Raw genomic sequence first — 57,671 nt, forward strand, 5'->3', positions numbered from 1 at the left:
CCCCTGAACGGCAAGGTCGCGCCCCCTGGCTCCAAATCCATCACCAACCGCGCACTGCTACTGGCCGCCCTGGCCAACGGCACCAGTCGCCTGACCGGCGCGCTGAAAAGCGATGACACCCGGCATATGTCGGTGGCATTGCGCGAGATGGGCGTGACCATCGACGAGCCGGATGACACCACCTTTGTGGTCACCGGCTCCGGCAGGCTGCAACGGCCGGCACAGCCTTTATTCCTCGGCAATGCCGGCACAGCGATGCGCTTTCTCACCGCCGCCGTGGCCACCGTGCAAGGCAGCGTCGTGCTGGACGGCGACGCCTACATGCAAAAACGTCCGATCGGCCCACTGCTGACCACCCTTGGCCAGAACGGCATCCAGGTCGACAGCCCCACCGGCTGCCCGCCGGTGACCGTACACGGTGTGGGCAAGGTGCAGGCCAAGCGCTTCGAGATCGACGGCGGTTTGTCCAGCCAGTACGTCTCGGCGCTGCTGATGCTGGCGGCGTGCGGAGAAGCACCGATTGAAGTGGCACTCACCGGCAAGGACATCGGCGCCCGTGGCTACGTGGACTTGACCCTGGACTGCATGCGCGCATTCGGCGCGCAGGTCGAGGTGGTCGACGACACCACCTGGCGCGTCGCCGCGACCGGCTACCGCGCCCATGACTACCTGATCGAGCCTGACGCGTCTGCCGCCACCTACCTGTGGGCGGCCGAAGTATTAACCGGCGGCCGTATCGATATCGGCGTGGCTGCGCAGGATTTCACCCAGCCAGACGCCAAGGCCCAGGCGGTGATCGCGCAGTTCCCGAACATGCCGACCACCGTGGTGGGTTCGCAGATGCAGGACGCGATCCCGACGCTCGCGGTACTGGCCGCCTTCAATAACACCCCGGTGCGCTTCACTCAACTGGCCAACCTGCGCGTGAAGGAATGTGACCGCGTACAGGCCCTGCACGACGGCCTCAACGAAATCCGCCCGGGCCTGGCGACCATTGAGGGCGACGACTTGCTGGTGGCCGCCGACCCGGCACTGGCTGGCACTTCTTGCAATGCGCTGATCGACACCCACGCCGACCACCGCATCGCCATGTGCTTTGCGCTGGCGGGGCTGAAGGTCGCAGGCGTTCGCATCCAGGACCCGGACTGCGTGGCCAAGACCTATCCTGATTACTGGAAGGCCCTGGGCAGCCTGGGCGTTGCGCTGACCTATTAAGTCGGCGGCGCCGCAATGGGGAGGGAATGCACATGACGATTCGCCAACCCTGCCCGCCCGGCGCCTGCATTTGCGCACGCGACCAACTGCTGCAGGCGCCGGGTGCCGACCTGCGGGTGCTTGGCCTGACGCGCCAGGAAGAAAAAAAGTTGCTTGCCCGGCTGGAAGACCTCAAGAGTTTGCAGGACCTGGAGCACATGCAGCAGCGGATGTATGAGCTGCTGGGCATTCGAGTGCATGTCGCGCCGGGGCATACCGAGGTCAGGAGCATGCGAGGAATTCAGATTGTCATCGACGAGTTGCCGGGGATGTGCCGCAAGACGCGGCAGGCAATTCCGGCGGCGATTCGTCGCGGCCTGGAGAAACGGCCGGAAATTGCTTATCGGTTGCTCGATGCTTATGACTTGTTTGGCCAGGGGTGATGGGTGTCTATCCGTTACCTGAATAACGGATAGACACCCATCACTCGCTTCCAGCGGAAGTAACCCCGTCCCAGCCCCCCCCCAGCGCCGCGATCAACTGAACACTCGCCACCAACCGCGTCTGCAGCAACGTCAACACCGTTCGCTCATTACTCAGCGCGGTCGCCTGCACCGTCACCACATCCAGATACGCAATCAACCCAGCCTTGTATTGGTTCTGCGTCAACCGCAACGACTCACGCGCGGCGTCCAGCGCCTCGTTGCTGACCACCGCCTCGTCCTCGAGCACCTTGAGCTGCACCATGTAGTTTTCCACTTCACGGAAACCATCCAGCACCGTCTGGCGATACTTGGCCACGGTCTCGTCATAGGACGCCACGGTGCGATCAACCTCGGCCGAACGCTGACCGCCGTCGAACAGGGTCATCGCAAGCTTGGGCCCCACCGACCAGAAGCGGTTCGGCAAGCTGATCCAGTCGGCATAGGTGCTGCTGGTATACCCGCCCGCCAGGCTCAGGCTCAAGTCCGGGTAATAGGCGGCCTTGGCCACGCCGATATTGGCGTTGGCGGCGATCACCGAGCGTTCGGCCGAAGCGATGTCCGGACGCCTTTCGAGCAGTTGCGAGGGCAGGCTCACGGGGATTTGCGGCAACGCCGGAATGTCCTTGCTCACCGCCAGGTTGAAGTTGGCCGGGGCCTCGCCGATCAGCACGGCGATGGCGTTTTCCAGTTGCGCGCGCTGCCAGATCAGATCGATCAGGCTGGCCTGGGTGGTCTTGAGCTGGGTTTGTGCCTGGGCGACCGCGTCCTTGCCGGAGATACCGGCGCGGTATTGGTTTTCGGTCATCTGCAACGAGCGCTGATAGGTATCCAGCGTGGCTTGCAACAGGCGCGTCTGTTCATCCATCACGCGCAATTGCAGGTAGCTCTGCACCAGTTCCGATTGTTGGCTCAGGCGCATCGCGGCGAGATCCGCAGCGCTGGCTTCGGCGCTGGCTTCGTTGGCTTCCAGGCCCCGTCGCAACTTGCCCCACACGTCCGCCTCCCAGCTCACGCCCAACTGCGCGTTCAGGGTGTCGCGGATACCGCTGCTGGAACTGCTCAGGCTTGCGCTGCTGCTGCCGGTGCCCTGGCTCGCGCGCGTCTTGCCGACGCTCAGGTCGACGCTGGGGTAAAACGCGCCACGGGCGCTGCGCACCAGCGCCTGAGCCTGGCGGAAACGTGCTTCAGCCTGGGCCACCGTCTGGTTGGACGTGTTGAGGCGCAGCACCAGGTCGTTCAACTGGCGGTCGCCGTACAGCTCCCACCAGGCGCCACGGGCCAGGGAGTCGCTCGGCGTGGCCTGGCGCCAGCCCTGAGCTTCCTTGAACTGGGCCGGCTCGATGACCTCCGGGCGTTTGTAATCGGGGCCAATGGCACAAGCGCTGAGCAATAGACCGCACAGCAGCAGACTCGCCACGCGGGACCCACGGAACATGGCGCATTGGGCAAACGTTGAATCGGTCATAGCGCAGAGTCCAGAGCAGCATCGGTACGCACGCCACGCCAGGCGTTGAAACGGTGGCGCGCGCGGTCGAGATAGAGGTAGACCACCGGGGTGGTGTAAAGGGTCAGGACCTGGCTGAACACCAGGCCGCCGATGATGGTCAGGCCCAGCGGGTGGCGCATTTCCGCGCCGTCACCGGAGCCCAGCAACAAGGGCAAGGCGCCAAGGATGGCCGCCAGGGTGGTCATCAGAATCGGCCGCAGACGCAACAGGCAGGCGCTGCGAATCGACTCCAGCGGGCCCAGGCCGTCGTCGCGCTCCAGCTGCAAGGCCAGGTCGATCATCAGGATCGCGTTCTTTTTCACCACGCCGATCAGCAGGAACAGCCCGAGCAGGGAGATCAGGCTGAACTCGCCGCCTGTGAGGTAGATGGCGAGCATGGCGCCAACCCCGGCCGACGGCAGCGTCGACAGAATCGTCAGCGGGTGAATGTAGCTCTCGTACAGAATGCCCAGCACCAGGTACACCGCCACCAGCGCGCCGAGGATCATGAACGGTTGGCCTTTCTGCGTGGCGGCGAAGGCATCGGCGGTGCCGGCCATCTTGGCGATCACGTCTTCGGGCAAGCCGACCTTGGCAATCGCCCGCTCGATCGCGGCCGTACCCTGCTCCACCGTGACCCCGGGCGCCATGTCGAAGGCAATGTTCTCCGACGCGAACTGGCCTTCATGGCTGACGCGGTCATTGGCCAGGCTGTTTTCATAATGGGCAATGGTCGACAGCGGCACCCGTGCGCCATCGGCGGTGATCACCTGCACCTGGTTGAGGGTGATCGGGTCCTGGGCATATTTGGGGTTGACCTCCATCACCACCTGATACTGGTTGAGGCTGTCGTAGATGGTGGAAATCTGCCGCTGGCTGTAGGCGTTGTTGAGCACCGCCGTAACCATGTCCATGTCGATACCCAAGCGTTTGGCCTGGTCACGGTCGACAATCAGCGTGACCTGTGCCGCACCCCGGCCTTCACGGGCATCGATGGCGGTCAGTTCCGGCAACGCACGCATGGCGGCGACCACTTTCGGGTACCACAGGCGCAGCGCGGCAAGATCGCCACTTTGCAGGATGTAGGAATATTGCGCGCTGGTCTGGTCGCGACCGCCGCCAAATTGCAGATCCTGGTCAGCCATCAGGAACAGGCGCCCGCCCGGCACCAGCGGCACGTCCTTGCGCAGGCGCTCGATCACTGCCTGGGCGGACACCTTGCGCTCGGCAATCGGCTTGAGGCGAACCAGCATCACCGCATTGTTGGTGCCGTTGTTGCCGCCGATAAAGCCGGCCACGCTGAGCACCGCCGGGTCCTTGAGTACCGCCTTGCGGAAGGTTTCCATTTTCGGCTGCATCACGCTGAACGACAGGCCGTCATCGCCGCGCACAAAACCGATCAACTGGCCGGTGTCCTGCTGGGGCATGAATGTCTTGGGTACCACCACATACAGCGCGACGTTCACGCCGATGGTGAGCAGCAGGCTGAGCAGGGTCAGACGCCGATGACGCAGTACCCAGTCCAGGCTGGTGGCGTAGCCGGCCACCATGCGATCGTTGACCTTCTGGCTCCAGCGCTGCAGGCCGGTCATGCGGCCCTTGACGTGGGGCTTGAGCCAGCGCGCGCAGAGCATCGGGGTCAGGGTCAGCGAGACCACCAGCGACACAATGATCGCCGCCGACAGGGTGATCGAAAACTCACGAAACAGGCTGGTGACGATACCCCCAATGAACAGGATGGAGAGAAACACCGCCACCAGTGACACGTTCATCGACAGCAGGGTAAAGCCCACTTCCTGCGCGCCCAGGTACGCCGCCTTCATCGGCGGCACACCTTCGTCGATATGCCGGGAGATGTTCTCCAGCACCACGATGGCGTCGTCCACCACCAGGCCGGTGGCGAGGATCAACGCCATCAGCGAAAAATTGTTCAGCGAGAACCCATACAGGTACATCACCGCGAAAGTGCCCACCAGCGACACCGGCACCGCCAGGGTCGGGATCAGCGATGCGCGGAAATTGCCGAGAAACAGGTACACCACCAGGATCACCAGGCCCACCGCGATCAGCAGGGTCATCTCGGCTTCATGCAGGGTGGCGGTGATCACCGGCGAGCGGTCCATGGCCAGGCTGAGCTTGACGCTGGACGGCAATACCGCCTGCAACGCCGGCAACTGCGCCTTGATCTGCCTGACCGTTTCGATGATGTTGGCGCCAGACTGGCGGTTGATCACCAGCAGCACCGCCGAATCGTTGTTGAAGAAACCGCTGTTGTAGCGGTCTTCGACGCCGTCGGTGATCTTCGCCACGTCCGACAGGCGCAGCGCCGCGCCATTCTGGTAGCGAATCAGCAGCGGCTCGTAGTCCTTGGCCTTTTCCAACTGGTCGTTGGCCTGGATCTGCCAGTTGCGCTGGCTGTCCTCCAGCGAGCCCTTGGGCCGGCGCTGGTTGGCATTGGCGATGGTGTTGCGCACATCGTCCAGGGCCACGCCGTACTGGTCGAGGGCCTTGGGTTGGAGTTCGATGCGCACCGCCGGCAGCGAACTGCCGCCGATCTGCACTTCGCCCACCCCGGGCACCTGGGACAGACTTTGCGAGAGGATGGTCGAGGCCAGGTCGTAGAGCTGGCCCTTCTGCAACACGTCCGAGGTCAGCGACAGCACCATGACCGGCGCCTGGGACGGGTTGATCTTCTTGTAGGTGGGCATGCTGCGCATGCCGCTGGGCAACAGGTTGCGCGAGGCGTTGATGGCGGCCTGCACCTCCCTTGCCGCACCGTTGATATCGCGGTCGGAGTCGAACGCCAGGATCACCCGGGTGGAACCCTGACTGGACGAACTGCTCATGGTGGTGATGCCGGCAATCGAGCCGAAGGAGCGCTCCAGCGGCGTGGCCACGGTGGATGCCATCACTTCGGGGCTGGCACCGGGCAGGCTGGCCGACACCACAATCACCGGGAAGTCGATCTGCGGCAAGGGCGACACCGGCAGCAGGTTGAAGCTGACACCACCCAGCAACATGATCGCCAGGCTCAGCAGCAGCGTGGCGACCGGCCGGCGAATGAAAGGTCCGGACAGGTTCATGGCTCAACCGGCTCCAGGCGTTGCGGCTCTTTGCGCCAACGCCGCCCAAGGCGATCGAAGTACAGGTAGATCACCGGCGTGGTGAACAGCGTCAACACCTGGCTCACCAGCAAGCCGCCAACCATCACCAACCCCAGGGGCTGACGCAATTCGGCGCCGGAACCGCTGGCGAGCATCAGCGGCACCGCACCGAACAGCGCGGCCAGGGTGGTCATCAGGATCGGTCGAAAGCGCAACAGCGCCGCCTGATAGATCGCCGTCTGCGGGTCAAGGCCCTGGTTGCGTTCGGCATCAAGGGCAAAGTCGATCATCATGATCGCGTTCTTCTTCACGATACCAATCAGCAAAATGATGCCGATGATCGCGATCATGCCCAGGTCATTGCCGCTGAGCAGCAAGGCGAGCAAGGCGCCCACCGCTGCCGAAGGCAAGGTGGACAGAATGGTGATCGGGTGGATGTAGCTCTCGTACAGCACACCAAGCACGATGTACATGGTGACCACTGCCGCCAGGATCAGCAGCAAGGTACTCGACAGCGATGCCTCGAACGCCTGGGCCGCGCCCTGGAACTGGGTCTGCACGCCCACCGGCATGCCGATGTCCTTCTGCGTCTGGTTGATCAGTTCGACGCCTTTGCCCAAGGCAACGCCCGGGGCCAGGTTGAACGACATCATCACCGCCGGGAACTGGCCGATGTGCGCAATCGCCAACTGCGCCTGGCGCTGCTCCACCCGGGCCAGGCTCGACAGCCGCACCTGGCCGCCATCGGTGGTTTTCACGTGGATCTGGTTCAGCGCCTCCGGGCCAAGGGTTTCGCCGGACTGGGCCTGCAACACGACACGGTACTGGCTGGCCTGGGTGTAGATGGTCGAGATCTGCCGCTGGCCGAAGGCGTCATACAGTGCGTCGGTAATGGTCGACACGCTGACGCCCAGGCGCGAGGCCGCATCGCGGTCGATCACCAGATACACCTGCAGGCCCTTGTCCTGCAGATCGCTGGCGACGTCGGTCAGCTCCGGCAACTGGCTGAGGGCCTGCACCAGCTTGCCGCTCCACAGCGCCAGCAGCTCGGCGTCCGGTGACGACATGCTGAACTGATACTGCGTGCGGCTGACGCGGTCTTCGATGGTCAGGTCTTGTACCGGCTGCATGAACAGGCGAATGCCCACCAGTTTGTCGACCTGCGGCTGCAGGCGCGTGATCACTTGGGTCGCGCTCAGGTCGCGCTCGGCGTGGGGCTTGAGGTTGATCAGCAAGCGTCCGCTGTTGAGCGTGGCGTTGTCGCCGTCCACGCCAATGTAGGACGACAGGCTCTGCACTGAAGGGTCGGCCAGAATGATTTTGGCCAGTTCCTGCTGGCGCTGGCTCATGGCGGCAAATGAAATCGACTGAGGCGCCTCGGAAATACCCTGGATCACCCCCGTGTCCTGCACAGGGAAAAAGCCCTTGGGCACCACCAGGTACAGCACCACGGTGAGGCCCAGGGTGGCGATGGCCACCAGCAGGGTCAGCGGCTGGTGCCTGAGCACCCATTGCAGCAGGCGCGCGTAGCCGTTGATCAGCCAATCGATCCAGGCCCCGCTGGCCTTGTAGAAACGGCTTTGCTCCGCTTCCTCGGGCTCGCGCTTGAGCAAACGCGCGCACATCATCGGCGTGAGGGTGAGCGAGACCACCAGGGAAATCAGAATTGCCACCGCCAGGGTGATGGCGAACTCGCGAAACAGCCGGCCCACCACGTCGGCCATGAACAGCAGCGGGATCAGCACCGCAATCAGCGACAAGGTGAGGGAAATCAGGGTGAAGCCGATCTGCCGGGCGCCCTTGAGCGCCGCCGCCATGGGCGTCTCCCCTTCTTCGATATAGCGCGCGATGTTCTCCAGCATCACGATGGCATCGTCCACCACGAAGCCGGTGGCGATGGTCAGGGCCATCAGCGTCAGGTTGTTGATGGAGAAGCCGGCCAGGTACATCACGCCAAAGGTGCCCACCAGCGACAGCGGCACGGCAATCGACGGAATAATGGTCGCACTGACCCGGCGTAGGAACAGGAACGTGACCATCACCACCAGTGCAATGGCGATCAGCAATTCATGCTGCACATCGGTGACCGAGGCGCGGATGGTCTGGGTGCGGTCGGTGAGCACAGCCACATCGAGGCCGGCCGGCAGGTTGTCAGTGATGCTCGGCAGCAGCGCCTTGATGCGGTCAACCACCTCGATCACGTTGGCGCCCGGCTGGCGCTGGATATTGAGCAGCACGGCCTGGTTCTGGTTGGCCCAGGCGGCAAGACGTTCGTTTTCGGCGCCGTCGACGATCTGTGCCACATCCTTGAGGCGCAACGGCGCGCCATTGTTATAGGCGAGGATCAAATCGGCGTACTGCTGGGGCGACACCAATTGATCGTTGGCGTCGAGCATCGACACCCGCGTGGGACCGTCGAAGTTACCCTTGGGCTGGTTGACGTTGGACGCAGCGATCAGGGTGCGCACGTCCGACAGGTTCAGGCCATTGGCCGCCAGGGCTTCGGGGTTGACCTTGATGCGCACGGCCTGGCGCTGGCCGCCAGCGATGCTGACCATGCCGACGCCGCTGATCTGCGCAATTTTTTGCGCCATGCGAGTGTCGACCAGGTCATTGAGCTTGGGCAGCAACATTGTTTTGGACGTGATCGCGAGCGTCAGCACCGGGGTGTCTGCCGGGTTGACCTTGTTGTACACCGGCGGCGCCGGCAGGTCCTTGGGCAACAGGTTGGTGGCGGCGTTGATTGCGGCCTGCACCTGTTGTTCGGCGACGTCCATGTTGATGTCGAGGTTGAAGCGCAGGGTCAGCACCGAGGCGCCGCCGGAACTGGTGGACGCCATCTGCGTAAGGCCGGGCATTTGCCCGAACTGGCGCTCCAGCGGCGCGGTGACCGCGCTGGTCATCACGTCGGGGCTGGCGCCGGGGTACAGCGTCATCACGCGGATCGTCGGATAATCCACCTGGGGCAAGGCTGATACCGGTAGCAGTCGGTAAGCGATGATGCCGGCCAGAACGATGGCCAGCATGCTCAGCGTGGTAGCGACCGGACGAAGGATAAACAGCCGCGACAGGTTCATGAACCAACCTTTGGCGCCTTGCCGGCGTTAACGCCGCTCTCGGTTTTGGCCGCAGGTTTGCCTTGCAGGTGTTCGGTCGGGGTGGTCGGCACATCTGCGCTGTCGTTGACCACTTCGATTTCACTGCCATCCTTGAGCCGGTCGGTGCCTTCCAGGACCACGCGATCGCCGGCTTTGAGGCCCTCCTTGATTACCGTGTTGTCGCCGTCGGTATCGCCGACCACCAGTGGCTGAACCTTGACCTTTTTGTCGCCATCGAGGACGTAGACGAAGGTGCCGTCGTTGCCGAACTGGATCGCGGCGGACGGTGCCAGCACCACATCGCGCAGGGTATCGGCCAGCAGGTGCACGTTGACGAATTGGTTGGGGAACAGGGCCTGATCCTTGTTATCGAAGCGTGCCTTGAATTTCAAGGTGCCGGTGGTGACGTCGATCTGGTTGTCCAGGCTTTGCAGTACGCCGACCGCCTGTTTCTTCACGTCGCCACGGTCCCAGGCTTCCACTGGCAGTTTGTTGCCGGCGTGGTAGCGCGGCAGCACGGTGTCCAGGGTGTTTTCCGGCAGGGTGAAAGCCACGCTGATCGGCTGGGTCTGGGTGATCACGGCCAGGGCGGTCGTGTCGTTAGCCGCAACGAGGTTGCCGACGTCAAGCTGGCGCAGGCCGACTCGCCCGGCAATGGGTGCACGGATTTTGGTGAATTCGAGGTTGAGCCTGGCGTCATCGACCGCGCCCTGGTTGGTCTTGACCGTGCCCTGGTATTGCAGGACCAGCGCCTCGGCGGTATCCAGAGTCTGCTTGGCGATACTGTCCTGTTTGTACAGGTCGCGATAACGCTGCACGTCAACCTGGGCGTTTTTCAACTGCGCCTGGTTTTGCAGGAGCGTGCCCTGGGCCTGGAGCAAGGCGTTCTGGTAGCTGCGCGGGTCAATTTCCGCCAGCAGGTCACCGGCCTTGACCATCTGACCCTCTTCAAAGGCGATCCTGACCAGCTCCCCACCGACCCGGCTGCGCACATTGATGGTGTTGAGCGCGGTGACCGTGCCCAGCGCCTTGTAGTACACCGGAAACTCCCCCAGCACCGCTGGCGCCACACGCACCGGCACCGGGCCAGTGGACCCGCCGAAACCCGGGCGGGCCATGCCGGTCTTGCCGGTGTGCCCGGCCGGTGCGTCCTTGTGGGCGCTACTGCCGGGCCAGAATTTCCAGCACAGGCCGGCGATAACCAGCAGCACAAGCAGGCCGAACAGCCAGCGGCGGGAGTTGCGTGGGGAGGATTGCATGGAGTGATCAACCATTGGGCGCGAGAGCTTCTTCTTCGGGAGGCTGAAAGATAAGCACTGGAGCAGTTTAAGAAAAGCGCCTTTACCGGCTATTTACCTTGGGCTTACACGTTTTAACGTTTGCAGCTTAGTCCATTCGCTAGTTCGCTAAGCTGCTGACGCTCAAATAAAAACGGCCTGGACGAGGCCAGGCCGCAAACATGTATCCGACGTGTTACTGCACAGCGCAGCAATGTGCCGAAACAGTTACTTCAAAACAGCCAGGGCGGCTTCGTAGTTTGGCTCCTGGCCAATTTCCGCAACCAGCTCGCTGTGCAGCACTTTGTCGTTTTCGTCCAGCACCACCACTGCGCGGGCGGTCAGGCTGCGCAGCGGGCCGTCGGTGATATCGACGCCATAATCCTGGGAGAAAGCGGCGCTGCGGAAATCCGACAGGCTTTTCACGTTTTCCAAACCTTCGGAACCGCAGAAGCGGGCCTGGGCGAACGGCAGGTCGGAGGAAATGCACAGCACCACGGTGTTGCTCAGCTCGTTGGCCTGGGCGTTGAACTTGCGCACCGAGGTGGCGCAGGTCGGGGTATCGACGCTTGGGAAGATGTTCAACACTTTGCGCTTGCCGGCGAAGGAAGCCAGGGTAGCGTCCGACAGGTCGCCGGCGGTCAGGGTGAAGTCCGGCGCCTGGGAACCGGCTTGTGGCAGTTCGCCTTCAACCTGGACAGGGTTACCTTTGAGAGTGACTTGAGCCATGAACGGAATCCTTATGCTGGGTTTGATGAAACGAATTCGAGAGGCCGAAGTTAACCACAAACTGCCGCCGCTACCTACCGCCGTCGCCAAATTGTCATCGCGCCGGGTTGTGGTTTAATTGCGCGCTTTCCCCCCGCCTTGCAAGGAACCCGCCGTTGATAAATCAGCCCTGCGCCAAAGTTCTGGTCATTGGTTACGTCTGGCCGGAGCCGCGTTCCTCTGCGGCGGGTGGGCATATGATGCAGATTCTTGAGGCGTTTCTGACGCAAGGTTGGGACGTTACCTTCAGCAGCCCCGCCGCACTGGGCGAACACAAGGCCGACTTGTCGGCGCTGGGTATCAAAGAATGCGCCATCGAGCTCAATAACAGCAGCTTCGATGACTTTGTCCGCGAATTGGCTCCGGATATCGTGCTGTTCGACCGTTTCATGATGGAAGAACAGTTCGGCTGGCGCGTGGAGAAGTGCTGCCCAGACGCCCTGCGCGTGCTGGAAACCTCGGACCTGCAAAGCCTGCGCGACGCACGTCACCAGCGTTTCAAGGAACACGCAAAAGCCCATTCCGATAGTGACGACTTCACTGCTCTGTTCGCCCCTGCGCTGAGGGAAGAGTTCCAGCGCATGGCCGACACGGACCTCGCCAAACGTGAAATAGCCGCCATTTACCGCTGCGATATCAGCCTGATGATTTCCGACGTGGAAATCCGCCTGCTCACCGAGCAATTCAACGTGCCCACCGCCCTGCTCCACTGGTGCCCGCTGATGATGGAGCCGCCCACCGCCGCCTTTGCGCCCTTTGAAGACCGCGCGCATTTTCTCAGCATCGGCAACTTTCGCCATGCGCCCAACTGGGATGCCGTGCTGTGGATGAAGAACAGCATCTGGCCGCTGATCCGCCAGCAACTGCCCGCCGCCCAGTTGCATGTCTACGGCGCCTACACCCCGCCCAAGGCCACCGCCCTGCACAACCCGGCGCAGGGTTTTCATGTGATGAACTGGGCCGAAGATGCGCTGCAGGTGATGAGCGCCGCGCGCATCTGCCTGGCGCCGCTGCGCTTCGGCGCGGGGATAAAAGGCAAACTGGCCGATGCGATGCTGTGTGGCACACCCAACGTCACCACCCCTGTCGGCGCCGAAGCGATGGGCGATGAACACCCTTGGCCCGGTGTGGTTGAACAGAGCGCCCAGGCTCTCGCCGCCGCCGCCGTCGCCCTTTATCAAAACCGTGAGCGGTGGACCCAGGCGCAGGAACAGGGTCGCCAACTGCTTGCCCGCCGCTATGACCAACGCATCCACGGCCTGGCGCTGGTGCAATGCCTGGAAAACTGCCGCAGCCATCTCGCCAGCCACCGCCGGGACAACTTCACCGGCAGCATGCTGCGTCACCACGCCCACAAGAGTACGCAGTACATGTCCCAGTGGATCGAGGCAAAAAACCGCAACCTGTGAGGTCGGTGCTGGCGAGGTCGCGCGTGAGGAGGCATTATCCTGTGCAGCAACCACAATAAAGCGACGGCACCATGACCCGAGCAACGCGCGTCACCGACCCTTCCTACGAACTGATGGACGATCACAACGGTGTGTCCGTCATCTACCGCCAGCACGGGTTCCCGTGCCCGCTGGTGCGCTGGCACTTCCACAAGGAATATGAGCTGCACCTGATCATCGCCAGCTCCGGCAAGGTGTTTATCGGTGACTATATCGGCAACTTCTACCCGGAAAGCCTGTTCCTCACCGGCCCCAACCTGCCCCACAACTGGATCAGCCAGGTGGGGGAAGATGAAGTGGTGCCCAAGCGCGACATGCTGGTGAATTTCACCGATGAATTGTTCGAACACGGCAGCCACATTTTCGCCGAGCTCAAACGCCTGGGACCGCTGCTCGAACGCGCGCAGTACGGCATCGAATTTCGCTGCAAAAAAACCATCGCGCAGGCGATGAACCTGATGCAGCGTATCGAAGAGGCTCAGGGTATGGCGCGCCTGGGGCACTTCTTTATCCTGATGGAGGTGCTGGGCACCTGTGAGGATTATCAGTTGCTCTCGGGCGTCACCACCCCGCAATTGGCCGACGAACACAGCATCGACCGCACCAACCGCGCGGTGGATTACATCTTTGCCCACTACGCCCGCGAGCTGCCGCTGGAAGAAGTCGCGGACTACCTGGGCATGAAACCCACCTATTTTTCGCGGGTGTTCAAACAGGCAACCGGCCGTACCTTTGTCGAGTTCGTTAACCGTTTGCGTATCAGCAAGTCGTGCGAGTTGCTGGCCGACGGCGACAAGGCGGTGACCGATGTGTGTTTCGAGTCGGGATTCAATAACATTTCCAACTTTAACCGGCGTTTTCAACAGCTCAAGGGCATGACGCCTTCTCACTACCGTCGCCTGGCGGAGCAGCGGTTGACCGAGCAGAACCTCGCCTGAAGTCCATCGCACTGACGCTTTGCGTAGACACGATCAAACATAGTTACATTGCTTCGTGCATCATTACAGGAACGCCATTGGTTCCCCGGCCACTCAGCACACCATCACGCTTTCCTTTGAAAGGTGATGATTTTTCTGACAGACCGGCAGAGACCAATAATGATCAACGCGCAACCAAAGCTCGCTCCCCTCTACACCCCACTTCCCCAGCTGGCTGACAGCGCCCCCAGAGCGCCGCTCGCCAATGGCGCACCGAACAGCGCGGCAGACGTGCGTGCCTTGCGAGCACGCCGAGACCTGCAAGGTCCGATGCCTGCTTCCCACTCAAGGCAAGAGAAAATCAGCCAGTTCGCCGACGCCTTGGTTGAACGCGGTGACCGCAAACTGGCCGCCGATATCGCCAATGCCCTGATCCGCATCACGCTGGATCAAAACGCGAGTATCGACTCCGAGCAACTGCCAATCCCACCTGACTCCACGTTCCGTCAGCCCTGGAGCGCACTTGCCAACGCACTGCACTCGGAGCCGTTCAAAGCGTTTGCCGAGGCCAATGATATTGATCCCAATGCGGTCATGATCGATAAAACAGGGAGTTTGATTGCGCTTAAGAAAGACACCTCCTACGACATCTACTCACGGCCGGATGATGATTGGGTACGCGCATCGGTGGACGTTCTGGCGGCAGCCCAAAAATTACCCATTTGGGACTTGATTACCTTCTCTGACAAGGATGTCGCGCCCCTCAGGAACCTGATCGCGTTCTACGATTTGCCTCGGTCCACTATGCGTGATGATGATGCACTGCATATCATCGCAACGCTGTTGAAAAGCCCTGCTTTCCCAGCGCCGGACAAAGCCGACAAGCATTACGCGCAGCTCATGGCCAAGCGCAACCAGCAAAAAAAAGAGGCACGCCAGGCGATTGCAGACCTGCCGTCCCAGGAACTGAACCAGCGCCTGGCCGAGTTCGCGCCTTTGACGGCGACAAAAAGAGTGGAACACGCTGACGAAGAACTGGCGACGCTGTGCAGTCAGGCGCTGATAAAGCTGTTGCCGGAACCGCGCAGCACCTCCATGGGGCTGCCGGCCTCCGCGATTATCCTCAGTGAGATTCCGGAGTATTCAACCTTTAATCAAGCTCGCAAAAATCTTTTAAACGCGCTGAACAGCAGCACTTTTACAACCTTTCTACAAAAGAACAACATCACTGCTTCCAGCGTCAGGTTCCATCCAGACAGCGGCGATCTGACAGGCAGCGTCGACGGCAAGGACAAAACCTTCACGTTGAACGATGTTTCGGATTGGCCTGATACCTGGGATGGCATCAAGAGCGCCGTCCAACAAATGGGAGGAGGCCCTGACGCACTGGTTGCCTATCCGGCCGCTTCTGCCTCACTGAACGAAGTGATGCGGTTTTACAACGAACCTGTCCCCGAGCTTAAAGGCTCAACACCAAAGCCGCTGTTGAGTGTCCTGCGGCGAATAGCAGAGATGTCCCAAAATAAGGGGTTCAAAGCACTGGTGGACGCGAACACCAATGATGCGCTGTCCCAGGCCGTGCGCAAGCGACAGCAGGCGGTGAGCAACCAGCTTTCTAGTACTGCCATCAAGCCATCCAGGCTTGAAGCCTTGGCGCAAGCGGTTAAAGCCAGTGACGCTGATTCAGTGGAAACAGGCGCGGAAAGCGCCGAAAGCGCACTGGCCATCGCCATGCACCGGGCAATGCTCGTGGTGAAAGCCGATCCAACCCAAGCCTCCAACAAGATCATCAATTCGATACCACACGACAGCCTCTTCGGACAATGGTGGGATTACCTTGGCAAGGCTTTGAATGGACGCGGGTTCACCCAGTGGGCTCGCGAGCAAAAACTCGACTTGGCGTCCCTGCGCTATGACCCCTCGGACCGGTCGCTGATCGGCAAGGTCAATGGTATCGATCAGCGTTATACCGCCAACGACTTTGCAAAAAAGTACCCTGGCTATTTTGACGTGCTCACGCCAGTGTTGAATGCCGCAGCGCCCTTCGCAGCCCGTGGAACGCCCTTGAAGCTGCCGCAGCCCCAAACCGCCGACGCGCCGTTTGAGTCGGTGTGCAATTTCTATGGCATCAGCCCCCACTACAGCAGTCCGGCCTTCGCACAACAAACGCAGATGATGGGGCAAACTCAACGGTTCCCGAACCCTGTTGAAGACCCGGACCGAATCGTGAACGATTTGATCCGAAAAAAAACAGCCATGGGGGACAGCAATGATCGATACGCCCTCATGGGTGAGCTTGAGCGCATCAATGCGGGCAACGACTCGACATTGATCCCTGTCGACCCTGATTCGTCGCATCAGCCCAAGGGGGCGAGGACGCTTCAGCAGTTTCTTCGAGACAACAACTGGAATAATTTAACGTCGACTCAGCAAGGCGAGAACCTGTTAAAAGCGTTGCAGACACCCGTCCCTGAATCGCCGCCCCTGGGCAATCTCTGGGGGTTTCTCTCCACCGAACTCCCCCTCAGTACAGCGCAGCGAACCAAGGTGGCGCTGTTTGTAAAAAACAATATCGCGCCACACAGCAGCCTGTGGAGCTACTTGAACGCAGGTATTACCGGCCTCAGTACCCAACCTGACAAAGCATTGCAACAGCTGCTGTCCAGCGATAAAGCCGTCGAATTTGCCGCGAAACTTGAAATCGACATGGAGGGGCTCACGACCACGAACAGCCTGAAGCAGTGGCTGTTGACCGCCCTGACGCTGGAACTCGATCCCAAGGCGGGCGCTTCGCGCAATACCGTTGCAGGCTTCGACTTCATGCAGGCTGATAACTGGGGACTTCATCCCAACGAAATCAGCGAACGCTTCGATCAACACTTGATTGACACCGCAAAGATACCCGCGGCACTTGCCCCGATCGCTTCGCATTTGCTGAAGTCCGGTATGGCGCCACAGTTTGTACGCAAAGACCTGTCGCCGGCAGCAACGTTGGGCTCCTGCGAGTTTGCGATCTACAGCATGGGCGTAAACCTGATCGAGCAGATCGCCCCCGGTGCTGCCACCGGCATGAGCGATGAACAGGTCACCCGGTTTATCGGGATTGAGCCCATTTCGGCTGATGAGACACAACAGCGCGCCATGGCGGGGATGAATCCGGTGATGGATTGGGCAATCAGCAACGGCCACGTCATAAAGAGTGACAAAGATGAATACTCCCTGGAACAAATGGCAACTGCGCAAAAAGCCCTGAATAAACAGAACGCTGAAGTGTCTGCCGCCAACAACTTTCTAAATACCGTCAAGGCGCCCAGCAGGCGAGCGATGGCCCTTGAAGCATTGCGGGCAAAATTTGGTTCCACTATCGACTTCGAGAATACGTATGTATGGGAGAGGGTCGGCAAGGTCTTCTCCGGCGTAAAAGCAAGCATCGCCGCAGTGTATGAGGCCGGCCGTCTGGGTGATCAGTGGACGCCGGAAACACCCGCGCTGGACTTCGACAAACTGCGCAGACACGCCGCTGAATTACCCGTCATAAAAGAGCAGTTTAACCAGGCTATCGAACAAGACTATTCGCAACGCAGGACGCACAGCATTTCGCAACTCAAGGACATGATCAGCAAACTGCCTTTGCCGATCCGCACTGCCTTGAACAACGGCGGTATGAACCTGTACGCAGTAGGGAATACTGGCGGCATCGTGCTGGATGTGGATCACTACGGGAAGAAATACACGCTCACCGTCTATCCGGGAGCTGGAAAAATAATACAAATTGCGCCTATTGACCGTTCGGTGCTCCATGGAAAAGCCGGCAGCGTAACCATCGATCTGAACGCCTTCCAAAGCGGCGCAGAGCCGAAACCCGAACTCACCCCCAACGTCGTCCTGACGCCCCTCCATCTTGTCGACCCCGATGTTTATAAGGGCGGCAGGCGGCTATTGTTCGCAGAGCAGGCAGGTACGACGCCCGTTAACTACGAGAGTGTCAGGTCCCGGCATCTGGCCGAGGTGCTGGTTGACACGGCCTACCTGAACAAGGCCAATTTCATCAACAAACAACGCGGGTTCAACCCCGTGGACAACGCCGTCGAACCCAGTGACGTCTTCAAGGGTTTCATGAAGATAGTGCCCGGCGGCTCAAGTATTCTGGATATCTACAACGGCGATTATAAGAAAGCCGTGTACGACCTGGGCGTCGACATCGTGCTGTATGCAGCCACGGAAGGTCTCGGCAAAGTCTGGTCAGTGCTCAAATCGGGCGCGGCCTGGACGGGCGCCAAAGTATCTGCCAGGTCCACTGAAAAGTTCGGCGCCACAGCCGGTGAACATAGCGTACTCAAGGACCTGACAGCCAACAGCACTTCGCAGACGCTCCTTTCAACCAATCGACTGCAGCAAAGCCATCTGGCTGAACTACCTGACAGGAAGTTTGTGCAGCCATCCAATATGGAAGACGGTGTCGTCACACGCTCCGGGACATCCACACACGCCAAAGTGACGGCAATCTTCCAGGAAGGTAACTGGTATGCCTACGACAGCAAAACAGCACAAGCTTATGGACCGGCGCTGGAAGGGTTTGTGTCCGACGCAACATCGGCCGTTCAAAAAGAAACCTTTTCAGACGGCACCTCAGCGCTGGTAACGCAGAAATCACTGGCCGACGACGCTTTTACCCTGCCCCGGGTCAATGGCTTTGACCTGATCAACGAAGGCAGGGTTTACCGTTACGACACCCATAATCCTGGGGTATTGACTGACCTGGAGTCGGCCGATCACTTCAAGCCACTGCAAGGTTTCGAGGCCATCTGCCAGGCGCCCACTGGCATCAATGGCAGGTTCCGACGCGGGGCCAACGACACCTGCTTTTCCAAGGTCATCAACACTGTATCCAGCGAGTTGACTCAGGAGCTTCAGGCGCTCGAGCACGTACGGCTGTTCCCCTCGGCGCCCAAACTGTTCAGCAAGGACCAATTCGTTGTTTTCGAACGACGCCGTTTCAAACTGGTTGAAGGTGATATGGGGCCGCAACTCAAGCCCGTCCTTGATAACAAACGTGTCACCTACAAGGACATCGTCAGCGGCACGATCAAAGAGGATCCACACTTTGGCTTTCACAGTACACAGCCCAATGAAGCATTGGCACGCGAAAGTCGGGTAGTGAAGCTCAACAGCATCAGCACGGTGTGCGATGACAAGCGCGAACTGCGAGGTATCGTGGTTAAGGACTCGATCACCGGCAGTTCCAATCAATACCTGGTGATCGAAGCGGACATCGGTGAGTTTTACTTTGCCAAATTGAACGATGCGCCCGGCGGCGAACTGACCTTTGTAAAGTGCACGCCCAGAGAGTTCCCGTTGGTCAGAAGCTACAAGGCCAAGCTCAATATCCGCCAAGGCGTGTCCAAAGTCCCCATTGATAACGATTTCATTGCCTTGCCGAAACTCGATAGGGCGTTTGAAGAACTGGAGCGTTCTGGCTACACGAGACAGGAAGTCGATGAACTGCAAGCGTACTGCAAAGCCATGAGCCCGGAACAACAGCGTGAAGTCGTCTATCAACTGCAACGGCACGGCATGATCGGTAAAGCCGACATTGCACTAAGGCCGATACAAGTGACCCCATTCGACAAACCTGCTGACTTCGAAAACTGGCCGGCTGAACAACAGAACAAATTCTATGCACAAAACGCCAAATCCAATGTCAATCGTGGCATGAAAGCCACGGGGCTGGGGCCCGGCAACCAGATTCACTCCAAGGCGGACAAGGCGCGTGCGCAAGCCGCTTTACAGACCATCAACTGGATACGCAATACCGCAAATGAGTACGGGCCCAATCGCGCCAATCTGGCGCTAAAAGCCGGTGCCGGCAACTGTGGGGAAATGGCGCTGCTGTCCAAGGACTTCATTGGTAGTAGTGGCGGTCGTGCCTATGAATGGCAGGCATCGGGTGCTCACGCATTCACGGTGGTGGGTGGGCCCTCGACGTTGCCATCAGGGACCGTCGACTTTTCCGAGGCGGCCTGGAAAGACGCCTGGATCGTGGACCCATGGGCCGACATTGCCTGTCCCGCTCGCGAATACACGCAGAAACTCAAAGAAGTCATGACCCAGTGGGAACGTAAACATATAAAAATACTGGAGGGAGAAAAAACAATCAGCCCGCTGGACGACACCTGGATCGCAAATCTTATAACAAAACCGAAAACCCCCTTCTCTCACGGGTATAGCGGCGCCTGAGCACCGATAGCGGGTAAGCGCGCCGTCATGGAGTGAACGGCGCGCGTTGCCGAGCTTTACCGGGCGCGCCCGCTCAACCTGGCAACCAGTGCAAAAAAGTATCAGCGCGCGTGCACCAACGGATTTGTCACAACCGCATTTCAAGGCTGTAATCAACGCACACTCTTCCTGGTTTCATGTAGGAAGACACAACAACAATAACTGTCCTTCTGTAGCCCCTGGGCGCGGAAATGGAGTGCGCGATGAAGTTCACAGCAAAAGCTCTAATTGCCTTTTCCTGCATGACAGCAGGCATGACCCTCAGTGCCGTCAGCCTTGGCGCGCAGACCCTGACCATTGCCACCGTTAACAACAGCGACATGATCCGCATGCAAAAGCTCTCGAAAACCTTCGAGACCGAGCACCCGGAGATCAAGCTGAACTGGGTGGTGCTCGAAGAAAACGTCCTGCGTCAACGTCTCACCACCGACATCGCCACCCAGGGCGGTCAGTTCGACGTGCTCACCATCGGCATGTACGAAGCTGCACTGTGGGGCGCCAAGGGCTGGCTCGAACCGATGAAGGACCTGCCGGCTTCCTACGACCTCGATGATGTATTCCCTTCGGTGCGTGACGGCTTGTCGGTCAAGGGTTCGCTGTACGCCCTGCCGTTCTACGCCGAAAGCTCGATCACCTACTACCGCACCGATCTGTTCAAGGACGCCGGGCTGACCATGCCCGAGCACCCGACCTGGAGCCAGATCGGCGAATACGCGGCCAAACTCACCGACAAGTCCAAAGAGCAGTATGGCCTGTGCCTGCGCGGCAAGGCCGGTTGGGGCGAAAACATGGCGCTGATCACCACCCTGGCCAACGGCTACGGCGCGCGCTGGTTCGATGAGAAGTGGCAGCCCGAGTTCAACGGCCCTGAGTGGAAAGACGCACTGAACTTCTACGTCGACAACATGAAGAAATCCGGCCCGCCGGGCGCGTCCAGCAATGGTTTCAACGAGAACCTGGCGCTGTTCAACAGCGGCAAGTGCGCCATCTGGGTCGATGCCAGCGTGGCCGGCTCGTTCGTCACCGACAAGACCCAGAGCAAAGTGGCTGACCATGTCGGCTTCACCTTCGCGCCTCACGAAAAAACCGACAAGGGCACCTCCTGGCTGTACTCCTGGAGCCTGGCGATTCCGACCAGCTCCAAGGCCAAGGATGCCGCCAAGGTGTTCACCAGCTGGGCCACCTCCAAGGAGTACGGCGCTCTGGTCGCCAAGACCGACGGCGTGGCCAACGTACCGCCAGGCACGCGCAAGTCGACCTACAGCGACGAGTACATGAAGGCAGCACCCTTTGCCAAAGTGACCCTGGAATCGCTGAAAGTCGCCGATCCGACCAAGCCGACACTCAAGCCGGTGCCGTATATCGGTATCCAGTTGGTGACCATTCCCGAGTTCCAGGCGATTGGTACGCAAGTGGGCAAGTTCTTCTCCGGTGCCTTGACCGGTCAGCAGACAGTCGACCAGGCATTGGCCGCCGCTCAGACCACCACCGAGCGTGAAATGAAGCGGGCGGGTTATCCCAAATAAAGTGGGAATACCACAGTAAATATGGGAGGGGGCTTGCCCCCTCCCACATTGACAGCGCTTCGATCCTTGCTCTGCACGCACCTGACTGGTCTGATCCCCATGAATAAGACACCCAAAAACCGTCTGGCCAACCCCGGCTGGTTTCTCGTCAGCCCTTCGGTAGCCTTGCTGCTGTTGTGGATGATCGTGCCGCTGGGCATGACCCTGTACTTTTCACTGATCCGTTACAACTTGCTTTACCCCGGTGAAAACGCGTTCGTGGGGCTGGAGAACTTCACGTATTTCGTCACCGACTCGGGCTTCCTGCCCGGCGCCACCAACACGCTGTTGCTGGTGGGCAGCGTGCTGTTGATCAGCGTGGTGTTCGGCGTGCTGATCAGTGCACTACTCGAGGCCAGTGAGTTCCTCGGCCGTGGCCTGGTGCGGGTGATGCTGATTTCGCCGTTTTTCATCATGCCCACCGTTGGCGCGCTGATCTGGAAGAACCTGATTTTTCACCCGGTGTCAGGAATTCTCGCCGCCGTGTGGAAGTTTTTTGGCGCCGAACCGGTGGACTGGCTGGCGCACTACCCGCTGCTGTCGATCATCATCATTGTGTCGTGGCAATGGCTGCCCTTCGCGATCCTGCTGCTGATGACGGCCATGCAATCCCTCGATCAGGAACAAAAGGAAGCCGCCCGCCTGGACGGTGCCGGCGCCATCGCGATCTTCTGGCACCTGACGCTGCCGCACCTGGCCCGGCCGATTGCGGTGGTGGTGATGATCGAAACCATCTTTCTGCTCTCGGTATTCGCCGAAATCTTCACCACCACCAACGGCGGCCCCGGTTACGCCTCGACCAACCTCGCTTACCTGATCTACAACCAGGCGCTGGTGCAGTTCGACGTGGGCATGGCCTCGGCCGGCGGCTTGATCGCTGTGGTCATCGCCAATATCGCGGCGATCATCCTGGTGCGGATGATCGGCAAAAACCTGACTGACAAGCCTTGAGGGCCGCGCCATGACGCTTCAACAATCCCGCCGCCTGCAAAGCCTGTTGCTCGGCACCCTGGCCTGGGCCATCGCGATCCTGATCTTCTTCCCGATCTTCTGGATGGTGCTGACCAGCTTCAAGACCGAAATCGACGCGTTCGCCACGCCGCCGCAGTTCATCTTCACGCCGACGCTGGAGAACTACCTGCACATCAACGAGCGCAGCAACTACTTCGCCTATGCGTGGAACTCGGTGCTGATTTCGTTCAGCGCCACCGCGCTGTGCCTGCTGATCTCGGTGCCCGCTGCCTACTCCATGGCGTTCTACGAGACCAAACGCACCAAAGGCACGCTGCTGTGGATGCTCTCCACCAAGATGCTGCCGCCCGTGGGTGTACTGATGCCGATCTACCTGCTGGCCAAGAGCTTTGGCCTGCTGGATACGCGCATCGCGCTGATCATCATCTACACCCTGATCAACCTGCCGATCGTGGTGTGGATGGTGTACACCTACTTCAAGGACATTCCCAAGGACATCCTCGAAGCCGCCCGCCTGGACGGCGCCACCCTGTGGCAGGAAATGGTCCGCGTGCTGCTGCCGATCGCCAAGGGCGGCCTGGCCTCCACCGTGCTGCTGTCGCTGATCCTGTGCTGGAACGAGGCGTTCTGGTCGCTGAACCTCACCTCTTCCAGTGCCGCACCACTGACCGCATTGATCGCCTCCTACTCCAGCCCCGAAGGTTTGTTCTGGGCCAAATTGTCCGCCGTTTCGACCCTCGCCTGTGCGCCGATCCTGATCTTTGGCTGGATCAGCCAGAAGCAACTGGTGCGTGGCTTGTCCTTCGGCGCCGTCAAATAATAATTGCAAGCGGAGGCCCATCTCATGGCCAACCTGAAAATCAAGAATCTGCAAAAAGGCTTCGAAGGTTTTTCGATCATCAAAGGCATCGACCTGGAAGTGAACGACAAGGAATTCGTGGTGTTCGTCGGCCCCTCGGGCTGCGGCAAGTCGACCCTGCTGCGTTTGATCGCAGGGCTTGAAGAAGTGAGCGAAGGCACCATCGAACTGGACGGGCGCGACATCACCGAGGTGACCCCGGCCAAGCGCGACCTGGCGATGGTGTTCCAGACCTACGCGCTGTACCCGCACATGAGTGTGCGCAAGAACATGTCGTTTGCCCTGGACCTGGCCGGCGTCGACAAGAAGCTGGTGGAGAGCAAGGTCAACGAAGCGGCGCGCATCCTTGAGCTGGGGCCGTTGCTGGAGCGCAAGCCCAAGCAACTGTCCGGCGGCCAGCGCCAGCGCGTGGCGATTGGCCGCGCGATTGTGCGCAACCCGAAGATCTTTCTCTTCGACGAACCGCTGTCCAACCTCGACGCCGCGCTGCGCGTGCAGATGCGCCTGGAACTGGCGCGCCTGCACAAAGAGCTGCAGGCGACCATGATCTACGTGACCCACGACCAGGTCGAAGCGATGACCCTGGCCGACAAAGTCGTGGTGTTGAACAGTGGCCGCATCGAGCAGGTCGGTTCGCCGCTGGACCTGTACCACCAGCCGGCCAACCTGTTTGTGGCGGGCTTTCTCGGTACGCCGAAGATGGGCTTTCTCAAGGGCCAGGTCACGCGGGTTGACGCCCAAGGCTGTGATGTTCAGCTGGACGCCGGCACTTTGATCAACCTGCCGCTCAGTGGCCCGACCCTGAGCGTCGGCAGCGCGGTGACCCTGGGCATTCGCCCGGAACACCTGGAAATCGCTGCACCGGGCCAGACTACCCTGACCGTCACCGCCGACGTCGGCGAGCGTCTGGGCAGCGACACCTTTTGCCACGTCAACACCGCCAGCGGTGAGCCGCTGACCCTGCGTATCCGGGGCGACATGGCCAGCCAGTACGGCGAAACCCTGCACCTGCACCTGAACCCGGCGCACTGCCACTTGTTCGACACCGAAGGTGTCGCCGTGGCCCGCCCACTGCGCGCTGCCGCCTGATTTTGCGAGTATTTTCTGATGAAACTGAATAAGCAGAACCTTACCCAACTGGCTCCTGAAGTGCAGCTGCCGGCCTACGCTCTCGCTGACACGCGCCAGGGCATCGCCCATATCGGCGTCGGCGGCTTTCATCGCGCGCATCAGGCGTACTACACCGATGCCTTGATGAATTCAGGCGAGGGCCTGGACTGGAGCATTTGCGGGGTCGGCCTGCGTACCGAGGACCGCAAGGCCCGTGACGACCTGGCCGGCCAGGACTATCTGTTCACCCTGTATGAACTGGGCGACACCGACGACACCCAAGTGCGCGTGATCGGCTCGATCAGCGACATGCTGCTGGCCGAGGACGGCGCCCAGGCATTGATCGACAAACTGGCCGACCCGGCGATTCGCATCGTCTCGCTGACCATCACCGAAGGCGGCTACTGCATCGACGACAGCACCGGCGAGTTCATGGCCCACCTGCCGCAGATCCAGCATGACCTGGCGCACCCCACAACGCCGACCACCGTGTTCGGTTTCATCTGCGCCGCACTGACCCGCCGCCGCGCCGCCGGCACCCCGGCGTTTACCGTAATGTCCTGCGATAACCTGCCGCACAACGGCGCCGTCACGCGCAAGGCGCTGCTGGCGTTTGCCGCCCTGCACAATGCCGACCTGCACGACTGGATCAAGGCCAACGTGAGTTTCCCCAATGCCATGGTCGACCGCATTACGCCCATGACCAGCACCGCCCATCGCCTGCAACTGCACGACGAGCACGGCATCGACGATGCCTGGCCAGTGGTGTGCGAACCCTTTGTGCAGTGGGTGCTGGAAGACAACTTCGTCAACGGCCGCCCGGCCTGGGAAAAAGTGGGGGTGCAGTTCACCGATGACGTGACGCCCTATGAAGAAATGAAGATCGGCCTGCTCAACGGCAGCCACCTGGCGCTGACCTACCTGGGCTTTCTCAAGGGTTACCGGTTCGTGCACGAGACCATGAACGACCCGGTGTTCGTGGCGTACATGCGCGCCTACATGGACCTGGACGTCACGCCGAACCTGGCGCCAGTACCGGGCATCGACCTGACCGAGTACAAACAGACGCTGGTGGACCGCTTCTCCAACCAGGCGATTGCCGATCAACTGGAGCGCGTGTGTTCGGACGGTTCGTCGAAGTTTCCCAAGTTCACCGTGCCAACCATCAACCGCTTGATTGCAGATGGCCGCGAGACAGAACGCGCCGCGTTGGTGGTCGCGGCCTGGGCCCTGTATTTGAAAGGCGTTGATGAGAATGGCGTGAGCTACAAGATCCCCGACCCGCGTGCAGCGTTTTGTCAGGATCTGGTAAAAGATGACGCGCTGATCAGCCAGCGATTACTGGGGGTGGAAGAGATTTTCGGCAAGGCTATTCCCAACTCATCCGAGTTTGTGGCAGCGTTCGAGCGGTGTTTTGTGAGCTTGCGTGACAACGGCGTCACGGCAACCCTACAGAACCTCCTGAAGAAACCGGCTTAACAATGTGGGAGGGGGCTTGCCCCCGATAGCAGTGGGTCAGTGATAGATTTATTAACTGACACACCCTCATCGGGGGCAAGCCCCCCCACATTTAACCGGGTTGCCAATCCAAAAAAACAATACTGCTGAGCACACCATCATGACCCAGCAAAACCTGTTCCTCGGCATCGACTGCGGCACCCAGGGCACCAAGGCCATTGTCCTCGACGCGTCCACCGGCAAGGTGCTGGGTCTGGGCGCCGCCGCACATACCCTGATCAGCGGCGCCAATGGCCGCCGCGAACAGCACACCCAGGAATGGCTGGATGCGTTCACCGAAGCCATCCACCGCGCCCTGCAACAGGCCGGCGTGGATGGCCGGGACATCCTCGGCATCGGCGTTTCCGGCCAGCAACACGGCCTGGTGCTGCTCGACGACGAAGGCCAGGTACTGCGCCCGGCCAAGCTGTGGTGCGACACCGAAACCGCGCCTGAAAATGACCGATTGCTGCAGCACCTGGGCGGCGAGCGCGGTTCGCTGGAGCGCCTGGGCGTGGCGATTGCGCCCGGTTACACGGTGTCCAAACTGCTGTGGACCCGCGAACAGCACCCCCAAGTGTTCAGCCGCATTGCGCATATCCTGCTGCCCCACGACTACCTGAACTACTGGCTGACCGGCCGGGCCGTGGCGGAATACGGCGATGCGTCGGGCACCGGTTATTTCAACGTGCGCACCCGTGAATGGGATGTGGCGCTGCTTGAACACATCGACCCCAGCGGTCGCCTGGTAGCGGCCTTGCCCGAGCTGATCGAAGCCGATCAAGCGGTGGGCACGATCCTCCCCGCCATCGCCGAACGCCTGGGCATCAACCCCAACGCCCTCGTCGCAAGTGGCGGCGGTGACAATATGATGGGCGCCATCGGCACCGGTAATATCGCGCCTGGCGTGATCACCATGAGCCTGGGTTCATCGGGCACCGTCTACGCGTTTTCGGACCAACCCAACGTGAGCCCACAAGCCTCGGTGGCGACCTTCTGCGCCTCCAGCGGCGGCTGGCTGCCGTTGATCTGCACCATGAACCTGACCAACGCCACCGGGGTGATCCGCGAGCTGTTCGAGCTGGACCTGCCGGCCTTCAACGCCTTGGTCGAACAGGCCCCGATTGGCGCCGAAGGCGTGAGCATGCTGCCGTTTCTCAACGGCGAGCGCGTGCCCGCCCTGCCCCATGCCACCGGCAGCCTGCACGGCCTGACCATGACCAACCTGACCCGCGCCAACCTGTGCCGCGCCGTGGTCGAAGGCACCACCTTCGGTCTGCGCTACGGCCTCGACCTGCTGCGCGAGACCGGCCTGCAAAGCCAGAGCATCCGCCTGATCGGCGGCGGGTCGAAAAGCCCGGTGTGGCGGCAGATGGTTGCCGATATCATGAACACCGAAGTGGTCTGCACCGAACAAAGCGAAGCCGCCGCCCTGGGCGCAGCGATCCAGGCGGCGTGGTGCCAGAGCGGCGAATCCCTGGCCAGCCTGTGCGACAAATGCGTGAGCGTCGACCCGGCCAGCCGTACGCTGCCGGTCGCGGCCAATGTCAGCGCCTATCAACAGGCGTACGAGCGTTATCAACAGCTAGTGGCAACCCTTTAAGAGCGAACGACTATGTATCTGGTGTGTGGTGAAGCGCTGTTTGATTTCTTCAGCGAAGAGGATGCCAGCGGGCTGGCGTCGAAGGTCAACTACAAGTCGATTGCCGGCGGTTCGCCGTTCAACGTCGCCGTCGGCTTGCGCCGCCTGGGCATCGAGGCGGGGCTGTTCGGCGGCGTGTCCACTGACTTCCTCGGTCGTCGCTTGGTGCAGGTGCTCCAGGACGAAGGCGTGAGTCAGCAATTTCTGGTGGAGTTCGCCGCGCCGACGACCCTGGCGATGGTCGCCGTGGGCGCCAATGGCTCACCGCAGTACAGTTTTCGAGGCGAAGGCTGCGCCGACCGGCAACTGCAAGTCGCGCACTTGCCGGTGCTGAGTGATGACGTGCGTGGGCTGCATATCGGCTCGTTCTCGCTGGTGGTGCAGCCGATTGGCGACACCCTGCTGGCCCTGGTCCAGCGCGAAAGCGGTCGGCGCCTGATCAGCCTGGATCCAAACGTGCGCCTCAACCCGCAACCGGATATCCAGTTATGGCGCGACCGCGTCGCGGAGCTGACCAAACATGCCGACCTGATCAAGGTCAGCGACGAAGACCTGCACCTGCTCTACCCCGACGAATCCCCCGAAAGCGTGCTGCAAGGCTGGTTGCAGCACCGGTGCCAGTTGGTGTTTCTCACCCGTGGCGGTGACGGTGCCACGGTGTTCAGCCGCCAGCATGGCACGTGGTCGCAACCGGCGGTCAAGGTGGTGATGGCCGACACCGTGGGCGCCGGCGATACCTTCCAGGCGGCGTTGATTGCATGGCTGACCGAGCAGCAATTGGATTCGGTCGACGGCCTGCAACAGCTCACCCGGGCGCAGATCGACGCCATGCTCGGCTTCGCGATTCGCGCAGCCGCCCTGACCTGCACCAAGACCGGCCCGGACTTGCCGTATCGTCAGCAGTTGGGCTGAACGCCCGGTTTCATGATTAAGTTCGTGGACAAGGCCGGGAAAATCGAGGATGTGGGCTATCGCAAGCTGTCCGACGCGTGCAGCGTCCAGAATTGAGCCTTGCACTGTCACACAGCAAGCCCGCATAGATAAGCGTATTCTCGCGGGCTTGTTCCCAGGCTGAAAGGAATCGCCATGCCGCTGAGTTTTCGTACCCTCGCCACCGCAACCGCCCTGCTGTGCTTCGTCCTCGCACTCGTCTGGGGGCTGCGCCCCGATCTGCTGCTCGGCATGTGGGGCGTGACGTCGTCCGACGCCACCGGCCTGGTCGCCCGCCGCAGCGCCGCGCTGTTCCTGGGCATTGGCATCATGTTTTACCGCGCCCGCCATGCGCCACCCTCAGACACACGTCGCGCCATGACCAGTGGCTTTGCCATCGGTTGCCTGGTGCTGGCGGTGCTGGGCGTATGTGAGTGGTTCAGTGGCAATGCCGGGCCGGGGATTTTCCTGGCCGTGGCAACGGAAACCGTACTGGGCCTGGCATTTATCCAGGCCCACAGGTCTTCAGTGGTTCATTCTCAGGCGTCTGCCTAGTAATAGGCTCGACCTCCCGCTCTCTTGAGGGCGGGTGCATGGGTGTGTTTGAGGTCTTCACGCAACCCGGTGATGAGGTTGCAAATCGCCCGACTGCTGTCGAGTTTGTCTGCGTTGATGCCTTTGACTTCCAGATCCACCCGGTCACGGTCGCGGTCGTCATAGACCTTGATCGTCAGCGAAGCGTCTTCGGCTTTAATGCATTCGCACCGTTTGGGCAGGAAACTTCCTTCAATAATGCTGCGTAGCTCTAGTTCCGAAATCATGGCTAACCTCTCCTTTTTTGAGACTGCCAACAGAGTGTTTTGTTATGTGTCATACAGGCGCTTACCAGCCTTGGAAGACGCCTTTATACCCTCAGCCTACTCAACAAAATGCGCGTGTGTAGTAACAATTCCTCATAAGAACGGTACAAGTTTATATAACTTAAACGGGGTCTTGCCCAAAGCGCTTATATCATCGGCGAACAGCCACGATTAAACGTTTAACCCTGCAGTCCGTGTGCGTACGCGGTGACTCTTTCAGCAACATGTCGCAAACTATCAACGTTGATATTCGCCCCGGAATTCACCGCCATCAGGGTTGCTGCGCTCATCGGTGTCTCCTGGCTTTTTTTGGATGGCCCTGGAGACGGAAAAACAAAACCCGCCTCTAAGGCGGGTTTGGGTGCAGCCGCGTGCTATCACGCCAAATGAGGAATGGCGGTAATAATGCTTGGCTGGCTGCGGAAGGCTTGAAATGTAATGTCACGAAATTAACCAGGCGTTGCCGTGCAAGTCAATGACCACGCGCCATTTAGCCTCTGGGGTTTACGCCGGATATACGAAACGTATACGCTTTGTATATCCAACTTAAACAGTGAACCCCATGGGCATCGTCAAGATCACCGACCAACTGCACGAACAACTGCGCCTGGCCAGCGCGACGATGGACCGTTCCATCAACGCTCAGGCCGAGTTCTGGATCAAGATCGGCCTGCTCGCCGAACTCAACCCCAGCCTGCCCTACAACGAGCTGATCAACAGATTGTTGCTGGACAAGCCCGACCTGATCCGGGGGCGCAACTGATGATCAAGACCACCGCCCAACTGGCCGTGATGCGCGAAGCCGGGCGCCTGCTGGCCCAGGTGTTCAGCATGCTCGACGGGTTTGTCGCCGCCGGTCGCTCCACCCTGGAACTGGACGCCGCCGTCGAAGCCTTCATCCGTAACGACCTCAAAGCCCGCCCCGCCAGCCTGGGGCAATACGACTACCCGTTCTCGATCAACACCTCGATCAACGAGGTGGTGTGCCATGGCATGCCCAGCGCCAAGGAGATCCTCAAGGACGGCGACATCATCAATATCGACATCACCCTGGAAAAAGGCGGCTACATCGCCGATTCCAGCAAGATGTACATGATCGGTACCGTCGCCCCCAAGGCCAGGCGCCTGGTGGAGATGACCTTCGAAGCGATGTGGGCCGGCATCCGCCAGGTCAAGCCCGGCGCACGCCTGGGTGATATTGGCCACGCGATCCAGGGCCACGCCCAGGCCAACGGCTACAGCGTGGTGCGTGAATACTGTGGTCATGGCATCGGCAAGCAGATGCATGAGGAACCGCAGATCCTGCACTTCGGCCGCCCCGGCACCGGTCTGGAGCTGCGCGAAGGCATGGTGTTTACCATCGAGCCGATGCTCAACCAGGGCGGCGCCAAGACACGCAGCCTCAAGGATGGCTGGACGGTGGTCACCAAGGACAACAGCCTGTCGGCGCAGTGGGAACACACCGTGGCGGTGACGGCGGACGGGTATGAGGTGTTGACCCTGCAGCCAGGCGCCTGAGCCTGGCCTTGGCTCAGGCCACTTGCCTGATCCCATGCTTGGCTTCCAGCTCGCGCACCAGCGGCAACACCCGCTTGCCGAAGTATTCCACTTCTTCCTGAAAGTGCAGGAACCCCGCCAGCACCAGATCCACCCCCACTGCCTTGAGCGCAACGATGCGCTCGGCGATCTGCTGCGGGGTGCCGATCAGGTTGGTCTTGAAGCCATCGTTGTACTGCACCAGGTCTTCAAAGCTGGACTTGGCCCAGTTGCCCTCGCCTTCCGGTGACGCCTTGCCCGCCTGCCTGGCCGCATCGCCAAACGCATTGACCGCTTCCGGGTCCGCCTTGTTGATAATCTCGGCGAGCACGGCGCGGGCTTCTTCTTCGGTGTCGCGGGCGATCACAAATGCGTTGACGCCGACCTTGACCGAATGGTTATTCGCCGCCGCCTTCGCGCGAATGTCATCGACCTGGGCCTTGATGCCTTCCGGGGTGTTGCCGTTGGTGAAGTACCAGTCCGAGACTCGCGCCGCCATGTCCCGCGCGGCCCTCGAGCTGCCGCCCTGGAAGACTTCCGGCTGGCCCAGTGGCTTGGGCTTGAGGGTGTAATTGTCGAAGCGGTAGAAATCACCTCTGAAGGTGAAATTGTCCTGGGACCAGATGCCTTTGAGCGCGCGAATGAACTCTTCGGAGCGGCGATAGCGCTCATCGTGCTCCAGCCAGTGTTCGCCGATGGCCTGGAATTCGCCCTTGAACCAGCCGCTGACGATATTCACCGCGATGCGGCCATTGGTGAGTTGGTCGATGGTCGCCAATTGCTTGGCCGCCAATGCCGGCTGCCAGGGGCCCGGCAGGATCGCGGCAATCACCTTGAGAGTGGTGGTGGCGGCCAGCAGGGCGTGGCTGAACGCAACCGACTCGTGCTGGTTGTCGGCGCCATAACCCGCCGTGAAGCGGATCTGGGTCAGGCCATATTCGAAACCGGCAGCTTCGGCCAATTGCGCCAGTTTGCGGTTGTAGTCGATGCCCCAGTGGGTGCGCTGTTCGATCTTGCTCACCACCAGCCCACCGCTGACGTTGGGCACCCAATAGGCAAATTTCACGGCTTGCTGACTCATCTTGAGGTTCCTCGCACACAGGGATGTATCCAGGCTTGAGCAGCAAGCGTGCCAGCCAGGGGCAAACGCCCACGCCATCAGGGTTGCGGCCAAGAATCAGGCCATGGCGGGCGGGCGGGCAAATGTCAGGGATTGCGCCGGTTTGTCGGATTGCTGTTGCTGGCGCAACAGTTAGCCAGGCAAATCCCCCGTAAACATTGGGCCATGCACCCGGCACGGAGTGTGCAATCCCTCCTGCATTGACCACTGCCCAGGAGCCTTGCCCATGACCGAACATCACGTCGTCAACCCGCTGTCCATCGGCGTCGATTACCCCAGCCTGGCCGCGCGTTTTCGGCCGATCTTCCAGCGCATTGCCGATGGCGCAGTGCAGCGCGAACTCAGCCGCACCCTGCCCCATGAGCCGATCCAATGGCTCAAGGAGGCCGGCTTTGGCGCGGTGCGCGTCCCGGTGGAATACGGCGGCGGCGGCGCGTCCCTGCCCCAGTTGTTTGAACTGCTGATCGAACTGGCCGAAGCCGACTCCAACGTGCCCCAGGCCCTGCGCGGGCATTTCGCCTTTGCCGAAGACCGCCTCAACGCCCCACCGAGCGCCGGGCGCGACCTGTGGTTCAAGCGGTTTGTCGACGGCGATATCGTCGGCTGCGCCTGGACCGAAATCGGCAACGTGGCGATTGGCGACGTGGTCACCCAAGTCAGCCCGGACGGCGAGCAGTGGAAACTCAACGGTGAGAAGTTCTACAGCACCGGCAGTATTTTCTCTGACTGGATCGATGTGTATGCCCGGCGCAGCGACACCGGCGGCGACGTGATCGCCGCCACCCGCACCCGCCAGCCCGGCGTGGTGCAAAGCGATGACTGGGACGGTTTCGGCCAACGCACCACCGGCAGCGGCACCACGCGGTTTACCGATGCGGTGGTGCAAGCGCAGGACGTGATCGACTTTGCCACTCGCTTCAAATACCAGACTGCGTTCTACCAGTTAGTGCTGTTGGCAACCCTGGCCGGCATCGGCCGAGCGGCGCTCAATGATGTGGCCCGGCACGTGCACAACCGCAAGCGCATCTACAGCCATGGCAATGCCGCCCATGTCAGCCAGGATGCGCAGGTGCAGCAGGTGGTGGGTGAAGTCGCCGCGGCGGTGTATGCCGCCGAGGCCAGCGCGCTGAAAGCGGCGCTGCCGGCGCAACGCGCCTATCTGGCGCGGTTTGCCGGGGACGATGCCGTGGAGCGTGAAGCCAATGTGGCCGCCGAGATCGAGTCGGCGACCGCGCAGGTGGTGGTCTCGGAGCTGATTCAGCGCGCCACCAGCCAACTGTTCAACGCACTGGGGGCCTCGGACGTGCGTCAGGGCAAGGCGCTGGACCGCCACTGGCGCAACGCGCGCACGGTGTCGTCACATAACCCGGTGATCTACAAGGCGCGGATCGTTGGCGATTGGGTGATCAACGGCAGCGAACCGCCGTTCGTGTGGCAAATCGGCAATGGCCCGAAACAAGCCTGAAGCCCAACTGGATCGAATGCTGGACCTCTGTGGCGAGCGGGCTTTTCCAATGCCGTTCAGTTAAGCGCAGATTCCCTGTGGCGAGCAGGCTTGTCCTGCGTTGGGCTGCGCAGCAGCCCCAATACCAGGCGCTGAGCCGTATCAGGTACACCGACGTTTTGCTGATGGGGGGGCGCTTCGCACCCCAACGCGGGGCAAGCCCGCTCGCCACAACAAGCCCGTTCCACACAAGAGGCCCCCTCACCCTAGGGGTGTGGCTGCCTGAGCTTACTCACTCCCACACTTGAAGGGTGTACAGGTTAGAACGCCAGTTTGTACCCGACGGCCATCAACATGATCGCCAGGCACGGGCGCAATACGCCGTCCGGGATTCTGCCGGTCATGTGGCTGCCCAGATAAATGCCTGGCAGCGAACCCATCAGCAAAAAGCCCAGCAGGTGCCAGTCCATGTTGCCCATGCTCGCATGGCCAAGCCCTGCGACCAGCGTCAGCGGCACGGCATGGGCGATCTCGGTGCCCACCAGACGGCGCGTGGCGAGGAACGGATACAGAATAAACAGCGCCACCGTGCCGAGGGCGCCGGCGCCGATGGAAGTGAGCGCAACCATGGTGCCGAGAATCGCCCCGGTGGCCACGGTCAGCCCATTCAGGTTGCGCGGGCTCATGTGGTAGTCATCGCCGGCATGGCGCTGGGCGAAGGCCAACAAGCGTTTCTTGAACAGAATCGCCAGGGCGGTGAGCAGCAGCACAACGCCCAGGGCCTGCTTGATCACCGCGTTCATGGCAGTGGGGTCGGTGTGCAGGCTGGCAAGGAACCACAGGGTCAGCAACACCGCCGGCACGCTGCCCAGGGTGAGCCAGCCGGTGATGGTCCAGTCGATGTTTTTGTTCCTGCTGTGCACCAGCACGCCACCGGACTTGGTGATGGCCGCATACAACAGGTCAGTACCCACGGCAGTGGCTGGGTTGATGCCGAACCACAACAGGATCGGCGTCATCAGCGAGCCGCCGCCCACGCCGGTCATGCCTACGATGAAACCCACGATCAGGCCGGCAACCACAAAACCAATATTTCCCACATCCATCAACGCTACCTGCGGCCTTATGAATTTCTGGCGGCAGGATAGCGATTTTTCTTATAACCACTTATATCAATGTGATCTGACTTTATGCCTTTTGCGCCAGCCTGCGGCATGCGTATGCCTCGGTTTGGTAAGGAAAGGCAACCGTATCGCGACCTTTCAATGCGGGATGGGTGTCGATCAGTGTGTGCAGTTGCGCGCAGATCCTGTCTTTTCCGGCGCAGGCAACGCGGCGATAAAACTTACGGACAGGAAGCGATCGATGATCACCTCCTGCGGGCTGCCGACATGGCGATAGGGGAAACATGTTCTATCAGGTGCGGAAAAATACTCACCGGTGAAAGCTTCGCGCCAACGCCCGGTGTGAAAGCGCGGCGTATCGCCCTCGTAAGGCGTGATGATTTCGGTGATCGCGGCCACCCAATCCACCGATTCATCGCGCACATTCCACACCAGTCCCAGGTATCCGTCAGGTTTGAGCACACGATGAATCTCCGCCAGCGCAGCCTGGGTGGAAAACCAGTGAAAGGCCTGGGCGCAGACCACCGCATTGGCACTCGCCGTGGCCAGGGGCATGCTCTCGGCGGTGCCGTGGACCAACCGAACATCGGGCAGCAGCCTGGCTAACTGCGCGCCCATCTGCGCCACCGGCTCCACCGCGATCAACGCAGGCGCCAGGGTGCTGACCAAACGCGTGAACTTGCCCGTGCCGGCGCCCAGATCAATCACCGTCGACTGCGCATCGATGCGCAAGGTATCGGCGAGCCAGGCGGTGAGCGGCCTGGGATAGTTCGGTCGGCCTTTTACGTATGTCGCGGCCTGAGTCGAGAAACCTTGTTGAGCGCACGGGTGAACATCAGTCATGGCCAATCTCTCTTCGGGTAAAGCGGGGCCACAGTGTGCACTTGCTTGATTTTATTTTCTAACGCCTGCATCCAATCGCCACGCGCCTGGGTAGTACCTGCAGCATCCCTGCTGTTCTACTCAATGGAGAAACACCATGAACGCAAAAGCCCTGCTCTGCCTGACCGGTTTGCTGGCCGCCAGCCCTGGCGCATTCGCCCAGGCCAACCTGCCCGACAGCATCAAGGTGCCGGCTGGCCACAAAGTGTCGATGGAGACCACCGGCGTCGGCGAAATCACCTACGAATGCCGTGACAAGGCCAACGCTGCCGGCCAGACCGAATGGACCTTCGTCGGCCCCAAGGCCGTGCTGAATGACCGCAGCGGCAAGCCGGTCGGCGCCTATTTCGGCCCGCCAGCGACCTGGCAGGCCAAGGACGGTTCGAAAATCACCGGCACGCAGGTTGCCGTGGCGCCGTCGAGCCCCGGCAACCTGCCGTATCAACTGGTCAAGGCCAACCCGGCCGAGGGCAAGGGCACCATGAGCGGCGTCAGTTATATCCAGCGGGTCGCGCTCAAGGGTGGCGTTGCGCCGAGCAGCGCGTGCACCGCTGCCAATAAAGGTCAGCAGGAAGTGGTGAAATACCAGGCGGACTATCTTTTCTGGTCAGCCAGCTGAGTAAATTCAGCTACGCTGCCGGAGGAATATCACCGTTTCCTTCTGCAGGAGTGAGGTTCGTCACGCCTGCAGAAGGTTTGTGCTGGGGACATCATTTGTTTGATTACGAAGCCTGTCTGCGAGCCTGTGCCCGTGGCGATCAACAGGCCCTGCGCCACTTGTATGAGCAGGAAAGCAGCCGCTTGCTCGGCGTGGCGTTGCGCATCGTGCGCGACAAGGCGCTGGCCGAAGATACCGTGCATGACGCGTTTATCCGGATCTGGCGCGGCGCCGCAGGTTTTGACCCGGGCCGCGGCTCCGCAAGGGGCTGGGTGTACAGCGTAACCCGCCATCAGGCGCTGAACGCGGTGCGCAGGACCGCTCGCGATGTGCCGCTGAGCGAAGCACACGAGCCACTGGCAGAACCCGATGACACCTTTGAATTCCCCGCACGCTCCGGGCAGATCCACACCTGCCTGGAACGGCTCGACCCGGCCCGTCGCCGCTGCATCCTGCATGCCTATGTCGACGGTTATTCCCACAGCGAAATCGCGCAGGTACTCGGCACGCCGCTGGGCACCGTCAAAGCGTGGATCAAACGCAGCCTCGCCGCCTTGCGGGAGTGCATGACATGAACATTGAAGAACTGGCCAGCGAATACGTAGTGGGCACTCTGCCGCTGGAGCAGCGCGCCGAGGTCGAACAGCGCCTCAAGCATGACGCCGACTTGCGCGCAGCGGTGGATGCCTGGGAGCAACGCCTGCTACCGCTGACGGCGCTGGCTGAACCGGTGACGCCATCGCAGCACCTGTGGCGACGCATTCAACACACGCTTGCAGAGCCCGCAACACGCGTGCCGTGGTGGAACCTGCTGGCCGTATGGCGTGGTCTGGCCGCCGCAGGGCTGGCGGCAAGCGTGGTGCTGGCAACGGTGTTGCTGATTCGCCCGCCCCTCGCCGAGCCGAGTTTTGTGGTGGTGCTGGTGGCCCCGCAAAGTCAGGCGCCGGGCTGGGTGATCCAGGCGAGCAATAACCAGCAGATCCAGCTGATTCCATTGGGTGTAATGCAAGTGCCCGCCGACAAGGCGTTGCAGTTCTGGACCAAGGGCGATGGCTGGCAGGGTCCGGTATCCCTGGGGCTGGTCAAGCCCGGGCAAACGCTGTCGGTGCCGCTGGACCAATTGCCGCCGCTGACGCAAAACCAGTTGTTCGAACTGACTCTGGAGGACCCGCGTGGCTCACCCACCGGCAAACCGACCGGGCCGATTCAGGCAATCGGCCGCGCGGTCAAGGTGCTGTGATCAGCTGACGGTGGGCAACCACACGCGAAAACGCGCGCCACCCAACGGCGATGCCTCGGCGATCAGACTGCCGCCCTGGGCTTCCAGGGCGCGACGGCTGATCGCCAGTCCCAGGCCAAAGCCGCCGGTGGCACGGTCGCGGCTGCGGTCCAGGCGGTAGAAGGGTTCGAAGATGCGTTCACGCTGGTCGAAGGGAATGCCAATGCCGTCGTCGTCCACGCTGATTTCGCAGCCTTGGGCGTCCACCCTGACGCCCACCTGGATGCGCCCATCGCAGTAACGCGTAGCGTTGCGCAACAGGTTCTGCAGGGCCCGCGCAGTGAGGCGCGGGTCGAGGCTGAAGCGCTCCACCGCGCAGTCGAGCGACACGTCGATCACGATGCCGGGGTTTGCCAGCTCATCGTCGATGCTGCCCAGCACGCTGTCGATGAATTCGTCGAGCACCACGTCCACGCGCTCGGGCAATTGCGCCGGACTTTGCAGGCGGCTGTAGGACAGCAATTCCAGCACCAGCTCATCCAGCTCACGAATATGCGCGACCAGCCCCTGCAGGCGCTCCCGCCCGGCCTGGGGCATGTCTTCGGACAATGCCAGGGCCAGGCCGAAATCCAGCCGGGTCAAGGGCGTGCGTAACTCGTGGGAGACGGCATTGAGCAGGTCCCGCTGCTGGTTGAGCAGGCGTTCGATGTCGCTGGCCATGGTGTCGAACACTGCGGCCAGGCTGCCGATGTTGGAGCTGGGCGGGATGTGCGTGCGTTCAGACAGGTTGCCCATGCCCAGCTGCGCAGCGGTGTTTTTCAGACGTTCCAGATCACGCCAGTGCGGTCGCAGCCACACCAGCAGGCAGGCCAGCAGCGCGCCGCCCACCAGCACGTTTATCGACCAGTACAGCAGGTTGATGTCCAGCGGGTCGTCGGGGATGGTGACCTTGACCACGAACTGGTCGTTGATCGGTGAACTGATTTCCTCCAGCCAACCCCATTCGCCCAGGCGGGCCACCGGTTTGCCCTGCTCCAGCAGCCGCTCTTCGGCCGGAGTGAAGCTGGCGTCCTTGCGCAGCAGCAGATGCACTTTCTGCGGAGCAAAGTCGCGATCCAGTTGTTCGGTCACCTGCGACCAGCGCTCCACGGGTGCACGCTGGTACTGCTTGACGATCAGCTTTTGCTGGCCGCGCGACTGCTCGATGTTGTAGTCCAGGTAGCGATGCTCGAACAACAGCACCGTCAGCTTGGGAACCAGATAGATCGCCGCACTGTAGGTGACGATCGTGATGAGGTAGAGGCGCAGCAGGACACGAAACATAGATCAGCATTCCCACTCGGAGCGACTGAACAGATAGCCCTTGCCCCACACGGTCTTGATCTTGCGAGCTTCGCCGGCATGGTCGTCGAACTTGCGGCGCAGCTTGGAGATGGCCACGTCCACCGAGCGGTCGGTGCCGTTGAATTCGATGCCGCGCAGGCGCTGCAGGATCTGGTCGCGGCTGAGCACTTCGCCGGCATGGCGCGCCAGCACCACCAACAGGTTGTATTCGCCGCTGGACAGCTCCACAGGCTGTTGGCGCCAGCAAACGGTGCGTTCCGACAAGTCGATGCACAGGTTGCCCATGATGATCTGGTCGTTGGCCGCCTGGGGTTCGGATAAACTGCTGCGCCGCAACAGGGTGCGCACCCGCGCCAGCAGCACGCGCGGTTCGCAGGGTTTGGTCACGTAGTCGTCGGCGCCCATCTCCAGACCCAGCACCTGGTCGTGGCTATCGTCGCGGGCGGTGAGCATCAGGATCGGCAGGCCGGCGGAGTCGGCGCGCAGCAGGCGGCACACTTGCAGGCCGTCGAGGCCGGGCAGCATGAGGTCGAGAATCACCAGGTCCGGCGGGTTCAGGCGCGCGCGTTCACGCACCTGATCGCCCCGGCAGAGCACACTGACTTGATAGCCGTTGCGTTCCAGATAGCTGGCAATCAGCTCGGAGAGCGCGGCGTCGTCTTCCACCAGCAGGATGTTCGGCATCAAGATGTTTCCAAATAGTACGGCTTTGCAGGATTGTGCAAGGATATACGCCCTCGGCCCACAGTGGGCTGCACCTTACATTTCTTCACACACGACCTACACAGCTTTACAGCACCACGGCGCCGGTGACCTTAGGATGCGCCAGTCAATATTGGGATAAGAGCATGTCGAAGAATCTGTTTGCGCCATTCTGCCTGTTGGCACTCACATTGGCGCTGAGCGCGTGTGACAAGTCCACGGCCAAGGCGCCGCAAATGCCTCTGGCCAAAGTGCGCATAGAAACCCTGCAGGCCAAACCGCTGTCCATCACCAACGAGTTGAGCGGGCGCATCGCCGCGCCGCGCATTGCCGAAGTGCGTGCTCGAGTGGCCGGTGTGGTGCTGCAGCGTGTGTTCAAGGAAGGCCATGACGTGAAACAGGGCGACGTGCTGTTTCGCATCGACCCCGCGCCGTTCAAGGCCGACCTCGACAGCGCCCAGGCCAACCTGAGCAAGGCCGAAGCCAACGCCTTCCAGGCGCGTCTGCAAGCCCAGCGCTACAGCCAATTGGTGGAAGGCAATGCGATCAGCGGCCAGGACTACGACAACGCCCGCGCCGCCGTACGCCAGACCACTGCCGAGGTCGCCGCGCAGAAAGCCGCCGTCGACCGCGCCCGTTTGAACCTGAGCTACGCCACCGTCACCGCGCCGATTTCCGGGCGCATCGGCCGTGCGCTGGTCACTGAAGGCGCGCTGGTCGGCCAGAACGAAGCCACGCCGCTGGCGACCATCCAGCAACTGGAACCGATTCACGCCGACCTCACCCAGTCCACCCGCGAGCTCAACGACCTGCGCCGTGCCTTCCGTGCCGGCAGCCTCAAGCAGGTCGGTCAGGACCAGGCCAGGGCCACTTTGATCCTGGACGATGGCAGCCTGTACCCGCTGCCGGGTAAATTGCTGTTCGCCGATATCAGCGTCGATCCGGGTACCGGGCAGATCATCCTGCGCAGCGAGTTCCCCAACCCGGACCTCGACCTGTTGCCCGGCAGCTTTGTGCGGGTGCGCCTGGAACAGGCCTTCGACCGCCAGGGCATCAGCGTGCCGCAACGCGCCATTACTCGCGACAGTGCCGGTATCCCGATGGTGCTGCTGCTGGACGGCGAGCAGAAAGTCAGTCAGCAGCCGGTGGAACTGGGCTCGGTGATCGGTGATCGCTGGATCGTCAGCAGCGGCCTCAAGCCGGGCGACCGTATCGTCGTCGAAGGCCTGCAACACGCGCGTCCCGGTGAAACCGTTGAAGTGGACGCCAGCCCGCTCGTGAAGGAATAACCCGCCATGCCGCAGTTCTTTATCGACCGCCCGGTGTTCGCCTGGGTGGTGGCCCTGTTTATCCTGCTGGCCGGTGCGCTGGCCATCCCGCAGTTGCCGGTGGCGCAGTACCCTGACGTCGCGCCGCCGAAAATCGAGATCTACGCGGTGTATCCGGGTGCCTCGGCGCAGACCCTGGACCAGAGCGTGGTCAGCCTGATCGAGCAGGAGCTCAACGGCACCGACCACCTGCTGTATTTCGAATCCCAGAGCAGCCTGGGTTCGGCCACCATTACCGCCACCTTTCAGCCGGGCACCAACCCGGAGATGGCTCAGGTAGATGTGCAGAACCGCCTCAAAGCGGTGGAGCCGCGCCTGCCCCAGGCCGTCACCCAGCAAGGCCTGCAGGTGCAGAAGGTCTCCGCCGGTTTCCTGCTGCTGGTGACCCTGACCTCCAATGACGGCAAGCTCGATGACACTGCGCTCAGCGATTACCTGGCGCGCAACGTGATGAACGAGCTCAAGCGCCTGGACGGCGTGGGCAAGGCGCAGCTGTATGGCTCGGAACGCGCGATGCGCATCTGGATCGACCCGCAGAAACTGATCGGCTTCAACCTCACGCCGGCCGACGTCAGCGCCGCGATTGCCGCGCAGAACGCCCAGGTTGCTCCTGGCAGCATCGGCGACCTGCCGGGCACCAACACCCAGGAAATCACCGCAGCGATTCTGGTCAAGGGCCAGTTGTCGACACCGCAGGAATTCGCCGACATCGTGCTCAAGGCCAACCCGGACGGCTCCACCGTGCGTGTCGGCGACGTGGCGCGGGTGGAAGTCGGCAGCCAGGAATATCAGTTCTCCACGCGTCTGAACGGCAAACCGTCCACCGCCGTGAGCGTGCAACTGTCGCCGGGCGCCAACTCGCTGAACACCGCGACCCTGGTGCGCGCGAAGATGGACGAGCTGTCACGCTACTTCCCGGCCAATGTGGAATACAAGATCCCTTACGACACGTCGCCGTTCGTCAAGGTCTCGATCACCAAAGTGGTGTACACCCTGCTCGAAGCCATGGCCCTGGTGTTTGCGGTGATGTTTCTGTTCCTGCAGAACGTGCGCTACACGCTGATCCCCACCCTGGTGGTGCCGATTGCCTTGATGGGCACCTTCGCCACCATGCTGGTGCTCGGCTTCTCGATCAACGTGCTGACCATGTTCGGCATGGTGCTGGCGATTGGCATCCTGGTGGACGATGCGATTGTGGTGGTGGAGAACGTCGAGCGCATCATGGTCACCGAAGGCCTGTCACCCAAGGACGCGACGAAAAAAGCCATGGGCCAGATCACCGGCGCCATCATTGGCATTACGCTGGTGCTGGTGGCGGTGTTCCTGCCAATGGCCTTCATGAAGGGCTCGGTGGGGGTGATTTACCAGCAGTTCTCGCTGTCGATGGCCACCTCGATCCTGTTCTCGGCGTTCCTGGCCCTGACCCTGACCCCGGCCCTCTGCGCCACCTTGCTCAAACCGATCGCCAAAGGCGAGCACCATGACAAGGGCGGTTTCTTCGGCTGGTTCAACAGGCGTTTTGAACAACTCACCGACCGCTACGAAGGCTGGGTGACCTATGCAATCAAGCGCAGCGGGCGGTACCTGCTGATCTACCTGGTGTTGCTGGTGGGCCTGGGCTGGATGTTCACGCGCCTGCCCTCCTCGTTCCTGCCGGTGGAAGACCAGGGCTACACCATCACCGATATTCAGCTGCCACCGGGCGCGAGCAAGAACCGCACCGAGCAGGTAGTCGCGCAGATCGAGGCGCATAACGCCACCGAGGCCGGAGTGGGCGATACCACTATGATCCTGGGTTTCAGCTTCTCCGGTTCAGGGCAGAACGCAGCGTTGGCGTTTACCACGCTCAAGGATTGGTCGGACCGTGGCGCCGACGCCTCCGCAGCGTCGATTGCCAACCGTGCCAACGCGGCTTTTGGCGGGCTCAAGGACGCCATTGCCTACGCTGTGCTGCCGCCGCCGGTTGACGGCCTGGGCACCTCCAGCGGCTTCGAGTTTCGTCTGCAGGACCGTGGCGGCGTCGGCCACGCAGCGTTGATGGCGGCCCGTACCGACTTGCTCAATGCGGCAGCAAAAAGCCCGATCCTGGCCAACGTGCGTGAAAGCGCCCTGGCCGAGGCGCCGCAGGTGCAGCTGGAAGTGGACCGCAAGCAGGCCAACGCGCTGGGGGTGTCGTTTGCCGATGTGGGCAATGTGTTGTCGTCGGCCATCGGCTCGGCCTACGTCAACGACTTCCCCAACCAGGGCCGCATGCAGCGGGTGGTGGTGCAGGCCGAAGGCGATCAGCGCAGCCAGGTGGCGGATTTGATGAAAATCAACGTGCGCAACAAGGACGGAAAAATGGTGCCGTTGTCGGCGTTTGTCGAAGCCCGATGGACCCAGGGACCGGCGCAGTTGACCCGCTACAACGGCTACCCGGCTATCGCGATCACCGGCGAAGCCGCACCGGGGCACAGCACCGGCGAGGCGATGGCGGAGATCCAGCGCCTGGTCAGCCAGTTGCCCGCCGGCCTGGGCCAGGAATGGACCGGCCTGTCGTTGCAGGAGCGCTTGTCCGGCTCCCAGGCCCCCATCCTGCTGGGCCTGTCGCTGCTGATCGTGTTCCTGTGCCTGGCAGCCTTGTATGAAAGTTGGTCGATTCCCACATCGGTGCTGCTGGTGGTGCCGCTGGGCGTGCTCGGGGCGGTGCTGGCGGTGACCCTGCGCGGCATGCCCAACGATGTGTTCTTCAAGGTTGGCCTGATCACCATCATCGGCCTGTCGGCAAAGAATGCGATTTTGATCATCGAGTTCGCCAAGGACCTGTATGACCAGGGCGAAGACCTGATCAGCGCCACCCTCAAGGCAGCGCGGCTGAGGTTGCGGCCGATCATCATGACTTCGCTGGCGTTCATCCTCGGCGTGGTGCCGCTTGCGATTGCCACCGGCGCCAGTTCGGCAAGCCAGCAAGCGATTGGTACCGGTGTGATCGGCGGGATGATCACGGCCACACTGGCGGTGGTGTTCGTGCCGGTGTTCTTTGTGGTGGTGATGAAGTTGGTGCGCAAACGGCACACGTCCGACTGATCGACACCGCAGTGTTCACTTGTCGAGTTCATGATCAAGTGCAACCGAATACGCTATGGTGCTCTCAACTACCCTGTTGTGAGCACCCATGGCCTTCCTTGCCCGCACCCACCCTCGCCTCTCCAGCGCCGCCGTCCTGGGCATCGCCGTCGGCATCCTGGCCCCGGCCGATACGCTGATCAGCAAAATCCTGATCGGCTGGAACGCTGGGGTCTGGACCTATCTGCTGTTGATGCTGTGGCTGACCAGCCGCTCGCGCGCCGACGACGTAAAACGCATCGCCGAAATCGAAGATGAGAACGCCGGCCTGGTGCTGTTCATGGTGTGCATCGCGGCGATTGCCAGCCTTGCCACCATTACCCTGAATCTGGTGGGCATCAAGGATCTGGACAGCACCGCACGCTTGCTGCATTACGGTTTTACCGGGATGACGGTGATCGGTTCGTGGCTACTGATCGGGGTGATTTTCAGCGTGCATTACGCCCGCCTCTTTTACACCTGGGAGGGCGACGAGCCGGCGCTGCGCTTTGCCGAAGGGCTGCGTACGCCCAATTACTGGGACTTCCTGTATTTCTCGTTCACCATCGGCGTGGCGGTGCAGACCTCCGATGTAGGCGTGGCCACGCGTAGCCTGCGCAAGGTGGTGCTGGGGCAATCGCTGATCGGCTTTCTGTTCAATACGGCGATTCTGGGTTTTTCGATCAATATTGCCGCAGGGTTGTTCGGTTAAGACGCAAAAAGGGGAAGCCTGAGCTTCCCCTTTTTGCGTGCGTGCGTACCTTAGAAGGCGTACTGCAAACCTACCGTGGCGCCCCACGGCTGATCATAGGCCTTGCCTTTCATGTGCGTGGCTTCAGCATGCACGCTCAGGCTTGGCGACAAAGAAACTGCCATGCCGCCTGCGACCTCGTAACTGCCGCCCGACAGGTTGTTCTTAAAGGCCTGGTCGTTGATGTAGACCTTGTTGTCCGGGCTGAAATCACGTGCTACCGCCGCACGCAGGTAGGGCTGCAGAATGCCGCCGCTTTCGAGCTGGATGTTTTTACCGGCGGTCATGCCCACCTTGCCGATCGCCGAAGTGGCTCGCTCGCTCTTGGCCTTCAGACCGTTGTCCATGGTGTAGTTCGAACCACCAATGGCGGCAACGGACAGCTGGGCAAACGGCTCAAGATACACACCGTCGTCATCGAGCTTGATGTGCTTGCCGACTTCAACCGAAGCACTGACCGCATCCTGCGAGTATTTGCCTTTGGCGCGCTGACCGTCACTCATGTTGACCTGGCTCTGGCCGTTGAGTCGGTTGACCTTGGCCGTCAGGTCCACATACACCCCGCTCTCGTCATCACGAAAAATACCGTAGAGACCGGCGTAGTAGCTGTTGACCATGCCGCTGCTGCCGCGACTCAGGCCCAGGTTGGAGTTGCTGTAACCGCCCATCACACCCAATGTCCACAGCTCATCCATCGCCCAGTCCGCACCCAGGCTCAGGCCCGCCTGATTCTGGGAGTAGCCGACGCCGTTGCTGTTGGCCGCCACGTCAATCTTGTTACCGTAACCGCGCATCCACAGGCCCTGGCTCTTGCCTTCGCCGAAGCGGACTTCACCCATGCGTGTACGCAGGATGCTCTCCTCGCCGCGCAGTACCACCGGCGCCGCGTTGGCGAGGGCCAGCACTGCCTTGGCGCTGGTACTGGTGCCCCTTTTCTCGGGGTCCAGGAACCAGTCGGTGCCCTCCTGCTTAAGCCCGTATTCGTATGCACCGACATCGACGGTATCGCCCACCAGGCCAAACCTGGCACCACCGCTTTCGGTATGCACCACCTTGATCGCGTCGCCGGTGGCCAATTCCGAGCCGCTGGCGCCCACCAGCAGTTGGTGATTACCTTCGGCATTGCCGTTGACGTTCAACAGGTCGGTGTCGCCGGTGTTGAAGTTGGTGTGCATCTTGAAGGTGCCGTTACCGGTCAAGCTGTTGGTGTTCAACTGGACGTATTGCTCCGGGGCGCCAAACACGACATTACCGCCGCCCATTTTCAGCGCACCGACCTCGCTATTACCCACCAGCACCCACTGGGCATTGCTGTTGACATCCAGTTGCTTGACGTTGAACAGCTGGCCGGTCAGCGACGCATTGTTGTTGAGTTGCACAGTGCCCGTGCTGCCTGCGCCAATGCGCACATCACCGAACAGGCTGCTGTTGTCGACGCTCATGTTTGCGGTGCCGTTATTCACTACCTGAAGCAGGTCACCATTACCACTGAGCAGGTTCGAGCCGTTAAGCACTTGAATATCGGCATGGGTGCTATTGCCAACGGCCGGGTTCACCAGGATGGCGGCGCCGGTTTTACCCTGGACCACAGAGTTATCGAGTATCAAGGAGTTGGTGCGGGTCAGTGAGGCGTCGCTGCGCATGTTGACGCCATTGTCGCCGCCAATGATACGGGTGTTGTTCCTTACCGTGGCTTCAGAGTTGAACAGCACCATGCCGACGCCCGTCGGGTGCGCGGCTTCGACACGCGCATTGTCCAGGTTAACCACACCGTAGCCTGCGGACGAAATACCACGAGTCACTCCGAAGACAGTGCTGTCTTTTATCGTTACCGATGAACCATCTGTTCCGCCTGAGGTTCGGTTGGAAGACACCCCCCAGCCACTGTAGTTTGTCACCGTACTGTTATTGGTCACCAATAGACTGCTGTTACTGTTCACCATAATGGCTTGACTAGACAAGGGGCGGCCAGTGACCTGCGAGCCATCAATCAGGACAGTCGATTGCAGGTTTGCAGTGATATCCTGTGTCGTGCTGCCTGCCTCTACAATCAGCCCTGCAGCATTCATTACAATCTGATTGGTGGCAGCGCCATGGGCAGTCAAGCTCGAACCTGGACTCAGCACATAACTATCCAGCCGCGTACCGCTCGATATTGAAGTACCCGGAAGTGTGACTGCAACTTGCGCGCGGGCATTGGGCGCAGCCATTAGCAATAAAGCAATGGCTGGGGCCGTCAATGCAATGCTCAAGGGTGTGCGTTCAAAGTTAAATACTGCCGACATATAATGGACCTCTAGTTCCTACGCGAAACGATAGGGCGGATTCTAAAACGCGTGAAACCCAACCCATCAAGCGGTGCAATAATTGAACAGCGCAAACCTAAAAGCTGTAGGATAGTTCCGAATAAACTACATCAATAGGCAACCTGTGACGTAGGGAGCAGCGTTCTCAACCTAGCTGAGGCATCATCAACACTGCAAATGAAACAACCAAAGAAGGGGATGCCTTCTTTGGTGTTTTCATGGGCACTTAACCCTAAACAGGCATATATCCACCAGCACAATAGCTGATGCTGCGGGTGGCACTTCTGAAGCCTCTGACTTCATAATTAGCGGGGAGAGAAGGCACCATCGTTCCCAAATACTGCGTGCTGACAGTCACGGTTGCCGAACCCAGCGCCTTCAGCGATGTATTAGCGTTGATCGGGTTATACAAGAGATCAGGCCCCACATTAAAGTCCACATTAAACCCATTACGAGCCGCAATATCATCAGGCACTGTGAATAGTCGAGTTTGATTGACCACTGCGGACGGAGGATTGGTGTTATTTTGGAACCCCATATACGTCACTTCGACCAACTGCCCTCCCGCCAGATAATCGGATCCAGGAATATGTATTACCAGGCCCCCGGTGTTAATCGGCCTCAGGCTATCACAGGTGAGTACACCGTTATTATTGAGAACAATCGGCGCAGCCATTTGCAGAATAACGGACTCAACCTGAACAATTGCCTCTTGCGAATACTGCGGATTTTCACTCTTAGGCGACGTGACGGTATACGACACCACCTGCACAGGGCCACCCGCCGTCCTGATAGCAGCAAAAGGAATCGTGAACTCGACCAACCCACTTGGAGGAAGGACGTCCACCTTCTGCGGATATAAAACACCACCATAATTCAACGTAATCGTGAAAGGCAGCGAGTCTTGTGGCAAGACAGGCACTGTCCACAATTCAATAAGTACTCTGGCAGGTTTATTAGCATCATCTACCTCCAGGTGATTGTCAGGCCCGAATAGGCCATTCTCGCGTATTGCATTGATCACGGGCGGCTTGAGGTGAGTATTGATAGTACCGGGCGGCGTGATGTCAGGGCCGACAACAGACAAGTCCAGATCGAATGGCGTGCTTAACTTCGTTGCTGGATAGGAATTCGTCCCGCGCTTGACAACATAGGACGCTGTCACTACCAGCCTGCCTCTTGGCGGGGTTCGAGGCCCGTAGAGTTGCTCCACCTCAGCGACACTGAACTTGATCGACAGCGGAAGATTATTATTGCCCAGGGGCACGGTCTTCGTGATTATGCCTGCAGACGACTCCAGTTCGATTTCAATCTCATCCGTGCCGCGCAGGGCATTCAGATAGGCCGGAATCGACACCATCAAACCGTTGATATCTGCCACATCCTTGATATCAATCAGACCATCACCGGGAACAGCAAGCTCAATCAATGGCGCATAGAAGTCTTGTGGCAGAGGATCCTGCGCCAAGTCTGCAAGTTCCAGAGCGTGGGACTCCCAGGAGCCATTCTCGGCAACATCGAATATTGCGTAGCGGAGGTTGTAATTCCCCTTCTTTTCAGCCTGGACCACCCACAATGGCAATGGAATGGAAGCCGGCTTGGCTGGATCCAATCGATATCTGGTTTCCGTGCTGGGAGGAAGATCAAATACGTAAGGTTGATCGGAAGAGCCAAAGTACATTTCGACAGTATCGCCCGGCGCCAAGCCTTTCGCTAAGTCGTACTCGATCGGCAGATACACCGTCTCGTTTGGCTGGTTGGCAATATAATCGCGGTCCAGAGGCCCCGTCATACCCACAGGTAGCTCTGGCGCAGGAGGCTTGACTTGGGGGCCGTCGTAGGCTCCCGTCAGGTCAACCACCAATAGTTGCGCGACCGAACGGTTTGTGTTGCCCGTCAGCCCGAGTCTCACGTTGTACCTGACCAGATACAGCCCAGGAGCGCGAAAACCTTGTGGTATCGGCAGCGGAACAGGGTCAGGCTGATTCACCAGACGAAGTTGAAACTTTAAAGCATAAGTAGCAAAGTAGTCATCCTCGAGCTCTTCGGCTGTTTGGGGCGTATAAGGGGCATTGGGGAGAGTACTGAGGGGCTCTGCTACCAACGTGTCCAGATCGATGTAAGGGACGATTTCGACGTCGACTTTATCAGGCTTATTTATATTTACACTGGCGTCGTCGTACCGTGGCACATTAAAGTTGGTAAGCAGCCTATTTGCGCCCCTACGCGTCAACAACCCCACGTAACCAGGTACCTGATCTTCAAACTCTCCCATATCATATCGTTCAGCTTTGTAATCGGTAGTAAGTCTTGGTTTGAAATTATCTATGATTTCTCTGTTTGTAGCGTCCATTATTTTGCTCCGACAGTTGATGACTGAACATCACGACATACACCGCTGATTAATAGAACATCCTTTATCAATCACGTGTTCTTTAACGTTTACACGCAACGCGCACACCACTTCGACTGAAACAACGACAGACGAACCAATAACGAACCACTCAGCTACACACCACGCCACGCGGTGTGCAATAACAACCCGTTGAATACGTCAGATCGATCCGCACGTACGCTGGCGAGGACTCGCCCACCTTCACGCCACCACGCCATACTTCATAACTGCCGGTAGCGGATTTGAATTGACGCAATGGATGTAATGCTGCGTCGAATGCATTCATTACCACTGTAGCCCCTGCCACTGCATGGGCTGCTTCCCATGTCAGCGACTGTTCAAAGACAACATTCTGATTTCGAGTACCCCAGTTGTTCTCGTTGAACCCCTGCCACTTGAACTTCACGATGTCATCCACACGAACATTGGTATTCGCCGCTATAAACCAGCGCACGCCATCCACCAACATTGACCACTCCACGCCATTCACCGGTTTGGTTTGCGAACGGCACGTCAAATAACCATTGGTGAGGGTGTGTTGTATCACCGGGGCAGGCAACGGCAAGAACTTGGTATTAAGCGTTGTCACGGGGGAACGTTGTTCGTTAACGCCGTTGCTGGTGATGTAATGCAGCATATGGGCCGTCAGTGCGACGCCATCGAGCACCGTCGCTGGCACATCGGGAAAGTTCACCCAGGTACCAGCGGCATCACCCGCCTTCACCGTATAAGTGGCTACCGGGCCTTGGCTATTCCAGAACAGGTGCAACACGTCACCTGGCTGCGGCGTAGCGAACAACCGCACGCGCACTCGAATGGGATTACCGCGGTCTTTATCAACCAGCAGGTTGGTGCCGGTGCTCCCCTCGACTTCCACTGGAGCCAATGTCGAATTCAGCAGCGCGGGAGCGTTGAGATGGTCCTGCCCGGCAATCGTGAGGTCGATATTGACCGCCAGAGGCGCAGACATCGTCGGTGAAGGGTTGAGGCCCATCACTTCGTAACTGACCTGCACGGTCTGTGCAGCCAAAACCGAATTATTACCCCGCAGGACAAGCCAGGGAATTTCAACCTCCAATGGCATCCGTGTCACCGCCTGGACAGCGGTCGGACGACCATCCCAGTACACAATCACTTGATGCCCCGCGGTTGCTGACCAACCGGGATAGTCAATACGCACGAACACGCCCGCACGCGCATCATCACGCTTGATCAACTGATCGTCGTAGGCCGGAGGACGAATGCTCGGAGCCGGCAAACCTCCACCCATGACGAAGGGCAGGCCTGCGCTCAAATCGCTGTAATTGCCGGTCGCGTCGAAAATACGGAAAAACACATACGCAGGGCCGCCGTTCAGACGACGAAAAGCGTCGGAATCCAGCGTAACCGTACGAGGGACAGTACCGAAATCCACCGGTGACTCTCCATCCGCCGGGGTATTGGGAGGGAGTGGCGAATTGGATAGATAGATCTCGACCCGGTCACCCGGTGCACCGATGTTATAGGTCGGAAGCTCAAAGACCGTAGGTTGGTGATCGAGCCTGTATTGATCATCCAGTACCGGTGCGGGAGGCACCTGAAACGCCAGCGTGTCGTTTGGCCGCAACAGCATCGGACGCTCAAGATCAATGGTGATCGTTACTTTGGGATCGCTGAAACTCTGGCCACCCTCGCTGCGAACGTTGTAGTAAAGGTGCGCGACTCGCGAGCCGTCGCGCAGGTCGGACATGGCGATTTCACGCTCGTAAAACTGAGGCACAGCCGGTGGTGGCACCCCCACGTAAAAAGTGTCGAGCAGCCTGGGGCCATCGGCGCTATCCCACCAGATTTCGCAAGTATGCTCTTTGTCAGTAGGCTCGCTCGGCTCGGGTTGCCAGGAGGGAATCTGCAATTTCAGTGGCGCCAGCAACAAGTCCTGCGCAACTACACCTCTGCCGTCCGCCGTATTGACCCCTGGCACCGTTAACGGATCCAACAGATAAAGAGGCAACGGGCTTCCACCTGCAATCGGGGCGGACCTCATGGTTATTCCGGAACGACGGGAATGGGGTTTTGGAGTAGTTGTCATGTTCCGGCCTCAGGGTTAATTTCGTTTCAGCGAATCAGGAACGCCATGTTTCCTGTCTGCCCTGGGAAAAATTAAACGCTTAAAGCCGATGGTCGGATACTGTCATAACTAACAGGTGGCCCTGTCCATTCGTCGGGTTCTCCAGGTCTGGTACACCGGGTGTTTTCTAAATAGTGCTTGACGAAACAGGTTGCCTGGCATTTTATGAAACCGGTTTCAGCCGGCCTGTGCGAGCGGTGCAACCACACTTCCAATAAGAAAGGCCCGTCTACCGTGACCCCATTTTCCGCCGCCCAGCGCAGCCGCGTGACCATGCTTGACGTCGCCGAACGTGCCGGCGTTTCCAAAGCCAGCGTGTCACGCTTTATCGGTGACGACCGCGCCCTGCTCTCCGATGCCATTGCCCAGCGCATCGAACAGGCCATCAGCGAACTCGGCTACCGCCCCAACCAGATGGCGCGCGGCTTGAAGCGCGGCCGCACGCGGCTGATCGGCATGCTGGTGGCCGATATCCGCAACCCCTATTCCATTGCCGTGATGCACGGCGTCGAGACCGCCTGCCGCCAGCACGGCTACAGCCTGGTGGTATGCAACACCGACCGTTGTGACGAGCAAGAGCGTCTGCACCTCGCCGCGCTGCGCTCGTACAACATCGAAGGGTTGATCGTGAATACCCTCGGCCATCACCTTGATCAATTGCTCGAGCTGCAGGCGGAAATGCCGCTGGTGCTGGTCGACCGCAAGGTTGAGCCGCTGCACAGTGACCTGGTCGGGCTGGATAACCCCGCAGCCGTGCGCATGGCCGTCGAGCATTTGCAACAGCAGGGTTATCGCGATGTGTTGCTGGTGAGCGAAGCCGTCGATGGCACCAGTTCACGCCTGGAGCGCCTGGACAGTTTCCATGCCGAGATCGCACAGCGCCCGGCATTGACCGGTAAGGTGCTGGAACTGGACGCTGACTTGCACAGCCATTTACAAACGTTTCTCGAAAAACCCGGCCCCAGGGCAGTTTTCTGCGCCAATGGCGTCGCTGCATTGGCCTGCGCCAGCGCGCTCAAGGCCTTGGGTTGCACCCTGTTTGACGACGTGGGCCTGATCGCCCTGGATGACCTGGACTGGTATCCGCTGGTGGGCAACGGCATCACCGCCCTCGCCCAGCCGACCGAAGCGATTGGCGCCAGCGCGTTCGACTGCCTGCTCAAACGCCTGCGCGGTGATACAGCCCCCACCCGCCGCCTGGATTTCCTGCCACAACTCATCATCCGCGGCTCTACCCAATTACCCGTGGGAGCTGGCTTGCCTGCGATAGCGGTGTATCAGACGAAGCAGTAGCCCACTGACACCCCGCTATCGCAGGCAAGCCAGCGCCCACATTTGTTTTTGCGTATAAAAATGAAACCGGTTTCAGAGGTAAACAACAATGCACAAGTACCCCGTTTCCATCAGCCTCTCCAGCTACGGTGCCGATCTGGTTCGCCAGCAGGGCCAATTGAGCTTCGTCCAGTTGCTGGCGTCTGCTGGCGCGCAACGCATTGAGTGGCGGGAAGAATTGCTGACCACCGAGCAACCCGCCGAGCTGACCCAGGCGGCTGCCAGCCATGGCCTGGAGGCGGTGTTTTCTTCACCGCTGGAACTGTGGGTGGCCGGCCGCGCCCAACCGAACCCGGAGCTCGCCGCCACCCTGGACCGCGCCCAGGCCTTTGGCGCGCACTGGCTGAAAGTCTCCCTCGGCTACTTCACCGACACCAACGATCTGCAAAGCCTGCACGCCCTGCTCAACCGGCATCCGGTGCAGTTGCTGGTGGAAAACGACCAGACCCTGCATGGCGGACGGATCGAGCCGATGCAGCGTTTTTTCAGCGAGGTCGAGCGCCTTGGGCTGCCGGTGAAGATGACCTTCGATATCGGCAACTGGCACTGGCAGGACCAGTCGTCCCTCACCGCCGCGCGCCTGCTGGGTCGGCACGTGGATTACCTGCATTGCAAGGCCGTGGCCCGGCGTGCGGACGGCAAGCTGGTCGCACTGCCGCCCAGCGCCACCGACCTGCACTTGTGGGAACAATTACTCAAACACATGAACCAAGGTATTACCCGGGCGGTGGAGTTTCCGCTGCAGGGCGATGATTTGGTCGAGGTCACCGCCCGCCAGGTCGCCGCCCTCGCCTGCCTTGGCCAACCTCGCGCGGAGAGTGCCCATGTCTGAGATCGATATCCTTTCGTTCGGCGAAACCATGGCGATGCTGGTCGCCGAGCAGACCGGTGATCTGGCCCAGGTCGTGCAATTTCACAAGCGCATTGCCGGAGCCGACAGCAACGTCGCCATCGGCTTGTCGCGCCTGGGTTTCAAGGTCGCCTGGCTGAGTCGAGTGGGCAACGACTCCCTTGGCCGCTTTGTGGTCGACACCTTGCAAAACGAAGGCCTGGACTGCCGACACGTGGCGGTCGACCCGCTGCACCCTACCGGCTTTCAATTCAAGTCCCGCGAAGAGACGGGCAACGATCCCCAGGTGGAGTACTTCCGCAAGGGGTCGGCGGCCAGCCACTTGTCCGTCGACGCCTTGAGCCCCGCGCTGCTGCAGGCGCGCCACCTGCATGCCACCGGTATTGTGCCGGCGTTGTCCGAGGCTACGCGCGCGCTGTCCTTCGAGTTGATGACGCAGATGCGCAAGGCCGGACGCAGTGTGTCGTTCGACCCCAACCTTCGCCCGGCCTTATGGGCCAGTCAGCAACAGATGATCCGTGAAATCAACGCCCTCGCCGCCCTCGCCCACTGGGTACTGCCGGGCCTGAACGAAGGGCGCCTGCTTACCGGGTTGGATGACCCGGCCGATATCGCCGCGTTTTACCTGGATCAGGGCGCCGAAGCCGTGGCCATCAAGCTCGGCGCGGACGGCGCCTATTTTCGCACCCAGATGGACCAGGGATTTATCGCCGCCGTCCCGGTGGAGAAGGTGGTCGACACCGTCGGCGCCGGCGACGGCTTCGCGGTCGGCATGATCAGCGCCCTGCTGGAAAACCTGAGCTTCCCCGAGGCGGTGCAGCGCGGCAACTGGATCGGCAGCCGCGCCGTGCAAAGTCGCGGCGACATGGAGGGCCTGCCGACCCGCGCTGAATTGACCACCCGATCCGTCGCCTGACCCATTCCCTGTTGCCACAACTACAACAAGCTCAGGAGCAACCTCATGGAAACCGTGAAACTCGCCACCCGCCGCTGGTGGTACATCATGCCCATTGTGTTCATCACCTACAGCCTGGCCTACCTGGACCGCGCCAACTACGGCTTTGCCGCCGCCTCCGGGATGGCTGAAGACCTGATGATCACGCCGGGCATGTCATCGCTGCTGGGCGCGCTGTTTTTCCTTGGCTACTTCTTCTTCCAGGTGCCCGGGGCGATCTACGCGCAGAAACGCAGCGTCAAAAAACTGATTTTCGTCAGCCTGATCCTCTGGGGCGGCCTCGCCACCCTCACTGGCGTGGTGTCCAACGCCTACATGCTGATCGTGATTCGCTTCATGCTCGGCGTGGTCGAGGCCGCCGTGATGCCGGCGATGCTGGTGTACCTGTGCCACTGGTTCACCCGGGCCGAACGCTCGCGGGCCAATACCTTTCTGATCCTCGGTAATCCGGTGACCATGCTGTGGATGTCAGTGGTGTCAGGCTACCTGGTGCAGCATTTCAGCTGGCGCTGGATGTTCATCATCGAAGGCCTGCCGGCGGTGCTGTGGGCGTTTATCTGGTGGAAACTCGCCGACGAACGCCCCAAGGATGCCAAATGGCTCAGCGACAGCGAAAAACACAGCCTGGAAAGCGCCCTCGCCGCCGAACAGGTGGGCATCAAGGCTGTTAAAAACTACGCCGAAGCGTTTCGCTCGCCCAAAGTGATCATCCTTGCGCTGCAGTTCTTCTGCTGGAGCATCGGCGTGTACGGCTTTGTGCTGTGGTTGCCGTCCATCCTCAAAAAAGGCCTGCAGATGGACATGGTCGAGGCCGGCTGGCTGTCAGCGCTGCCCTACCTCGCGGCTGTGATTGCCATGCTGGTGGTGTCGTGGGGCTCGGACAAACTGCAAAAACGCAAACGCTTCGTGTGGCCGCCGCTGCTGATTGCCTCCATCGCCTTCTATGCGTCCTACGCCCTGGGCGCCGAGCATTTCTGGTGGTCCTACACCCTGCTGGTGATTGCCGGGGCCTGCATGTATGCGCCCTATGGACCGTTTTTTGCCATCGTGCCGGAAATCCTCCCGGCCAACGTTGCCGGCGGCGCCATGGCACTGATCAACAGCATGGGTGCCCTCGGCTCGTTCGGTGGCTCCTACCTGGTGGGTTACCTCAATAGCAGCACCGGTTCGCCCGGCACTTCCTACCTGCTGATGAGCGGCGCGTTGATGCTGTCAGTGGTGCTGACCATTTTCCTCAAGCCCGGCGCCAGCGACCGCGCGCCCTCACCTACTCTGGAGCTGAAGGTAAAGACCTCATGAAAAAATCCGTTGTGCTGTACAAGAAACTCTCCGCGCCGCTGATGGCACGCCTGCACGAACACGCAGACGTGACCCTGATCGATGCCCTCGACGAAGCCGGCCTGGCCAAACTGCGCGACGCCTTGCCCGGCGCCCACGGCCTGCTCGGCGCCAGCCTGCGCCTGGACGCCGAACTGCTCGACCTGGCCCCCCGGCTCGAGGCCGTGGCCAGCGTCTCGGTAGGCGTCGATAACTACGACATCGACTACCTGACCCGACGCCGCATCCTGCTCAGCAATACCCCGGACGTGCTCACCGAAACCACCGCCGACACCGGGTTTGCGCTGATCCTGGCCACCGCCCGCCGGGTGGTGGAACTGGCCGACATGGTGCGCGCCGGCCAATGGCACAAAAACATCGGCCCCGCGCATTTTGGCAGCGACGTGCACGGCAAGACCCTGGGCATCATCGGCATGGGCCGCATCGGCGAAGCCTTGGCCCAGCGCGGGCATTTCGGCTTTGGCATGCCGGTGATCTATCACAGCCATTCGCCAAAACCCGAGGTGGACGCGCGTTTTGGTGCGCAGTACCGCAGCCTTGATGACCTGTTGCAACAGGCTGACTTCGTCTGCCTTACATTGCCGCTGACGGCAGAAACGGAAAAGCTGATCGGCGCGCGCGAGTTTGCGCTGATGGGGCCGGAGACAATCTTTATCAATATCTCGCGTGGCAAGGTGGTGGATGAGGCGGCGCTGGTGGATGCGCTGCAACAACGCACGATTCGCGCGGCGGGACTGGATGTGTTTGAACGCGAGCCGCTGGAGCATGCGTCGCCGTTGTTGCGGTTGAATAATGTGGTGGCGACGCCGCATATTGGGTCGGCGACGCATGAGACGCGGGAGGCGATGGCCAGGTGTGCGGTTGATAATCTGCTGGCGGCGCTGGGGGGGCGGCGGCCTTTGAATTTGGTGAATCCGGGGGCTTTTGTGGGGTGAGCTTTTTGGGTGGGGTTTATGGGTGTATATCCGTTATTTAGGTAACGGCTGATTATGGTTCCGCCCTTACGGCGGGTCACTTTTGGAAAAGAGCCCCAAAAGTAACCAAAAGGGCTCTTGCCCCACCACTCGGCACCTCGCTCACGCTCGGTGTGCCCGCACGCAGGCTTGAATCCGTGGGCCGCCGCAATGGGCCATCCATGGCCCAGTGCGGCTAACCCGGCGTCCTGCCGGGTTACCCACGTATTCAAACCTGCGTTCGGCCAGCGTGGTTGACGGGGCGCCCAAAATCAAAAGCCAAAGCAAAGCAGATCAAAAGCAGATCAAAAGCAGGGCAAAAGCAGGGCAAAAGCAGGATCTGCCCATCATCGTTTCTCTGTGGGAGCTGGCTTGCCTGCGATGCAAACACCTGAATCCATCAGGAAAACCCGATCGATGCCTTCGCAGGCAAGCCAGCTCCCACATTTACAGCGTACGGCAGACAATCCCGGTCGGCTCTACCTTGATCTGGCGCGCCCCGTCAAACACGCTGGCCGAACGCAGGCTTTGGAGCGTGGGCGAGGCACCGAGTGTTGGGGCGAGGACCTCTTGGTTACTTTTGGGTCCTTCCAAAAGTGACCCGCCGTAAGGGCGCAACCATAATCAGCCGCTACTCAAATAACGGGGGACTGTCATAAATTTTGTGTTCGGGCATAACATGTTGATAGAGGTGCATGTATGCCGACCAAAAAGAAACCGGCCCGTGAGGCCCCGCGAGACCTTCCATCCATTCC

41 protein-coding genes and 2 pseudogenes (2 of these 43 running past the window's edge) are annotated in these 57,671 nt (G+C 60.6%); 29 read left to right on the forward strand and 14 right to left on the reverse strand.

Annotated elements, in window-relative coordinates; all coding sequences use genetic code 11:
• Together aroA and H045_RS09880 are read left to right on the forward strand one after the other, a co-directional pair.
• Nucleotides 1-1,215 carry the 3' portion of a 3-phosphoshikimate 1-carboxyvinyltransferase gene (aroA, locus tag H045_RS09875; protein WP_015372260.1) on the forward strand. Its footprint begins 42 nt before the window's first position, so 1,215 of the gene's 1,257 nt are visible here — the last part of the coding sequence; its start codon lies beyond the left edge, outside the window; the stop codon is at nucleotides 1,213-1,215.
• Between the two features lie 32 nt (nucleotides 1,216-1,247).
• Complete coding sequence (locus H045_RS09880) at nucleotides 1,248-1,637, forward strand: hypothetical protein (RefSeq protein ID WP_003233055.1); 390 nt, start codon at nucleotides 1,248-1,250, stop codon at nucleotides 1,635-1,637.
• Between the two features lie 40 nt (nucleotides 1,638-1,677).
• Here H045_RS09880 and H045_RS09885 read toward each other — a convergent pair whose 3' ends face one another.
• From H045_RS09885 to tpx, 5 genes are all read right to left on the reverse strand, one after another.
• Nucleotides 1,678-3,144: an efflux transporter outer membrane subunit gene (locus tag H045_RS09885; protein ID WP_015372261.1), complete on the reverse strand. Its 1,467-nt coding sequence runs from the start codon at nucleotides 3,142-3,144 to the stop codon at nucleotides 1,678-1,680.
• Nucleotides 3,141-6,248, reverse strand: a complete 3,108-nt coding sequence (locus H045_RS09890) for an efflux RND transporter permease subunit (protein ID WP_015372262.1) — start codon at nucleotides 6,246-6,248, stop codon at nucleotides 3,141-3,143. Before H045_RS09890 ends, H045_RS09885 begins: the two co-directional genes overlap by 4 nt.
• Nucleotides 6,245-9,346 carry an MdtB/MuxB family multidrug efflux RND transporter permease subunit gene (locus tag H045_RS09895; protein ID WP_015372263.1) on the reverse strand — a complete coding sequence of 1,034 codons (3,102 nt, stop codon included), beginning with the start codon at nucleotides 9,344-9,346 and terminating at the stop codon, nucleotides 6,245-6,247. Before H045_RS09895 ends, H045_RS09890 begins: the two co-directional genes overlap by 4 nt.
• On the reverse strand, nucleotides 9,343-10,641 hold the full coding sequence (locus tag H045_RS09900; RefSeq protein WP_003233047.1) for an MdtA/MuxA family multidrug efflux RND transporter periplasmic adaptor subunit: 1,299 nt from the start codon (nucleotides 10,639-10,641) through the stop codon (nucleotides 9,343-9,345). Before H045_RS09900 ends, H045_RS09895 begins: the two co-directional genes overlap by 4 nt.
• A 231-nt stretch (nucleotides 10,642-10,872) precedes the next feature.
• Nucleotides 10,873-11,373, reverse strand: coding sequence for a thiol peroxidase (tpx, locus tag H045_RS09905; protein ID WP_003233046.1), 501 nt, complete (start codon nucleotides 11,371-11,373; stop codon nucleotides 10,873-10,875).
• Nucleotides 11,374-11,531: 158 nt separating this feature from the next.
• Here tpx and H045_RS09910 point away from each other — a divergent pair, with 158 nt between their 5' ends.
• From H045_RS09910 to H045_RS09960, 12 genes and pseudogenes are all read left to right on the forward strand, one after another.
• Nucleotides 11,532-12,821: a glycosyltransferase gene (locus H045_RS09910; protein ID WP_041931622.1), complete on the forward strand. Its 1,290-nt coding sequence runs from the start codon at nucleotides 11,532-11,534 to the stop codon at nucleotides 12,819-12,821.
• A 71-nt stretch (nucleotides 12,822-12,892) separates the two neighbouring features.
• Complete coding sequence (locus H045_RS09915) at nucleotides 12,893-13,798, forward strand: AraC family transcriptional regulator (RefSeq protein WP_003233042.1); 906 nt, start codon at nucleotides 12,893-12,895, stop codon at nucleotides 13,796-13,798.
• Nucleotides 13,799-13,957: 159 nt separating this feature from the next.
• Nucleotides 13,958-20,014 carry a hypothetical protein gene (locus tag H045_RS09920; protein WP_015372265.1) on the forward strand — a complete coding sequence of 2,019 codons (6,057 nt, stop codon included), beginning with the start codon at nucleotides 13,958-13,960 and terminating at the stop codon, nucleotides 20,012-20,014.
• 281 nt (nucleotides 20,015-20,295) lie between these two features.
• A complete protein-coding gene (locus tag H045_RS09925; RefSeq protein WP_370671340.1) occupies nucleotides 20,296-21,579 on the forward strand; it encodes an ABC transporter substrate-binding protein in 1,284 nt (427 codons plus the stop codon).
• 99 nt (nucleotides 21,580-21,678) lie between these two features.
• Nucleotides 21,679-22,569, forward strand: a complete 891-nt coding sequence (locus tag H045_RS09930; RefSeq protein WP_003233036.1) for a carbohydrate ABC transporter permease — start codon at nucleotides 21,679-21,681, stop codon at nucleotides 22,567-22,569.
• Between the two features lie 10 nt (nucleotides 22,570-22,579).
• Nucleotides 22,580-23,410: a carbohydrate ABC transporter permease gene (locus H045_RS09935; RefSeq protein WP_003233033.1), complete on the forward strand. Its 831-nt coding sequence runs from the start codon at nucleotides 22,580-22,582 to the stop codon at nucleotides 23,408-23,410.
• A gap of 24 nt (nucleotides 23,411-23,434) precedes the next feature.
• Nucleotides 23,435-24,538: an ABC transporter ATP-binding protein gene (locus H045_RS09940; RefSeq protein ID WP_015372267.1), complete on the forward strand. Its 1,104-nt coding sequence runs from the start codon at nucleotides 23,435-23,437 to the stop codon at nucleotides 24,536-24,538.
• An 18-nt stretch (nucleotides 24,539-24,556) separates the two neighbouring features.
• Nucleotides 24,557-26,038: a mannitol dehydrogenase family protein gene (locus H045_RS09945; protein WP_015372268.1), complete on the forward strand. Its 1,482-nt coding sequence runs from the start codon at nucleotides 24,557-24,559 to the stop codon at nucleotides 26,036-26,038.
• Between the two features lie 139 nt (nucleotides 26,039-26,177).
• Nucleotides 26,178-27,659 (forward strand): xylulokinase, encoded by a 1,482-nt coding sequence (gene xylB, locus H045_RS09950; RefSeq protein WP_015372269.1) that lies wholly within the window; start codon nucleotides 26,178-26,180, stop codon nucleotides 27,657-27,659.
• Between the two features lie 12 nt (nucleotides 27,660-27,671).
• A complete protein-coding gene (locus tag H045_RS09955; protein ID WP_015372270.1) occupies nucleotides 27,672-28,610 on the forward strand; it encodes a carbohydrate kinase family protein in 939 nt (312 codons plus the stop codon).
• Nucleotides 28,611-28,625: 15 nt separating this feature from the next.
• Nucleotides 28,626-28,706: pseudogene (locus H045_RS25815) on the forward strand (DUF2790 domain-containing protein); the annotation flags it as partial.
• Between the two features lie 78 nt (nucleotides 28,707-28,784).
• Nucleotides 28,785-29,183, forward strand: a complete 399-nt coding sequence (locus H045_RS09960) for a hypothetical protein (protein WP_003233022.1) — start codon at nucleotides 28,785-28,787, stop codon at nucleotides 29,181-29,183.
• Here H045_RS09960 and H045_RS09965 read toward each other — a convergent pair.
• On the reverse strand, nucleotides 29,180-29,449 hold the full coding sequence (locus tag H045_RS09965) for a DUF1652 domain-containing protein (RefSeq protein ID WP_015372272.1): 270 nt from the start codon (nucleotides 29,447-29,449) through the stop codon (nucleotides 29,180-29,182). The genes H045_RS09960 and H045_RS09965 overlap by 4 nt on opposite strands.
• Nucleotides 29,450-30,050: 601 nt before the next feature.
• On the opposite strand from H045_RS09965, the gene H045_RS09970 reads away from it, so the two are divergent.
• Entirely contained in the window at nucleotides 30,051-30,251 is a 201-nt protein-coding gene (locus H045_RS09970) for a ParD-like family protein (protein WP_003233017.1), read from the forward strand.
• Nucleotides 30,251-31,006, forward strand: coding sequence for a type I methionyl aminopeptidase (gene map / locus H045_RS09975; RefSeq protein WP_015372273.1), 756 nt, complete (start codon nucleotides 30,251-30,253; stop codon nucleotides 31,004-31,006). Before H045_RS09970 ends, map begins: the two co-directional genes overlap by 1 nt.
• A gap of 13 nt (nucleotides 31,007-31,019) precedes the next feature.
• Here the strand turns inward: map and sfnG are convergent, their stop codons facing one another.
• Complete coding sequence (sfnG, locus tag H045_RS09980) at nucleotides 31,020-32,105, reverse strand: dimethylsulfone monooxygenase SfnG (RefSeq protein WP_003233013.1); 1,086 nt, start codon at nucleotides 32,103-32,105, stop codon at nucleotides 31,020-31,022.
• A gap of 265 nt (nucleotides 32,106-32,370) precedes the next feature.
• On the opposite strand from sfnG, the gene H045_RS09985 reads away from it, so the two are divergent.
• On the forward strand, nucleotides 32,371-33,609 hold the full coding sequence (locus tag H045_RS09985; protein WP_015372274.1) for an acyl-CoA dehydrogenase family protein: 1,239 nt from the start codon (nucleotides 32,371-32,373) through the stop codon (nucleotides 33,607-33,609).
• 299 nt (nucleotides 33,610-33,908) lie between these two features.
• Here H045_RS09985 and H045_RS09990 read toward each other — a convergent pair whose 3' ends face one another.
• Nucleotides 33,909-34,694 (reverse strand): sulfite exporter TauE/SafE family protein, encoded by a 786-nt coding sequence (locus tag H045_RS09990; protein ID WP_003233009.1) that lies wholly within the window; start codon nucleotides 34,692-34,694, stop codon nucleotides 33,909-33,911.
• 82 nt (nucleotides 34,695-34,776) lie between these two features.
• Nucleotides 34,777-35,555: pseudogene (locus H045_RS09995) on the reverse strand (class I SAM-dependent methyltransferase).
• A 136-nt stretch (nucleotides 35,556-35,691) separates the two neighbouring features.
• Here H045_RS09995 and H045_RS10000 point away from each other — a divergent pair.
• The 3 genes from H045_RS10000 (at nucleotide 35,692) to H045_RS10010 (ending at nucleotide 37,492) form a co-directional block, all read left to right on the forward strand.
• On the forward strand, nucleotides 35,692-36,213 hold the full coding sequence (locus H045_RS10000) for a DUF3455 domain-containing protein (protein ID WP_015372276.1): 522 nt from the start codon (nucleotides 35,692-35,694) through the stop codon (nucleotides 36,211-36,213).
• Between the two features lie 95 nt (nucleotides 36,214-36,308).
• On the forward strand, nucleotides 36,309-36,827 hold the full coding sequence (locus H045_RS10005) for a sigma-70 family RNA polymerase sigma factor (protein WP_003233004.1): 519 nt from the start codon (nucleotides 36,309-36,311) through the stop codon (nucleotides 36,825-36,827).
• Nucleotides 36,824-37,492 (forward strand): anti-sigma factor, encoded by a 669-nt coding sequence (locus H045_RS10010; RefSeq protein ID WP_003233003.1) that lies wholly within the window; start codon nucleotides 36,824-36,826, stop codon nucleotides 37,490-37,492. The genes H045_RS10005 and H045_RS10010 overlap by 4 nt, the downstream gene beginning before the upstream one ends.
• Here the strand turns inward: H045_RS10010 and H045_RS10015 are convergent, their stop codons facing one another.
• Nucleotides 37,493-38,794, reverse strand: coding sequence for an ATP-binding protein (locus H045_RS10015; RefSeq protein WP_003233002.1), 1,302 nt, complete (start codon nucleotides 38,792-38,794; stop codon nucleotides 37,493-37,495).
• A gap of 3 nt (nucleotides 38,795-38,797) precedes the next feature.
• Nucleotides 38,798-39,499 (reverse strand): response regulator transcription factor, encoded by a 702-nt coding sequence (locus H045_RS10020; RefSeq protein ID WP_003233001.1) that lies wholly within the window; start codon nucleotides 39,497-39,499, stop codon nucleotides 38,798-38,800.
• Between the two features lie 164 nt (nucleotides 39,500-39,663).
• Between H045_RS10020 and H045_RS10025 the strand changes: the two genes are divergently transcribed.
• From H045_RS10025 to H045_RS10035, 3 genes are all read left to right on the forward strand, one after another.
• Nucleotides 39,664-40,806, forward strand: coding sequence for an efflux RND transporter periplasmic adaptor subunit (locus tag H045_RS10025; RefSeq protein ID WP_015372277.1), 1,143 nt, complete (start codon nucleotides 39,664-39,666; stop codon nucleotides 40,804-40,806).
• 6 nt (nucleotides 40,807-40,812) lie between these two features.
• Nucleotides 40,813-43,911: an efflux RND transporter permease subunit gene (locus tag H045_RS10030; protein ID WP_015372278.1), complete on the forward strand. Its 3,099-nt coding sequence runs from the start codon at nucleotides 40,813-40,815 to the stop codon at nucleotides 43,909-43,911.
• A gap of 88 nt (nucleotides 43,912-43,999) precedes the next feature.
• Complete coding sequence (locus H045_RS10035) at nucleotides 44,000-44,641, forward strand: DUF1345 domain-containing protein (RefSeq protein ID WP_003232997.1); 642 nt, start codon at nucleotides 44,000-44,002, stop codon at nucleotides 44,639-44,641.
• 50 nt (nucleotides 44,642-44,691) lie between these two features.
• Here H045_RS10035 and H045_RS10040 read toward each other — a convergent pair whose 3' ends face one another.
• The 3 genes from H045_RS10040 to H045_RS10050 form a co-directional block, all read right to left on the reverse strand.
• On the reverse strand, nucleotides 44,692-46,482 hold the full coding sequence (locus H045_RS10040) for an autotransporter outer membrane beta-barrel domain-containing protein (RefSeq protein ID WP_236277600.1): 1,791 nt from the start codon (nucleotides 46,480-46,482) through the stop codon (nucleotides 44,692-44,694).
• A gap of 736 nt (nucleotides 46,483-47,218) precedes the next feature.
• Nucleotides 47,219-49,339, reverse strand: coding sequence for a hypothetical protein (locus tag H045_RS10045; protein ID WP_015372280.1), 2,121 nt, complete (start codon nucleotides 49,337-49,339; stop codon nucleotides 47,219-47,221).
• Nucleotides 49,340-49,490: 151 nt separating this feature from the next.
• Nucleotides 49,491-51,371: a hypothetical protein gene (locus tag H045_RS10050; protein WP_236277599.1), complete on the reverse strand. Its 1,881-nt coding sequence runs from the start codon at nucleotides 51,369-51,371 to the stop codon at nucleotides 49,491-49,493.
• 351 nt (nucleotides 51,372-51,722) lie between these two features.
• Between H045_RS10050 and H045_RS10055 the strand changes: the two genes are divergently transcribed.
• From H045_RS10055 to H045_RS10080, 6 genes are all read left to right on the forward strand, one after another.
• Nucleotides 51,723-52,781 (forward strand): LacI family DNA-binding transcriptional regulator, encoded by a 1,059-nt coding sequence (locus H045_RS10055; RefSeq protein WP_041931623.1) that lies wholly within the window; start codon nucleotides 51,723-51,725, stop codon nucleotides 52,779-52,781.
• Nucleotides 52,782-52,869: 88 nt separating this feature from the next.
• The gene (locus H045_RS10060; RefSeq protein WP_015372283.1) at nucleotides 52,870-53,652 is read left to right on the forward strand and encodes a sugar phosphate isomerase/epimerase family protein; all 783 of its coding nucleotides are present in this window, start codon (nucleotides 52,870-52,872) and stop codon (nucleotides 53,650-53,652) included.
• Nucleotides 53,645-54,586, forward strand: coding sequence for a sugar kinase (locus H045_RS10065; protein WP_015372284.1), 942 nt, complete (start codon nucleotides 53,645-53,647; stop codon nucleotides 54,584-54,586). Before H045_RS10060 ends, H045_RS10065 begins: the two co-directional genes overlap by 8 nt.
• A 45-nt stretch (nucleotides 54,587-54,631) precedes the next feature.
• Nucleotides 54,632-55,924: an MFS transporter gene (locus tag H045_RS10070; protein WP_003232981.1), complete on the forward strand. Its 1,293-nt coding sequence runs from the start codon at nucleotides 54,632-54,634 to the stop codon at nucleotides 55,922-55,924.
• Entirely contained in the window at nucleotides 55,921-56,898 is a 978-nt protein-coding gene (locus H045_RS10075) for a 2-hydroxyacid dehydrogenase (RefSeq protein ID WP_015372285.1), read from the forward strand. Before H045_RS10070 ends, H045_RS10075 begins: the two co-directional genes overlap by 4 nt.
• A 717-nt stretch (nucleotides 56,899-57,615) precedes the next feature.
• Nucleotides 57,616-57,671, forward strand: partial view of an IS256 family transposase gene (locus tag H045_RS10080; protein ID WP_015372286.1) — the 5' end (the start) only. It continues 1,204 nt past the right edge of the window; only the first 56 of its 1,260 coding nucleotides appear in the window; it begins with the start codon at nucleotides 57,616-57,618; the stop codon falls past the right edge of the window.

It is taken from the genome of Pseudomonas poae RE*1-1-14 (genome assembly GCF_000336465.1).
Taxonomy (GTDB): Bacteria; Pseudomonadota; Gammaproteobacteria; order Pseudomonadales; family Pseudomonadaceae; genus Aquipseudomonas; species Aquipseudomonas poae.

Excerpts from the sequence above, each read along its gene's own strand:
- H045_RS09965 (WP_015372272.1), bottom strand. The coding sequence starts at position 29,449 with ATGATTTCGGAACTAGAGCTACGCAGCATTATTGAAGGAAGTTTCCTG.
- H045_RS09990 (WP_003233009.1), bottom strand. The coding sequence starts at position 34,694 with ATGGATGTGGGAAATATTGGTTTTGTGGTTGCCGGCCTGATCGTGGGT.
- H045_RS10030 (WP_015372278.1), top strand. The coding sequence starts at position 40,813 with ATGCCGCAGTTCTTTATCGACCGCCCGGTGTTCGCCTGGGTGGTGGCC.
- H045_RS09880 (WP_003233055.1), top strand. The coding sequence starts at position 1,248 with ATGACGATTCGCCAACCCTGCCCGCCCGGCGCCTGCATTTGCGCACGC.
- H045_RS10060 (WP_015372283.1), top strand. The coding sequence starts at position 52,870 with ATGCACAAGTACCCCGTTTCCATCAGCCTCTCCAGCTACGGTGCCGAT.
- H045_RS09935 (WP_003233033.1), top strand. The coding sequence starts at position 22,580 with ATGACGCTTCAACAATCCCGCCGCCTGCAAAGCCTGTTGCTCGGCACC.
- map (WP_015372273.1), top strand. The coding sequence starts at position 30,251 with ATGATCAAGACCACCGCCCAACTGGCCGTGATGCGCGAAGCCGGGCGC.
- H045_RS10035 (WP_003232997.1), top strand. The coding sequence starts at position 44,000 with ATGGCCTTCCTTGCCCGCACCCACCCTCGCCTCTCCAGCGCCGCCGTC.
- H045_RS10045 (WP_015372280.1), bottom strand. The coding sequence starts at position 49,339 with ATGGACGCTACAAACAGAGAAATCATAGATAATTTCAAACCAAGACTT.
- H045_RS10010 (WP_003233003.1), top strand. The coding sequence starts at position 36,824 with ATGAACATTGAAGAACTGGCCAGCGAATACGTAGTGGGCACTCTGCCG.
- H045_RS09900 (WP_003233047.1), bottom strand. The coding sequence starts at position 10,641 with ATGGTTGATCACTCCATGCAATCCTCCCCACGCAACTCCCGCCGCTGG.
- H045_RS09985 (WP_015372274.1), top strand. The coding sequence starts at position 32,371 with ATGACCGAACATCACGTCGTCAACCCGCTGTCCATCGGCGTCGATTAC.
- H045_RS09915 (WP_003233042.1), top strand. The coding sequence starts at position 12,893 with ATGACCCGAGCAACGCGCGTCACCGACCCTTCCTACGAACTGATGGAC.
- H045_RS09895 (WP_015372263.1), bottom strand. The coding sequence starts at position 9,346 with ATGAACCTGTCGCGGCTGTTTATCCTTCGTCCGGTCGCTACCACGCTG.
- H045_RS09885 (WP_015372261.1), bottom strand. The coding sequence starts at position 3,144 with ATGACCGATTCAACGTTTGCCCAATGCGCCATGTTCCGTGGGTCCCGC.
- sfnG (WP_003233013.1), bottom strand. The coding sequence starts at position 32,105 with ATGAGTCAGCAAGCCGTGAAATTTGCCTATTGGGTGCCCAACGTCAGC.
- H045_RS09940 (WP_015372267.1), top strand. The coding sequence starts at position 23,435 with ATGGCCAACCTGAAAATCAAGAATCTGCAAAAAGGCTTCGAAGGTTTT.
- H045_RS09970 (WP_003233017.1), top strand. The coding sequence starts at position 30,051 with ATGGGCATCGTCAAGATCACCGACCAACTGCACGAACAACTGCGCCTG.
- H045_RS10070 (WP_003232981.1), top strand. The coding sequence starts at position 54,632 with ATGGAAACCGTGAAACTCGCCACCCGCCGCTGGTGGTACATCATGCCC.
- H045_RS10000 (WP_015372276.1), top strand. The coding sequence starts at position 35,692 with ATGAACGCAAAAGCCCTGCTCTGCCTGACCGGTTTGCTGGCCGCCAGC.
- xylB (WP_015372269.1), top strand. The coding sequence starts at position 26,178 with ATGACCCAGCAAAACCTGTTCCTCGGCATCGACTGCGGCACCCAGGGC.
- H045_RS10020 (WP_003233001.1), bottom strand. The coding sequence starts at position 39,499 with ATGCCGAACATCCTGCTGGTGGAAGACGACGCCGCGCTCTCCGAGCTG.
- H045_RS09955 (WP_015372270.1), top strand. The coding sequence starts at position 27,672 with ATGTATCTGGTGTGTGGTGAAGCGCTGTTTGATTTCTTCAGCGAAGAG.
- H045_RS09920 (WP_015372265.1), top strand. The coding sequence starts at position 13,958 with ATGATCAACGCGCAACCAAAGCTCGCTCCCCTCTACACCCCACTTCCC.
- H045_RS10015 (WP_003233002.1), bottom strand. The coding sequence starts at position 38,794 with ATGTTTCGTGTCCTGCTGCGCCTCTACCTCATCACGATCGTCACCTAC.
- H045_RS10075 (WP_015372285.1), top strand. The coding sequence starts at position 55,921 with ATGAAAAAATCCGTTGTGCTGTACAAGAAACTCTCCGCGCCGCTGATG.
- H045_RS10025 (WP_015372277.1), top strand. The coding sequence starts at position 39,664 with ATGTCGAAGAATCTGTTTGCGCCATTCTGCCTGTTGGCACTCACATTG.
- tpx (WP_003233046.1), bottom strand. The coding sequence starts at position 11,373 with ATGGCTCAAGTCACTCTCAAAGGTAACCCTGTCCAGGTTGAAGGCGAA.
- H045_RS09925 (WP_370671340.1), top strand. The coding sequence starts at position 20,296 with ATGACAGCAGGCATGACCCTCAGTGCCGTCAGCCTTGGCGCGCAGACC.
- H045_RS09930 (WP_003233036.1), top strand. The coding sequence starts at position 21,679 with ATGAATAAGACACCCAAAAACCGTCTGGCCAACCCCGGCTGGTTTCTC.
- H045_RS09890 (WP_015372262.1), bottom strand. The coding sequence starts at position 6,248 with ATGAACCTGTCCGGACCTTTCATTCGCCGGCCGGTCGCCACGCTGCTG.
- H045_RS09945 (WP_015372268.1), top strand. The coding sequence starts at position 24,557 with ATGAAACTGAATAAGCAGAACCTTACCCAACTGGCTCCTGAAGTGCAG.
- H045_RS10065 (WP_015372284.1), top strand. The coding sequence starts at position 53,645 with ATGTCTGAGATCGATATCCTTTCGTTCGGCGAAACCATGGCGATGCTG.
- H045_RS09960 (WP_003233022.1), top strand. The coding sequence starts at position 28,785 with ATGCCGCTGAGTTTTCGTACCCTCGCCACCGCAACCGCCCTGCTGTGC.